The sequence below is a fragment of the Aquisalimonas lutea genome, assembly GCF_030409225.1.
Classification (GTDB): Bacteria; Pseudomonadota; Gammaproteobacteria; order Nitrococcales; family Aquisalimonadaceae; genus Aquisalimonas; species Aquisalimonas lutea.
Genome location: NZ_JAUFPK010000004.1, coordinates 563,051 through 618,876, shown reverse-complemented (window position 1 = coordinate 618,876; position 55,826 = coordinate 563,051). Strand labels below are relative to the sequence as shown.

General features: G+C 69.1%; 51 protein-coding genes and 2 tRNA genes (1 of these 53 cut by a window edge). 24 read left to right on the top strand and 29 right to left on the bottom strand.

From position 1 onward, the window contains the following. The 7 genes from QWY84_RS13975 to QWY84_RS13945 all read right to left on the bottom strand — a co-directional run. A protein-coding gene (locus tag QWY84_RS13975; RefSeq protein WP_290203348.1) for an AMP-dependent synthetase/ligase crosses the window boundary here: on the bottom strand, window positions 1-765 show its start. Its footprint begins 1,203 nt before the window's first position; 765 of the gene's 1,968 nt are visible here — the first part of the coding sequence; it begins with the start codon at window positions 763-765; its stop codon lies off the left edge, out of view. After that, a complete protein-coding gene (locus QWY84_RS13970) occupies window positions 755-1,558 on the bottom strand; it encodes an ABC transporter ATP-binding protein (RefSeq protein ID WP_290203346.1) in 804 nt (267 codons plus the stop codon). The genes QWY84_RS13975 and QWY84_RS13970 overlap by 11 nt, the downstream gene beginning before the upstream one ends. A 187-nt stretch (window positions 1,559-1,745) precedes the next feature. Next, entirely contained in the window at window positions 1,746-2,648 is a 903-nt protein-coding gene (locus QWY84_RS13965) for a DMT family transporter (RefSeq protein ID WP_290203344.1), read from the bottom strand. An 89-nt stretch (window positions 2,649-2,737) separates the two neighbouring features. Beyond that, entirely contained in the window at window positions 2,738-3,724 is a 987-nt protein-coding gene (locus QWY84_RS13960; RefSeq protein WP_290203343.1) for a metallophosphoesterase family protein, read from the bottom strand. Continuing rightward, window positions 3,721-5,124, bottom strand: a complete 1,404-nt coding sequence (locus QWY84_RS13955; protein WP_290203341.1) for an SLC5/6 family protein — start codon at window positions 5,122-5,124, stop codon at window positions 3,721-3,723. Before QWY84_RS13955 ends, QWY84_RS13960 begins: the two co-directional genes overlap by 4 nt. A gap of 155 nt (window positions 5,125-5,279) precedes the next feature. Next, entirely contained in the window at window positions 5,280-6,842 is a 1,563-nt protein-coding gene (locus tag QWY84_RS13950; RefSeq protein WP_290203340.1) for a class I adenylate-forming enzyme family protein, read from the bottom strand. A 75-nt stretch (window positions 6,843-6,917) separates the two neighbouring features. Next, entirely contained in the window at window positions 6,918-8,156 is a 1,239-nt protein-coding gene (locus QWY84_RS13945; RefSeq protein WP_290203339.1) for a GGDEF domain-containing protein, read from the bottom strand. Window positions 8,157-8,279: 123 nt separating this feature from the next. Between QWY84_RS13945 and QWY84_RS13940 the strand changes: the two genes are divergently transcribed. After that, window positions 8,280-8,834, top strand: a complete 555-nt coding sequence (locus tag QWY84_RS13940) for a histidine phosphatase family protein (protein WP_290203338.1) — start codon at window positions 8,280-8,282, stop codon at window positions 8,832-8,834. Window positions 8,835-8,842: 8 nt separating this feature from the next. Here the strand turns inward: QWY84_RS13940 and QWY84_RS13935 are convergent, their stop codons facing one another. Further along, window positions 8,843-10,045 (bottom strand): ABC transporter substrate-binding protein, encoded by a 1,203-nt coding sequence (locus tag QWY84_RS13935; protein ID WP_290203337.1) that lies wholly within the window; start codon window positions 10,043-10,045, stop codon window positions 8,843-8,845. A 104-nt stretch (window positions 10,046-10,149) separates the two neighbouring features. Beyond that, on the bottom strand, window positions 10,150-11,604 hold the full coding sequence (locus QWY84_RS13930; RefSeq protein ID WP_290203336.1) for an HDOD domain-containing protein: 1,455 nt from the start codon (window positions 11,602-11,604) through the stop codon (window positions 10,150-10,152). A gap of 241 nt (window positions 11,605-11,845) precedes the next feature. Here QWY84_RS13930 and motA point away from each other — a divergent pair, with 241 nt between their 5' ends. The 5 genes from motA (at window position 11,846) to QWY84_RS13905 (ending at window position 16,467) form a co-directional block, all read left to right on the top strand. Next, window positions 11,846-12,697: a flagellar motor stator protein MotA gene (gene motA, locus QWY84_RS13925; protein WP_290203334.1), complete on the top strand. Its 852-nt coding sequence runs from the start codon at window positions 11,846-11,848 to the stop codon at window positions 12,695-12,697. 21 nt (window positions 12,698-12,718) lie between these two features. Next, window positions 12,719-13,597: a flagellar motor protein MotB gene (motB, locus tag QWY84_RS13920; protein ID WP_290203333.1), complete on the top strand. Its 879-nt coding sequence runs from the start codon at window positions 12,719-12,721 to the stop codon at window positions 13,595-13,597. A 71-nt stretch (window positions 13,598-13,668) separates the two neighbouring features. Next, entirely contained in the window at window positions 13,669-14,511 is an 843-nt protein-coding gene (locus QWY84_RS13915) for a 6-carboxytetrahydropterin synthase (protein ID WP_290203331.1), read from the top strand. A gap of 72 nt (window positions 14,512-14,583) precedes the next feature. Beyond that, on the top strand, window positions 14,584-15,972 hold the full coding sequence (gene hemN, locus QWY84_RS13910; protein ID WP_290203330.1) for an oxygen-independent coproporphyrinogen III oxidase: 1,389 nt from the start codon (window positions 14,584-14,586) through the stop codon (window positions 15,970-15,972). 114 nt (window positions 15,973-16,086) lie between these two features. Next, window positions 16,087-16,467, top strand: a complete 381-nt coding sequence (locus tag QWY84_RS13905; RefSeq protein ID WP_290203328.1) for a YbaN family protein — start codon at window positions 16,087-16,089, stop codon at window positions 16,465-16,467. A 33-nt stretch (window positions 16,468-16,500) separates the two neighbouring features. Here QWY84_RS13905 and QWY84_RS13900 read toward each other — a convergent pair whose 3' ends face one another. From QWY84_RS13900 to QWY84_RS13890, 3 genes are all read right to left on the bottom strand, one after another. Then, the gene (locus QWY84_RS13900) at window positions 16,501-17,550 is read right to left on the bottom strand and encodes a BtrH N-terminal domain-containing protein (RefSeq protein WP_290203327.1); all 1,050 of its coding nucleotides are present in this window, start codon (window positions 17,548-17,550) and stop codon (window positions 16,501-16,503) included. Between the two features lie 77 nt (window positions 17,551-17,627). Continuing rightward, window positions 17,628-18,296 carry a TIGR04282 family arsenosugar biosynthesis glycosyltransferase gene (locus QWY84_RS13895; RefSeq protein ID WP_290203325.1) on the bottom strand — a complete coding sequence of 223 codons (669 nt, stop codon included), beginning with the start codon at window positions 18,294-18,296 and terminating at the stop codon, window positions 17,628-17,630. After that, window positions 18,296-18,982, bottom strand: a complete 687-nt coding sequence (locus tag QWY84_RS13890; RefSeq protein WP_290203324.1) for a TIGR04283 family arsenosugar biosynthesis glycosyltransferase — start codon at window positions 18,980-18,982, stop codon at window positions 18,296-18,298. Before QWY84_RS13890 ends, QWY84_RS13895 begins: the two co-directional genes overlap by 1 nt. A gap of 112 nt (window positions 18,983-19,094) precedes the next feature. On the opposite strand from QWY84_RS13890, the gene QWY84_RS13885 reads away from it, so the two are divergent. Continuing rightward, window positions 19,095-19,170 (top strand) — tRNA-Ala (locus tag QWY84_RS13885). Window positions 19,171-19,267: 97 nt separating this feature from the next. Here the strand turns inward: QWY84_RS13885 and QWY84_RS13880 are convergent. After that, window positions 19,268-20,149 carry an AsmA family protein gene (locus QWY84_RS13880; RefSeq protein WP_290203323.1) on the bottom strand — a complete coding sequence of 294 codons (882 nt, stop codon included), beginning with the start codon at window positions 20,147-20,149 and terminating at the stop codon, window positions 19,268-19,270. A 90-nt stretch (window positions 20,150-20,239) separates the two neighbouring features. On the opposite strand from QWY84_RS13880, the gene QWY84_RS13875 reads away from it, so the two are divergent. Then, window positions 20,240-20,316, top strand: a tRNA-Arg gene (locus QWY84_RS13875). A 237-nt stretch (window positions 20,317-20,553) separates the two neighbouring features. On the opposite strand, the gene QWY84_RS13870 is transcribed toward QWY84_RS13875, so the two are convergent. From QWY84_RS13870 to QWY84_RS13825, 10 genes are all read right to left on the bottom strand, one after another. Continuing rightward, window positions 20,554-20,913 carry a hypothetical protein gene (locus QWY84_RS13870; protein WP_290203322.1) on the bottom strand — a complete coding sequence of 120 codons (360 nt, stop codon included), beginning with the start codon at window positions 20,911-20,913 and terminating at the stop codon, window positions 20,554-20,556. Window positions 20,914-21,027: 114 nt separating this feature from the next. Then, the gene (locus QWY84_RS13865) at window positions 21,028-21,369 is read right to left on the bottom strand and encodes a cupin domain-containing protein (protein WP_290203321.1); all 342 of its coding nucleotides are present in this window, start codon (window positions 21,367-21,369) and stop codon (window positions 21,028-21,030) included. A 52-nt stretch (window positions 21,370-21,421) separates the two neighbouring features. Continuing rightward, complete coding sequence (locus tag QWY84_RS13860; protein ID WP_290203320.1) at window positions 21,422-23,065, bottom strand: methyl-accepting chemotaxis protein; 1,644 nt, start codon at window positions 23,063-23,065, stop codon at window positions 21,422-21,424. A 178-nt stretch (window positions 23,066-23,243) separates the two neighbouring features. Beyond that, window positions 23,244-23,582: a heme-degrading protein HmuQ gene (gene hmuQ, locus QWY84_RS13855; RefSeq protein ID WP_290203319.1), complete on the bottom strand. Its 339-nt coding sequence runs from the start codon at window positions 23,580-23,582 to the stop codon at window positions 23,244-23,246. Further along, a complete protein-coding gene (locus tag QWY84_RS13850; RefSeq protein WP_290203408.1) occupies window positions 23,567-24,424 on the bottom strand; it encodes a heme ABC transporter ATP-binding protein in 858 nt (285 codons plus the stop codon). The genes hmuQ and QWY84_RS13850 overlap by 16 nt, the downstream gene beginning before the upstream one ends. Continuing rightward, window positions 24,424-25,515 carry a FecCD family ABC transporter permease gene (locus tag QWY84_RS13845; protein ID WP_290203318.1) on the bottom strand — a complete coding sequence of 364 codons (1,092 nt, stop codon included), beginning with the start codon at window positions 25,513-25,515 and terminating at the stop codon, window positions 24,424-24,426. Before QWY84_RS13845 ends, QWY84_RS13850 begins: the two co-directional genes overlap by 1 nt. Next, window positions 25,512-26,414 (bottom strand): heme/hemin ABC transporter substrate-binding protein, encoded by a 903-nt coding sequence (locus QWY84_RS13840; RefSeq protein ID WP_290203317.1) that lies wholly within the window; start codon window positions 26,412-26,414, stop codon window positions 25,512-25,514. Before QWY84_RS13840 ends, QWY84_RS13845 begins: the two co-directional genes overlap by 4 nt. Next, on the bottom strand, window positions 26,408-28,534 hold the full coding sequence (locus QWY84_RS13835; RefSeq protein ID WP_290203316.1) for a TonB-dependent receptor domain-containing protein: 2,127 nt from the start codon (window positions 28,532-28,534) through the stop codon (window positions 26,408-26,410). The genes QWY84_RS13840 and QWY84_RS13835 overlap by 7 nt, the downstream gene beginning before the upstream one ends. A gap of 112 nt (window positions 28,535-28,646) precedes the next feature. Further along, complete coding sequence (gene hemP / locus QWY84_RS13830) at window positions 28,647-28,847, bottom strand: hemin uptake protein HemP (RefSeq protein ID WP_290203315.1); 201 nt, start codon at window positions 28,845-28,847, stop codon at window positions 28,647-28,649. Window positions 28,848-29,041: 194 nt separating this feature from the next. Further along, window positions 29,042-29,779, bottom strand: coding sequence for a glutamine amidotransferase (locus QWY84_RS13825; protein WP_290203314.1), 738 nt, complete (start codon window positions 29,777-29,779; stop codon window positions 29,042-29,044). 210 nt (window positions 29,780-29,989) lie between these two features. Here QWY84_RS13825 and QWY84_RS13820 point away from each other — a divergent pair, with 210 nt between their 5' ends. Next, window positions 29,990-30,409, top strand: coding sequence for a VOC family protein (locus QWY84_RS13820; RefSeq protein ID WP_290203313.1), 420 nt, complete (start codon window positions 29,990-29,992; stop codon window positions 30,407-30,409). Window positions 30,410-30,517: 108 nt separating this feature from the next. Next, window positions 30,518-31,798 carry a glucose-1-phosphate adenylyltransferase gene (gene glgC / locus QWY84_RS13815; RefSeq protein WP_290203311.1) on the top strand — a complete coding sequence of 427 codons (1,281 nt, stop codon included), beginning with the start codon at window positions 30,518-30,520 and terminating at the stop codon, window positions 31,796-31,798. Between the two features lie 29 nt (window positions 31,799-31,827). On the opposite strand, the gene QWY84_RS13810 is transcribed toward glgC, so the two are convergent. Then, entirely contained in the window at window positions 31,828-33,900 is a 2,073-nt protein-coding gene (locus QWY84_RS13810) for a TonB-dependent receptor family protein (protein ID WP_290203310.1), read from the bottom strand. Between the two features lie 110 nt (window positions 33,901-34,010). On the opposite strand from QWY84_RS13810, the gene QWY84_RS13805 reads away from it, so the two are divergent. Continuing rightward, window positions 34,011-34,778, top strand: coding sequence for an ADP-ribosylglycohydrolase family protein (locus tag QWY84_RS13805; RefSeq protein WP_290203308.1), 768 nt, complete (start codon window positions 34,011-34,013; stop codon window positions 34,776-34,778). Here the strand turns inward: QWY84_RS13805 and QWY84_RS13800 are convergent. Continuing rightward, complete coding sequence (locus QWY84_RS13800; RefSeq protein ID WP_290203307.1) at window positions 34,765-37,413, bottom strand: diguanylate cyclase domain-containing protein; 2,649 nt, start codon at window positions 37,411-37,413, stop codon at window positions 34,765-34,767. The genes QWY84_RS13805 and QWY84_RS13800 overlap by 14 nt on opposite strands. Before the next feature lie 103 nt (window positions 37,414-37,516). Here QWY84_RS13800 and QWY84_RS13795 point away from each other — a divergent pair, with 103 nt between their 5' ends. The 4 genes from QWY84_RS13795 to QWY84_RS13780 all read left to right on the top strand — a co-directional run bounded on the left by QWY84_RS13795 (window position 37,517) and on the right by QWY84_RS13780 (window position 39,765). After that, complete coding sequence (locus QWY84_RS13795; protein WP_290203306.1) at window positions 37,517-37,954, top strand: NfeD family protein; 438 nt, start codon at window positions 37,517-37,519, stop codon at window positions 37,952-37,954. 94 nt (window positions 37,955-38,048) lie between these two features. Beyond that, window positions 38,049-38,408 carry a DsrE family protein gene (locus tag QWY84_RS13790; protein WP_290203304.1) on the top strand — a complete coding sequence of 120 codons (360 nt, stop codon included), beginning with the start codon at window positions 38,049-38,051 and terminating at the stop codon, window positions 38,406-38,408. Window positions 38,409-38,476: 68 nt separating this feature from the next. Then, a complete protein-coding gene (locus tag QWY84_RS13785) occupies window positions 38,477-39,028 on the top strand; it encodes a hypoxanthine-guanine phosphoribosyltransferase (protein WP_290203303.1) in 552 nt (183 codons plus the stop codon). Then, entirely contained in the window at window positions 39,028-39,765 is a 738-nt protein-coding gene (locus QWY84_RS13780; RefSeq protein ID WP_290203301.1) for an S-methyl-5'-thioinosine phosphorylase, read from the top strand. The genes QWY84_RS13785 and QWY84_RS13780 overlap by 1 nt, the downstream gene beginning before the upstream one ends. 188 nt (window positions 39,766-39,953) lie before the next feature. Here the strand turns inward: QWY84_RS13780 and QWY84_RS13775 are convergent, their stop codons facing one another. Next, window positions 39,954-41,846: an ATP-binding cassette domain-containing protein gene (locus QWY84_RS13775; protein ID WP_290203300.1), complete on the bottom strand. Its 1,893-nt coding sequence runs from the start codon at window positions 41,844-41,846 to the stop codon at window positions 39,954-39,956. A 110-nt stretch (window positions 41,847-41,956) separates the two neighbouring features. Here QWY84_RS13775 and QWY84_RS13770 point away from each other — a divergent pair, with 110 nt between their 5' ends. Then, window positions 41,957-43,198: a cyclic di-GMP phosphodiesterase gene (locus tag QWY84_RS13770; RefSeq protein ID WP_290203298.1), complete on the top strand. Its 1,242-nt coding sequence runs from the start codon at window positions 41,957-41,959 to the stop codon at window positions 43,196-43,198. Here the strand turns inward: QWY84_RS13770 and QWY84_RS13765 are convergent. Both QWY84_RS13765 and QWY84_RS13760 read right to left on the bottom strand, forming a co-directional pair. After that, the gene (locus QWY84_RS13765) at window positions 43,192-43,422 is read right to left on the bottom strand and encodes a SlyX family protein (RefSeq protein ID WP_290203297.1); all 231 of its coding nucleotides are present in this window, start codon (window positions 43,420-43,422) and stop codon (window positions 43,192-43,194) included. The genes QWY84_RS13770 and QWY84_RS13765 overlap by 7 nt on opposite strands. Further along, on the bottom strand, window positions 43,419-45,320 hold the full coding sequence (locus tag QWY84_RS13760) for an ATP-binding cassette domain-containing protein (protein WP_290203296.1): 1,902 nt from the start codon (window positions 45,318-45,320) through the stop codon (window positions 43,419-43,421). The genes QWY84_RS13765 and QWY84_RS13760 overlap by 4 nt, the downstream gene beginning before the upstream one ends. A 158-nt stretch (window positions 45,321-45,478) precedes the next feature. Between QWY84_RS13760 and QWY84_RS13755 the strand changes: the two genes are divergently transcribed. Beyond that, window positions 45,479-47,509 carry an oxidoreductase gene (locus tag QWY84_RS13755; RefSeq protein WP_290203295.1) on the top strand — a complete coding sequence of 677 codons (2,031 nt, stop codon included), beginning with the start codon at window positions 45,479-45,481 and terminating at the stop codon, window positions 47,507-47,509. Between the two features lie 13 nt (window positions 47,510-47,522). Here QWY84_RS13755 and QWY84_RS13750 read toward each other — a convergent pair whose 3' ends face one another. Continuing rightward, a complete protein-coding gene (locus QWY84_RS13750; protein WP_290203294.1) occupies window positions 47,523-48,179 on the bottom strand; it encodes a hypothetical protein in 657 nt (218 codons plus the stop codon). A gap of 151 nt (window positions 48,180-48,330) precedes the next feature. On the opposite strand from QWY84_RS13750, the gene recQ reads away from it, so the two are divergent. The 7 genes from recQ to QWY84_RS13715 form a co-directional block, all read left to right on the top strand. After that, complete coding sequence (gene recQ, locus QWY84_RS13745) at window positions 48,331-50,139, top strand: DNA helicase RecQ (RefSeq protein WP_290203407.1); 1,809 nt, start codon at window positions 48,331-48,333, stop codon at window positions 50,137-50,139. Window positions 50,140-50,379: 240 nt separating this feature from the next. Next, window positions 50,380-51,360: a tetratricopeptide repeat protein gene (locus QWY84_RS13740; RefSeq protein ID WP_290203293.1), complete on the top strand. Its 981-nt coding sequence runs from the start codon at window positions 50,380-50,382 to the stop codon at window positions 51,358-51,360. A 28-nt stretch (window positions 51,361-51,388) separates the two neighbouring features. Further along, complete coding sequence (locus tag QWY84_RS13735; protein WP_290203291.1) at window positions 51,389-52,033, top strand: hypothetical protein; 645 nt, start codon at window positions 51,389-51,391, stop codon at window positions 52,031-52,033. A gap of 64 nt (window positions 52,034-52,097) precedes the next feature. Further along, complete coding sequence (locus QWY84_RS13730; RefSeq protein WP_290203290.1) at window positions 52,098-52,943, top strand: tetratricopeptide repeat protein; 846 nt, start codon at window positions 52,098-52,100, stop codon at window positions 52,941-52,943. Window positions 52,944-53,024: 81 nt separating this feature from the next. Further along, the gene (locus QWY84_RS13725) at window positions 53,025-53,912 is read left to right on the top strand and encodes a tetratricopeptide repeat protein (protein WP_290203289.1); all 888 of its coding nucleotides are present in this window, start codon (window positions 53,025-53,027) and stop codon (window positions 53,910-53,912) included. A gap of 120 nt (window positions 53,913-54,032) precedes the next feature. Further along, complete coding sequence (locus QWY84_RS13720; protein ID WP_290203288.1) at window positions 54,033-54,884, top strand: tetratricopeptide repeat protein; 852 nt, start codon at window positions 54,033-54,035, stop codon at window positions 54,882-54,884. A gap of 170 nt (window positions 54,885-55,054) precedes the next feature. Beyond that, a partial coding sequence (locus tag QWY84_RS13715) for a tetratricopeptide repeat protein (protein WP_290203286.1) occupies window positions 55,055-55,826 on the top strand: 772 nt, incomplete at its 3' end.

The following is a 55,826-nucleotide window of genomic DNA, read 5'->3' as shown; positions in this document are numbered from 1 at the left end:
GTCGCCCACCCAGGCCATGGGCAGGTAGGCCATATGCACTTCGCCGGTGTGGAAGTAGCCCGCGGCCGCCGCGTTGCGCACGCCGGCGAGGACGTGGCCGTGCTTGAGGGGAATACCCTTGGGTGCACCGGTGGTGCCCGAGGAGTGCAGGAGCACGGCGACGTCGTGCACCGAGGCCCGCTGCAGGAGATCCCGGCGCAGCCCGGGGGTCGCCTCCAGGCGCTCGCCGCCGCGCTCGCGGATCTCGCGGAACGAGCGCACGCCGGACGGCTCCTTGCCGGCCAGGCCGCGCGGGTCGTCGTAGATGATCCACTCCAGCTCCGGGTAGGTCTCGCGGATCTGCAGCAGCTTGTCCACCTGCTCCTGGTCCTCGGCCAGGGCGAAGCGGATGCCTTCCCGCCGCATCTGGTCGCCCACCTCATCGGGGGTCGTGTCCGGGTAGGCCGGCGACGGCACCGCTCGCAGCGCCACCGCCCCGACCATGCCGAAATACAGCGTGGGCCGGTTGTCGCCGATGACCAGGATGTTGTCCTCCGGGCCGGCGCCCAGCTCCTCCAGGCCGGCCGCGAAGGCCAGGATGGTGTCGAGGTAGTCCTGCCAGGTGTATTCCTGCCAGATCCCCTGGTCCCGCTCCCGCATGGCGACACGGTCGGGATAGTCCCGCGCGTTCGTCGCCAGGAGGCTGATCAGGTGGTCATCCCGCTGCCAGTGCGGATGCAGGGCCTCCGGCGTGTCCTGTGCGGTGGTTGACTGTTCAGGCTGCATCGTTGCTCTTCCCGATATACGCGGCGACCACGGCTGGGTCCTTGATGGCCTCGCGAGCCGTGCCCTCGGCGATCTTCTCGCCGTTGTTGAGAACGGCCACCCGGTCGCAGATGGCGGTGACCACGTCCATGTGGTGCTCGATGAGCAGGATGGTGAGGTTCAGTGCCTCCTGGGCGTCCAGGATGAACCGCACCATGTACTCCTTCTCTTCCTGGTTCATGCCGGCCATGGGCTCGTCGAGGATGAGGAAGCGCGGCTCCGCGGCCAGCGCCCGGGCCAGCTCGACGCGCTTCTGCATGCCCAGGGGCAGCACGTCCACGGACTCGTCGCGTACGCTCTCGAGCTGGAGCAGGTCGATGATCTCTTCCACTTGGGTGCGGTGCCGGACCTCCTCCTTCTGCGCCCACCACCAGTAGAACAGCGAGGCCAGGGCGCTGGGGCGCATGAACGTGTGCCGGCCGAGGAGGATGTTGTCCAGCACGCTCATGCCCTTGAACAGGGCGACATTCTGGAAGGTCCGCGCGATGCCGTTGGCGGCCACCTGGTAGGGGCGCAGATGATTGATGGTGCGGTTCTCGAATACGATCCGGCCTTCCTGCGGCGGATAGAACCCGGTAACGGCGTTGACCAGCGTGGTCTTGCCCGAGCCGTTGGGGCCCACCAGCCCGTAGATCTCGCCCTGGCGGATGCTCACGTCCACCGACTTGAGCGCTTCCAGCCCTCCGAAACGGCGCGTGACCTGCTCGCAGGCGAGGGTGGTGGCCGCAGCCGTGCTCTGCTCCGTTGCGTCCACGGGGTTGGTCCTCTGCGTTCTGTGTTATTGATCGAGCCGCTGTCGCCGCGGCCTCTCCTCCGTTCGGGGCCCTGGGAGGGCCCGGGCAGGTTTACGCTCACGTAAATCTGCATGCTCGAAACATAGATGCCGTTTACGTAAGCGTCAACCATCCGTTGTCGTGCGGTGCGTCACGGACGGGCCCGACTCAGGAGCGGCTCGCCAGGGCGACGCCCACCACTGCGACGCCGATGCCGGCCAGTGCCATGAGCCCGAGGCGCTCGCCGAACAGGATCCACGCTTCCACTGCCGTCACCGGCGGCACCAGGTAGAACAGGCTGGCCACCCGTGACGCCTCGCCCCGGCGGATCAGCGCCATGAGCAGGAGAATGGCGGCCACGGACAGGCCGAAGATGAGCCATGCCAGGGTGAGGATGAAGGGAACCGTCCACTCGATGACCCGGGTCTCGAACAGCAGTGACGCCAGCCCGAGGACCAGGGTCGCCCCGACGAACTGGATGAATGTCCCGGTGGTCAGCGGCATGCCGGTGCAGAACCGCTTCTGGTAGAGCGTGCCCAGGGACAGCCCGAGCAGGGCCGTCACGGCGGCGCCCAGTGCCGGCAGGCCGAAGCCGGTGAACACCCGGGCCGGGTCCTGCAGATCCAGCTGCTCGCCCAGGACCAGGGTGATCCCGGCCAGGCCGAGGACGATGCCGAGCCACTGGTTGCGCGTGATGACCTCGCCCAGCCACGAACGGGCGATACCGGCAGTGACCAGCGGCTGGAGCCCGACGATCAGCGCCGTCACGCCGGCGGGCATGCCCATGCCGATGGCCGAGAAGACGCCGCCCAGGTAGGCGCCGTGCACCAGAATGCCGGCGAAGCCGATGTGCAGCCACAGCGCCAGCCCCTGCGGCCAGCGCTCGCGCATGGCCCGGATGATGGCGTACAGCACCGCCAGCGTGAGCAGGAACCGTACGCTCAGGAAGGTGAACGGTTCCGCGTACGGCAGGCCGAAACGGGCGCCGATGAACCCCGTGCTCCACAGCAGCACGAACAGCACCGGCATCGCCTGTATCCACAGCTCCCGGGTCGAAGCGGACGTCACCACGCGCAATTCCTCTGTCGGCTAGTGTCCTGTAACCCAGGTTCGTTGGATAACGAAGTTGGGTTACAGGACACCATGAGCCCGCGAGTGTATCAGCGGCGGGGCTCGCCGGCCTCGTCCCGGGCAGGACCGAGACGCCGGGCATCGTCCAGGTGGTAGGCCGGTCCCGCGTCCAGCCGCGCCCCGTACGACAGCTCCGCCGCGGAGCCTGCGGGCCAGACCTCCCGGAACCAGGAGCGCCAGTTCGGAGGTACGCATTCGATGGCGACGGCCTGGCAGTACGCCTCGCCCACACGGGTGCCGTAGAGGGCGCCCGCGGGCGCCGGTCGACGGCTGATGCGGGTGAGCACTCCACGGATGTCGTCGCGGAAATTGGGCATGCCCGTGGCGCCGTTGTTGACGACCAGGCGTGGAGCGCCGTCCACGTGGAAGGTCTGTGCATAGGGCAGGCAGGTGTGCGTGCAGGCGAAGACATCCACGCCGGCTTCCCGGAACCACGCTTGCATTTGCGCCGGGGTGTGACCGGGCGGAGGCATGTTCTCCGCCGCCAGGCCCCAGCCGGCCAGGGACTCGGGGTCGCCGTGGATGACGGCGATGCGCGTGCCCGTGACCGCCGCGGTCAGCTGCCGCGGCAGCCGGCCGAGCCCGTCGACGATGTCCGGGTGCTCGCGGCCGGTCGCCTGCAGCCGCTCCATGATGGCGTTGGAGCGGGCCACGGTGGCGCCGTCGACCCATTCCGGATAGGCGCAGCCGCAACCGGTGCCGGTGCCGGGGTCGGCGAGCTCGGCCTCGACATTCCCCTGCAGCGCAGTGTGGCGCAGCACCTCGGTGTTGATGGCGCGGAACGAGGCGCTGTCGGCGTTGAACCAGTTGAAGTCGCCGTTGAAGACCAGCCGCGGCGCGGGCAGGCCCGCGGCCACCTCCCCGGCGGCAAGGGCCTGCACCGCGGCGAGAGCGGCCGTGTTGCCGTACAGGCCGCCGATAACGTAGAGCGTATCGGCGACCACGTCCGCCGGCCGGTTCAACGCTGCCGGTGAGGTCCGGTAGTCCAGGGGGCAGATGCGGCCGGGGCCCGTCATGACGGCGCTCCCCCGTCGCCGGTTGTGGCCGCGCCGCGTGAGCCGAGCGCGAACAGCGCGAACCCGCCGGCGAGGATGGCGACGGTCACCAGCAGGAGCTTGCTGTAGCTGTGCTCCAGCCCGCTGGCGGCGCCGATCCACCCGATGTGCCCGGAATCCTCCAGGAAGTAGATGACGGCGCCGGCGACCGCCAGGACGAATGTGGCAGCAAGGCTCCAGGTGGCGACCGGGCGGCCCCCGAGGATACTGAAGACGATGACGGGGGCCAGGAACAGCGAGGCGGTACCGCTGACCGCGACGGCCGCGAACAGGTCGTCCGTGCCGGCGAATACCAGGGCGAGCCCGCCCAGGCCGGTGACCAGCATCGCGATTCTCCCGCTGCGCGCGGTGCGCTCGCCGAGCCCCATGTCGACGACGGCGAGCTTGGCCGAGCTGGAATACACGGAATCCATGGTCGAGGCCGCTGACACCACCAGGGTGATGGCCAGCAGCAGCGTCGCGGGTGCCCCCAGGAGGCGCTCGATGGCGGGCAGAAAGGCCCCGGTTTCCGGGGCGGCGTAGCCGGCGAAAACGCCCAGAAGGCCGAACGCGAAGATGCACAGCGATGCCAGCCAGAAGGCGTGGAGAAAGCTGCGCCGGGTCGTGATGCGGTCGGCGATGAAGCCGCGGTCGATCATGACCGGGTCATGCAGCGGATAGCTGAGGACCTGCAGCAGGGCCACGACCAGGAGGATCCAGCCCGGATCGTTGAGCACGGGGCTGGATGTCGCGATGGCGGCGACCTCGAACTGCGGATGGACAACCGCGAGCACCAGCAGGGCGCCGAGGGCGGCCGCCAGCAGGCCCAGCTGCAGGGTGTCCGTCCGCAGGGAGGCCCGCAGGCCGCCGGACGCCGAATACAGCAGCGTGGCCAGGGCGACGGCGACAATCGCCGCCGTCCCGGCGCTCGCCCCCGTGCCGGCGAAGACGATACCGACCACCAGGAGGTTCGCGAAGACTTCGCTGAGCAGGCGGAGCCCGATGAGGAGGTTGTAGCACCATGTCCCCGTCCGGCCGAAGTGCTGCCGGAGAAACGCCTGGACGCTGTCGACGCCGTGGTGATAACGCAGCCGGTCGACCACCATCCAGCCGGTGAGGAACGAGCCGTAGTACGCCGTGTACGCGAGCACGCCGGCGATGCCGTAGAAGTAGCCCAGGATGCCCGCGTTCAGCAGGGATCGGGCAAAGATCCAGGTGGTGACCTGCGACAGGGTGAGGGTCAGCACGCCCGGTGCGATCCCGGTGTCGGACCAGCCGCGGAAGAAGCCGTCCGCCGTGCGGACCCGGGGGGAGAGGGCGAAGCTGGCCGCGGCCAGGGCGACGAGAACAGCGATCAGTAGTGGTAGGTTCAGGTTGGTCACGTCATTTCCTTGTGGTGCGCGAGCCTGTGCCAGAACCGAACTCTAGGGGCGGCTCGCGGAACGCGGCCATACGTGTTTCTACGAAATGGGGGCGACAACCCGCGTCCCCGCGCGCCGGGGCGGAGGTCGTAGTTTACGGCGGTCGCGGGAAGCGTTCAGGGCGTGCCGGATGGTGTATACGCCTCGCGGAGATCACGCTTGAGCACCTTGCCGATGGCCGAGCGCGGCAGCTCGTCGTGGAAGCGGACATCCGCCAGCCGCTGGGTCTTGCCCAGCTGCTCGTTGGTCCATGTCCGCAGCGCTTCCGCATCGATGTCCGCGCCCGGCACGGGCACCACGAAGGCGACCGGCGTCTCGCCCCAGCGCGTCGAGGGGACGCCGACCACGGAGCAGTCGCTGACGGCGTCGTGCTCGCGCAGCACTGCCTCGATGTCCGCCGGGTAGATGTTGAACCCGCCGGAGATGATCATGTCCTTCTTGCGGTCGATGATCACGAGAAAGCCGTCGTCATCGAAGCGACCGATATCCCCGGTGCGGATGAACCGCCGCCCGTCCGGCGCGTACCACTCCGTCTCGGCGGTCTTGTCCGGCTGGTTGTGGTAGCCCAGCATCATCCCCGCGGAATGGCCCACCACTTCGCCGGCTTCGCCGGGGCCGACCTCGTTGCCGTCGTCGTCGATGAGCCGGATGTCGTGGCCTTCCGCCGGCCGGCCCACCGTGTGCAGCTTGTCCGGGTGGCGATGGGCCAGCAGGCTGCAGACGCCGCCGCCCTCGGTCATGCCGTAGTTGTCGATCAGGCGGCCGGGCCAGCGGCGCAGGACCTCCGCCTTGAGCTCGGCCCGGAACGGAGCGCTCGTGCACAGCTTGCACTGGAACGACGACAGGTCGTATTGGTCGAACGCCGGGTCGTCCATGAGCCGCTGGTACTGCACGGGCACGAGAATGGTATGGGTGGCCCGGTGATGGGCGGCGAGCTCCAGGTAGCGCCGGGTATCGAATTTCGCCATCAGCACCAGGGTCCCGCCCAGGGCGATGGTCTGGAAGAACGTGACCAGGGTCGTGTTCGAGTACAGCGGCGTGGCCACAAGGGCGACGCTGTCCGGCCCGATGCCGTACTCCTCGGACAGCCCGCGCCGGACGTGCCCCCAGCGCAGGCGATGGGGCTGGACGATGCCCTTGGGCGTGCCCGTGGTCCCGGAGGAGTAGATGATGTTGAACGGCCCGTCCGGGTCGATGGTGACCGGCTCGGGGCGGGTGCCCGCCGGCGTGAGCCAGTCCGCCAGGGGAAGGCCGGCGTCACTGCCGTCCAGGGTAACCAGGTGCGCGGGCAGGCGTTCCGAGACCGGCGCCAGCGCCGCGGCATTGTCGGCGTCCACGAACAGGTGCCGTGCGCCGGCATCGGTCATCATGTCCGCGAGGCTCGCCGGCGTAGCGGACGGGGCCAGGGGCGCCGGGACGACGCCCGCCCGCAGCGCGCCCAGGAAGACCGCGGCATAGGCGGTGGAGGTCGCGGCGCAGATGCTGATGACATCTCCGGGTGCCAGGCCGTCGCGCTGCAGCGCCGCCGCGACCCGGTCCATGGCGTGATCCAGCTCGCCGTAGGTCACCACGGTGTCGTCCTGGCACAACGCGGTCGCCTCCGGGCGCTCGCCGCCGTGAATGCGGATGAGCTCGGGGACGCTCATGAAGGGTTGCTGGGCGAGGGTGGCTGCGTCCACGGCGGTTCTCCAGGTCAGGTCTCGGGATACAGGACGGTAGACAAGCTTTCCCTGTCTGTCCAATCCGCGCAAAGCCTAACGCGAGGAAGCTTCGGGTTGCGTCGTTTCCGGGTAGGGATCGACGGTGACCACGCGGTTGCGGCCGCTTGCCTTGCCTCGGTAGAGCGCTGCGTCCGCCCGTTCGATCAGGTCCCGTATGCCTGTGTCATCGGGGCGCAGCTCCGTTACGCCGATCGTGACCGTGATGTGGACATCGGGCAACTCGGGGATGGGAATGTAGCTTTCGGTGTCGGCGCGCAGCCGTTCCATGACCCCGATGGCCTCTGCCAGTCCGGTATCCGGCAGGATGATGATGAACTCCTCGCCGCCGAGGCGTCCGGCGATGTCCAGGCCCCGCAGCAGGATCGTCCATTCCTGGGCAAGGTTCTGTAGCATCTGGTCGCCGACGGTGTGTCCGTAGGTGTCATTGACCGCCTTGAAGTGATCCAGGTCGACCACCGCCAGGGAGAGCGGGGTGTCCTGGCGCCGGGCTCGCGCAAGCTCCCGGTCGAAGAGCTCTTCGTAGCCGCGGCGGTTGCTCAGGCCGGTGAGCGGGTCCGTGCTGGCCCGGTGCTCCAGTTGCTTTTCCAGTGCCTGGCGGCGGGCAATCTCCTGGCGAAGGGTGGCGTTCGTGTGTTCCGCCTCGGTTATGAGCGCAAACTGGGTGCGGCGCAGGGCCTGGAGGCGGTAGGCGATGACAAAGCCGGTCACCGCGGGCAGCAGAAGAATAATGCACAGGGCGACGAGCTGGGCCGCGCCTGCCGGCGCCACGGCGGCGACACTGATCAGTGTGCCGACGATGGTATAGCCGGTTACGAGAGTGCTCCACGACAGCAGGTTCGGCACCAGTAGGTAGATGCCGACAATGACGATCAGCGTTGTACCGACGCTGTAGGCTGTGGCCTCGGGGCGGAGGAAGTAGATCAGGAAAAAGCCCGTCATGCCCACGATCTCCAGTACGGAGATCGCGGCAAAGTTGTGTGTCAGAGTCGGGCGCAGGATTGTTGCCACGGCATAACCGCCAACCAGCGCTGCCGTTCCCACGCGCATGGCGAGGAGGCCGTAGAAGGCGGCAGAGCTGCCCAGAGTAATGTAGTCGGGAACGGCGAATACCAGCAGCAGTCCGGCCCAGACAGCCAGCGCCACGCACAGGTGGCGTCGCGTCGCCGGGGCGACCTGAACCTGGAATGCCCGCTCGGAGTCCGCATCGACGAATGTCGCGAATAGCGGATGAATGCGGTACCGATTGGACGAGGCTCGTGGGGCGTTGGTCATGGCGGCTTCCGGCGGCCGGGTCGTCGAACGGGGCGCGTGCGGTGGCCAGCATCAGCTGACAGGGCCCGTGCAGAGTCGTACGCTATTTCGTCCGCAGCGGGTGTGACGAGGTCCCCGGTTTCGATGGCGCGAATCTATCTGGTACGGCATGGACGGGCCGCCGCGGCCTGGAACGAGGCACCGGATCCGCCGCTGGATGCCGCGGGGCGTGCCCAGGCGGCGGCGATGGCGGCGCACATCGATGAGCGCCTCGGCCGGCCGGCGGCGCTATGGACCAGCCCGTTGCTGCGGGCGCGGGAGACAGCGGCTCCCCTGGCCGAGCGCTGGGGCGTACCCGTGCAGACCGTGCCCGAGGTCGCCGAGCTGCCGTCCCCGGGGCTCGCCCTGGACGAGCGGGGGGCCTGGCTGCGGGAGCTCTTCGCGGGCCGCTGGAGCGATACCCCCGCGTTCGTGCAGGACTGGCGGCGATGTGCGGTGGACGCACTCGCGTGCTGCCGTGAAGATACCGTGGTGGTCACCCACGCCGTGCTGGTCAACGCGGTGGTCGCCGCCGTGACCGGCGATGAGCGAGTCCTGGTCTTCCGGCCGGACTATTGCTCGGTGACGGTGCTCGCGCGGCGGGCCGGCCGCATGGTCCTGCAGGAGCAGGGGGCGGAAGCGGCGACCCGCGTTCTCTGAGCAGGACACTAGCGGTCCAGGTAACCGCAGGGATTGTCCTCCAGGGGCCGGAAGCTCTCCTCCGGCGAGATCGTCCCCAGGATCTCGTAGTAGTCCCCGGGGGCGCTGGAGTCCTGCGGCGCCTTCACCCGCGCCAGGTGCATGTCGATCATCAGGCGCCCGTCGGCGCGGATCCGGGCGCCGTCACCGTAGACGTCATCCACGGGCATGGACCGCATCTGCTCCATGACGGCCTCGGCCTCGTCGGTTCCCGCCGCCTCGATGGCTTCCAGATAATGCGTGACGGCGGAGTACACGGCGGCGCTGAACTGGCTGCCGAAAAAGCCGGAGCGCTCGCGGAAGCGCTCCGCCCAGGCGCGTGTTTCGTCGTTCAGGTTCCAGTACCAGCCGGTTGTCAGGCGCAGGCCGCCGGCGACGTAGAGGCCCAGCTCCTGGGGCAGGACTTCCGTGGTCATGAGCCCGGCGAGGATCTGGTCCTGGTCGGGGATGCCCAGCTCGTAGGCGGTACGGATGGCGCGGGCGGTATCCTCGCCGGCGTTGGCCAGCGCGATCACGTCCGCCCCCGAGGCGGCCGCCTCCAGCAGGACGCCGCTGAAATCCTCCGCCTGGAACGGGTGCCGGGCCGAGCCGAGGACGGTTCCTCCCCGGCTTTCGATGACTGCGGTGGAGTCCGCCTGGAGGCTCTCCCCGAAGGCGTAATCCGCGGTGACGAAATACCAGGTGTCGTGGCCTTCCTCGAGCAGGGCCGCGGTGGTGCCGGCGGACAGGCCGTAGGTATCGAACATCCAGTGCACGCCCAGGGGCGAGCAGTGCTCGCCGGTGAGACGGGAGCTCACGGAGCCGGTATGCAGGGCGATGATGCCGTTCTCCCGGGCGTAGTGCTGCATGGGCACGGCGGTGTTGGTTCCGACCATGTCCAGGAACACGTCCACGTTGTGCTCTTCGTGGAGCTCGCGGGCATGCGCCATGGCGCGTTCCGCGTCCAGCTGGTGGTCGCGGACATGCAGGACGATCTCGTTGCCCCGGACCGTCTCGCCGAAATCGCGGATGGCCATGTCCGCGGCGATCTCCGCGCCTTCGCCGACTTCGCGGTAGGCGCCGCTCATGTCGGACACGAGGCCGATGCGCACCTCGCCGTCCGAGACCTGGGCGTGGGCGGGCAGGACGGTGACGAGACCGAGTCCGAGGACGGCAGCGGTAAGATATTTCATGTCTCTCCTCCCTGATCGACGTTGTTGTTGTGCATGCAGGAGGAGTATTGCACGAAAACCGTCTCCAACGGGAGACAGTCCTGTTGATTGTCCCGGCTGCCGTGTCAGAGTGCTGCCCAGGCCTGCTCCAGCACGCCGGCCGCCTCGTCGAAGCCGCGCCGCGCCCGGGCATCCAGCCGGCACTCGGGGGCGTGGCGGTCCGCGAACAGCAGGGCGAGGGCGTCGTGCCGGCCGTGGACCGTGCGCACGAGATACTCCTGGGCGTCGAACAGCGGGCCGCCGGCCTCCCGCAGGTGCTGGCGCACCGGGTCCGGCTCGCCGGCCTGCAGGAGCCGCGCCGGCGAGCCGGGTGGCAGCACCGATCGCAGCCAGGGGGCATCCACCCGCAGACGCGTGGTCAGCAGGGACGGGTCGGTATCGGCTCCCAGTGCCAGGTAGGGCGCGAGCATATCACCGTCCTGGTTCATCAGCAGGATGACGGTCCGGTCCATGCCCAGACCGTGGTGAAGTGCCCGCGCGGCCAGGGTGAGAACCGGGGCGCTGGCGTCCAGGCGGTCGTGCCGCAGCTCCAGCTCGCGGCGGATGCGCTCCAGCTCGTGCTGCTGGAGCTCGTCCATCAGTCGCCGGAATACCGGCAACCGGGGCGCGAGACAGGCGCCCCGGGGAACGGCGGGAGCGACCGGCGGCGCCTCGGAGCGCCCCAGCGGGAACCACGAAGGCGGCGGATCCAGGGCGTACTCCGCGAGAACGCGCTCGGCGATCGCCGGTATCGTCTCCGCCGCGGTTTCCGTGTCGCTTCCGAGATAGTTCGCCAGTGCCTGGATCAGGCCCTTCATGCGGGGCGTGAACCAGCCCCCACGGCCGATGCAGCGTAGTTCCATGGCGAGCCGGATGCCGAGCGTCCGCCGCGAGGCGAGATTCTCGGGCAGCAGGTACTCCAGCGCCAGCGTGGGGAGGTGCCAGGCCGCATTGAGGGCTGTCGCGAGTTCATCGGTAAAGAAGCCGGCAACGATGTACTCCGCCTCCGCGGCCGGAAGTCCCGTGCGTTCCGCGAGCTCGTCCACGGACTGCATCAGCTCCTGGCCCTGCGGGCTGGCCCGAAGCGCCAGGGACGCCGAGTGGCGCGCCATGGCGGCGGCACTGATCTCCGCCGGCAGGACATCCTTGCGCAGCTCGGCCCAGTGCGCGGCCTGGCGGGCGACAAAGCAGGCGCTCGCCAGGGTCTGCAGGTAGGGGCCCTGCGCCGCCGGCGCCAGGTGCTCGTCCACCGTCGGGTAGTCCAGCCCGAGCTCCAGGGTGCGTGCCATCCCGAGCATGAGGAGCGCCTGGTCCGCCGTGGTGATCCGGGCCTCCAGGTGGCGGTGATGGTGGCTGTTCGCCGCCCGCATGACGTTCAGCGCCAGCGCCGGGTCGCGTTCCAGGAAGGGGTGCAGGTCACGCACGCCGAGGTCGTCGCCGTCCGGGCCGGCCAGCCGCTCCAGGGCGACCGCCGAGGAGTGGAGGATCGGCAGGTGCGACGGTGCGAGGTGATCCAGCCAGTCTTCCAGCCGTTGTGCCATGGAGATCCCCTGTGCGGTCCATTCGCCTTCTTTTCCGGAATTGTGAACCACGTACGCCCTTGAGTTTGCGAACTGGTTGGCCGTTACGCGCTCGCACCGGCGCTAGCATGGGCCCCGAACAGAAATTCAAGGGTTGAGTTTCGGCCGCAGCGGCCGATCACCTCCCCTGACATCGGGAACGCTGCCGGTGCGCACGTCGGCCCACGTGCACACCGGCACGCCAGACGCGCGGGAGCGGAGCATGCTGATCATTTTGGGTGCGGTCATCGTCGTGTTCTCCGTGCTGACGGGCTACACGCTGCACGGCGGGCATCTGGCGATCCTCTGGCAGCCATACGAGATCATCATCATCGGCGGCGCCGCCTTCGGCGGCTTCCTGATCTCGAATCCGGGCAAGGTGATCAAGCAGGTAGGCAAGACCGTTCCGAGCCTGTTCAAGGGCACCGTCTACAGCAAGGCCATCTATATGGAATTGCTGGCGATGCTCTACGAGCTCTTCTACAAGGCCCAGCGCGAGGGTCTGCTGGCCATTGAGTCCGACGTGGACGACCCCGACAACAGCGAGCTGTTCCAGAAGTACCCCAAGGTCATGGCGCAGCACGAGGCCATGACCTTTCTCACCGACTACCTGCGGCTGATGGTCGGCGGCAGCATGAACCCCCACGAGCTGGAGAACCTCATGGACCTGGAGCTGGAGACCCTGCACCAGGAGGAGGAGATGCCGGCGACGGCGCTGAACAATGTCGCCGATGCCATGCCGGGGTTCGGCATCATCGCGGCCCTGCTCGGCATCACGGTGGCCATGGGCGTGATCGACGGTCCCGTGGCGCACATCGGCGAGCTGGTGGCCGCCGCCCTCGTGGGGACATTCCTCGGCATTCTCGCCGGGTATGCGTTCATCGGGCCCATGGCCACGGCCATGGAGCATCGCGCCCGCGAGCGCGCCAAGTTCCTGGAGATCATCAAGGTCACCATCATGGCCATTCTCAACGGCTACAAGCCCGTGCTGGCGGTGGAGTTCGGCCGCAAGGTCATGTACGAGAACGAGCGCCCGAGCTTCCAGGAGCTCGAGGACCACGTGAAGGGCAAATGACCCCGGGGTTGGAGCGCCGCCATGGATGACAAGACCCAGCCGATTGTCATCAAGCGCGTCAAGAAGGTGGCGGGCGGTCACCACGGCGGCTCGTGGAAGGTAGCCTTTGCCGACTTCATGACCGCGCTGTTCGCCATGTTCCTGATCCTGTGGATCGTTACGGCCATGGACGAGGAGCAGCGCGCCGGCGTCGCCGGGTACTTCCGGGATCCCACCAACTTCAGCCAGGAGGACAACACGCCCGGCAACAACATCATCGACCTGGAAGGCGGCAGCCAGACGCCGCTGGACATGGGGGACTCCCCGGCCGAGCCCACCGAAGAGCAGATCATGGAGGAGGCGGAACGGCGGCAGCGGGCGCGGATGGAATCCCTGCAGCAGGACCTGGAGGAGGCCATCGAGCGCAGCCAGGCGCTGGAGCCGTTCAAGGACCAGCTGCTGCTGGATATCACGCCGGAAGGCCTGCGCATCCAGCTGGTGGACCGGCGCAACCGGCCCATGTTCGATCTGGGCAGCGATGATCTGCGCAACTACGCGGAGTCCATCCTCATGGAGCTGGCGGACGTCATCAACGAGGTGCCGAACAAGATCAGCATTACCGGTCATACGGACTCCGTCGCCTTCACCGACCCGGAGACCTACGACAACTGGGAGCTCTCGGCGGATCGCGCCAACAGCGCCCGCCGCGCTCTCATGCGCGGGGGCATCAATGTCGACCGGATCGCCCAGGTAACGGGGCTCGCGGATACCGTCCTGTTCGACAAGGACAACCCGCAGAATCCGATCAACCGCCGCATCAGCATCGTGGTGCTGAACCCCGACGCGGAGGCGGCCATCGCCGAGCGCCAGGACGCCCGGCAGTTCACGCCCGCCGGGGATGGGGCCGACAACGGCGATTGAGCCGGGCACGGCGACAGCAACCCGGTCACTGCGGTAGACTCCGGGCCCGGCATACGGCGTTGGGCGCAACCATGGCCTGTCTTTTTCTCGAGCAGCTGACGGTAATCGACTCCTCCCGCCTGGATCCCGTCCACGGCCTGGTCGGGGAGAGCTGGATCGTGGACGTGGAGCTCACCGGCAGCCTGGACGAGCAGGGCATGGTGTTCGACTTCGGCGACGTCAAGCGCCGTCTCAAGGACGCCGTCGATGCCAGCGTGGACCATCGCCTGCTGGTGCCGGCGGCGACCACGGAGGTGCAGGAGGAGGACGGCCGGGTGAGCGTACGCTTCGCCAGCGAAGGCGGGGAGATCCGCATGAGCGGGCCTGCCCATACCGTCGTGGCCGTGCCGGGGGAGCGGGTGGATACCGGTGCCGTCCGCGAGCTGCTGCACAGCCAGTTGCGGCCGCTGCTGCCGGACAATGTCACCGACCTGGGGCTGCGGCTGCATCGCGAGTCCATCGACGGCGCGTGGTACGCCTACAGCCACGGGCTGCGCACCCATGACGGGGCGTGCCAGCGTATCGCCCACGGCCACCGGTCCCGGATCGAAGTCTATCGTAACGGCCACCGGGCGCCCGACTGGGAAGGATACTGGGCGCAACGGTGGCGCAATGTCTACCTGGGCAGCCGCGCCGACCTGCAGCAAACGCACCAGCGCGGCGGCGTCACCTATTACCGCTTCGGCTACACCGCGCGGGAGGGGGTGTTCACCCTGGAGCTGCCGGCGGCCTCCTGTGAGCTCCTGGACGCCGAGAGCACCGTGGAGCAGATCGCCGCGCACCTGGTGACTGCCATGAAGCGCCAGGAGCCGGATGCCCGCTTCAGTGTCAGGGCCTTCGAGGGCGTCGGCAAAGGGGCCCGTGCCGCCGCTTGACCTGGGTCAACGCCCGTCCTGGCGGTTGCGCTACCGTGGACGCGTTCAGGCAAGGGATCCGGACAGGCAGCCATGGTCAACGCCCGCTTCGATCGGCCGCTGTACGAGAAGTACGACGTGCCCGGGCCGCGGTACACGTCGTATCCCCCCGCGCCCCATTTCCATGCCGGCTTCGATGCGGCCGCCTACGCGGCGGTGGCGCGGGAGAGCAACGGCGACCCGGTGCCGCGGCCCCTGTCGCTGTACGTGCACATTCCCTTCTGCCACAGCCTCTGCTACTACTGCGCCTGCAACAAGATCATCACGCGGCACCCCGAGAAGGCCGAGATCTACCTGCACTACCTGGAGCGGGAGCTGGCCCTGCAGGCGGCGCTGTTCGACGGCGACCGGTCCCTGCGGCAGCTGCATCTTGGAGGCGGCACGCCCACCTTCCTCGATGACCGCCAGCTCTGGCGGCTGATGCAGTCCATCGCCCGGTATCTCACCCCGGCTTCGCCGGCGGAGCGGGAGTTCTCCATCGAGATCGATCCGCGGGCCGTCGGCCCGAATACGCTGCCGCTGCTCGGCGAGCTCGGCTTCAATCGCATGAGTGTCGGCGTGCAGGATTTCGACACCCGGGTGCAGCAGGCCGTGAACCGGGTGCAGCCGGCGGAATGGGTCCACCGGGCGGTCGAGCAGGGCCGGGCGGCAGGCATGGCCTCGGTGAGCCTGGACCTCATCTACGGCCTGCCGCACCAGTCCCGCGAGACCTTTGACGCCACCCTCGACCAGGTGCTGGGGATCCGCCCGGAGCGGCTGTCGGTGTACAACTACGCCCATCTGCCGGAGCGGGTGAAGGCGCAGCGCATGATCGACACCGCCGCGCTGCCGTCGCCGGAGGAAAAGCTCGCCATGATCGAGCACACGGTGAACCGGCTCACCGGCGCCGGCTACGTGGCCGTCGGGCTGGACCATTTCGCGCTCCCGGACAGCGATCTGGCGCAGGCCATGGAGCAGGGAACCCTGCAGCGCAATTTCCAGGGCTACTCCACCCACGCGGAATGCGACCTGCTGGCCGTGGGCATGAGCGGCATCGGCATGATCGGGCCCCACTACAGCCAGAACAGCAGCGACCTGCGCGGCTACTACGCCGCTCTGGACGCCGGACGGTTGCCCGTGGTGCGTGGGTGCACCCTGGACTTCGACGACCGGGTGCGCCGCGGCGTGATCGAGCGCATCATGTGCCGGCCCCGGGTGGCGTTCCGCGAAATCGAGCGGCGCTACGGCGTGTGCTTCCGGGACTACTTCGAGGCCGAGCTCGAGGCCCTGGTGCCCCTGCAGGAGGACGGGCTGTTGCGGATCGAGGCGGACGGGATCGTGATCCGGCCTGAGGGGCGGCTGCTGCTGCGCAATATCGCCATGGTCTTCGATCGCTACCTGCACGAGCAGGCCCGGGAGGTGCGTTACTCGCGCACCGTATAGAGTCCTGTAATTCGGTGAACCCGGGTTGCCGGACACGGGCGCGCCGGCGCCCGGGCTCGGCCTCTATGGCGGGACGTCCACCCCGGGTACCATTGGAAAACTGAGCGGTTCGCAATGGAGGTCCGGGTGCTCGGACGCTGGCTGTGGCGGTTGATCGGCCTCGCTGCTGTCGGGATCGGGGCCCTGGGCACCGTGGTCCCGCTGCTGCCGACCACGCCGTTCCTGCTGCTGGCGGCATGGGCCTTCGCACGCGGCTCCGAACGGTGGCGGCAGTGGCTGCTGAATCATCCGCGCTTCGGGCCGGCGATTCGTTCCTGGCAGGCCGAGCGCGCCATTCCCCGAAAGGCCAAGTGGATCGGGATCGCCTCGCTCATCGGCACCATGCTGATCGCGCTGTGGATGGATCTTCCCCCCGCGGCGCTGACCCTGCAGGCGATCGCGCTGATCGCCGTGTCCATCTTCCTGCTGTCGCGCCCGGACGGCAACAGCGGCTGACCATCGCTGCGCGCGAGCCGGGTGCCCGCGGTTTCAGGGGGCGAGCACCTGCTCCAGGGCGGCAAGCGCGTGCTCCTCGGCACCCGGCAGGGCCCCGGCCGCGCGCCGCACGGCATCGAAGTCGGGGGATTCGCCGGCCGCGCTCGCCGCCAGCCGGCTCCAGGCGTCGGCGCACTCGCCGTAGGCCCGCGCCGCCTCGACGAACCCAGGGGCACCGGTCTTTTGCGCCACCTCTTCGCAGAATCCCGACTGAAGCCGGCGGAAGAGACCCCCGCCGGTTCCCGCCTTCTCCACGAACACGGGAAGGGCGCGGATCGCCTCCGCCCGGGTGTCGGCGTCGAGGTGCTCCGGCCAGCGTGCAAGATCGTCCGCGAAGGCGCGCACGCCGTCCAGGCCGCCGGCGCTGACCGCGCCCGCCGGAAGGACGTCCGGATCGAACAGGGGCCCCGTGCCCTCGCGCATCTGTCGTACGACCTGGGCTGCCGCGTCGCGGGCAGCCGGCAGGAGGTCCGGAAGCCGGTGGGGAAAGGTCATGGGGAACGTGGCGTGGCGGTTCGGGTCGGGAAAGCCCCGGGAATGGCGTGCGCGGGCCAGGGCGTCCAGGGGCACTTCCTGGACGGGCTCGCGGTCGTTGTCCACCAGCCAGGCAACCCCCCGCTCGCGATCGTAGCCCACGGCGACGATCGAGTGACGGGTGTTGGACAGGCGCACCCGCAGGTAGGGGAGCTCGGCGATGTCCGTGTGGATCAGCACGGGTCGGCCGGCATCCAGGGAGTCGGCCAGCCACTGCCAGCCCTCGGCGGGATCGTCGGTGCGCCGCGCCTCCACCCGGATGCCGAGGCGCCGGCACAGGTCCAGCTCCATGTCCGCATTGCGGCCGACGAAATAGATGGGCGGCTGCAGGCCGGGGCTGCGGATGTACTGGAAGGACAGGCCCCCGCTGAGCCCGAACACCAGCGCTTCGCCCGGCGGCCCGTCGAAGCCCAGCCCGGCCCAGTCCAGCAGGTCGCGCATGGCGCCGGAGCCGCAGTGGCCCGCGGTACGGTGCGGGTAGGCGGCGATCTGTGGGGTGCTGATGTTCATGCTCGCTGTTCCCCTCCGTCGGCAATGGGTTACGCATAGCGGCTGCCGGGCCGCAGCCGGCCGCCCCGGTGCGCCGGTCAGAGCCGGAACGATACCTGGCCCCGGGCGGGATACGCGAGTGCTTGGCTCCGTCGGCGAAAGGCCTTCAGGTCCGCGGGGCGATCGACGTCCGCGGCGGGCTCGAGCTCCGTCCAGCGCAGTCCCAGGCGCCGCGCCCGCTGGCGTGTCGCCTGCATCACCCGGCTCGTTCCCCAGGGGACGTTGCGGAACAGGCCCCACGCCGGTCGGCGCATGCCCACGAGGAGATAGCCGCCATCGTCGGCCGGACAGAACACGGCATCCTGGCCCGCCGCCAGGTGCGCGAAGGCGCAGCGCAGGTGCGCGGGCGTAAGGCCGGCGCAGTCCGCCCCGACAATCAGCGCGTACGGCGCCTCCCGCAGGGTTCTAGAGAGGGCGCCGTGCATGCGCTGGCCGAGATCACCCGGCGGCTGGACGCGCAGCGTCGCCGCCCCCTCGCGTGCCTGGGCCCACAGCCACGGATGGTCACGCCCGGGGCTGCACCACAGCTCCAGGGGCGCGGCGCCGCTGGCGCGCGCGGTGGCGAAAGTACAGCGGAACAGCGCCCGGTACACGCAGCAGGCGCCGTACGCGCCCAGGGCCGGGCGCAGGCGCGACTTGACCCGCCCGGGTACCGGGGCCTTGGCGAAGAGGAGGATCCGGCCCGCCGGGTAGAGGGGCTTCGCCATCAGGGCCGTGCCCCGTAATACCGGCGGTGGAGGTCGGCGGGATCGGCTCCCAGGAAGAACGCCAGGCGCAGCTGCCACATCAGCCACACCGTCCGCCAGACGCCGTTGTCCAGCCAGCGCCGGGCGGAGGCGTGGAGCCGCTGGCGCAGACAGATCGGCGGCGTCCGGTCGCGCAGCGCCCGGGACAGGGCAATGTCCTCCATGAGGGGGAGCTCGGTGAAGCCGCCCACGCTGTCGAACAGGCGACGGGCGACGAAGATGCCCTGGTCGCCGGTGGCGATCCCCGTCCACCGGGATCGCAGGTTCATGGCCGTCTCGATGATCCGGAATGCCGGCCCCGGGGCATCCAGGCACACGTCTAACCGTCCCCAGGCACGGCGGCCGCCGCGACAGGCATCGACCACGGCCGCAACAGCGGCCGCCGAGGCGCGCGTGTCGGCGTGGAGGAACCACAGCACGTCCCCGCTTGCGGCCCGGGCGCCGGTGTTCATCTGCAGCGCGCGGCCCCGGCGGCCTTCCAGTACGCGATCGGCAAGGGGCGCGGCCAGCGAAGGCGTGCCATCCGTGCTGCCGCCGTCGACCACGATCACCTCGTGCCCCTGTTCCCGGGCCGGTTGCAGCGGCTCCAGGCAGGAGGCGATGGAAGCCGCCTCGTTGACTGCGGGAACGACGATACTGATGCGCATGGGGCAATGGTAAGGAATGGCGCGCGGCGGAGGAAGCCGTAGAATTACGCAGGAAGGCGGCAGACGGACTTGGCCACGCTACGGGCGGATGGTATAGTACGCGCCTCTGAAAGGGGCTGTAGCTCAGTTGGGAGAGCGCGACATTCGCATTGTCGAGGTCAGGGGTTCGATTCCCCTCAGCTCCACCAGATTTTCTTTCTTTTCGGTGTGTTGAAAGACACTATTCAGAAACAGGATCAACGGCCCGCTCCTCCCTTGGAGCGGGCCGTTCTGTTTTTCGGGTGATCAGAACAGCTCCTCGAGCTCCTGTTCCGCGTCCTCCAGCGCCCCTTCCAGCTCATCTCCGGCGCCCTCCAGCGCGTCCCGGACGGCCTCGACACCTTCACCGCCGATTCCGGAGACCTCGACCGTGGTGTCACCGACCCTGTTGAACGTGAGATCGCGTGACGGGGCGAGGCCTGAGAGGAATGCCCCGATTCCCGCCGGCAGCGCCTCGCCGCCGTGTTCGGCGACGGCCGTGAGAACGGCCTGCAGGATCACCCCGGACAGCTCGGCGGCGAGGTCCTCGCCGGCAGTATCGGAGCGGATATTCTCCAGGCGGACGGAATCCATGGTCATGTCGACCGTTGCCGGTTCGCCGGCGACGGAGACCTGCAGGGTAACGGTCACGTCCGTAAGGCGGAGGGCGTCGATGGCGATGGTTCGCCCACTGCCGGCGGAAGTCGCTTCGCCGCTGTCCGTGCCCCGGCTGCCGCCGTCCTGATCGGCACCGCGTGACGCGCGGATATGCTCGAGCACCGCATCGAGATTGCTGTCGCCGTTGCGGTGCTCCAGGTGGAGCTTCAGCCCGTCCAGGCGCACATGACGGACGCGGAACGTGTCGTCCATGAACGAGCCCGGCACCACGGCAACGGATCCGGCCCCGAGGTCGAGGAGGTTGGGTGTGTCGAACCCGGCCGGATTGCTGACCACCAGGTGGTCGAGGTCGAGCTGCGACTGGAGTAGTGACACGGATGCGCCGTCCAGCGCCACGGGGACGCCGGTCGCTTGGCTGCCGCCGCGTTCCACCGCGTACTCGGTGAGCACGTTCAGCAGCAGGAACGCGGTGGCTGCCAGGGCGGCGATCAGGACCAGCACGGCGATGACAAGGCGGGACCAGCTGCGCATGGGATCACTCGTCGCAAGCGGGATTCGGCGACGGCAACGGTAACACGCCGGTTCAGCCACGCGCCCAGCTTCGCTATACTGCGCCGCACCGCCCCGGTAGCTCAGTAGGATAGAGCAACCGCCTCCTAAGCGGTAGGTCGCAGGTTCGAATCCTGCCCGGGGCACCAATTCCCGAAGTCTGCACCGTAACCTGTTGAGCCGGGGCGGGTTGCGGCGTGTTCATTCGAACCTGCGACCTGTTGACGAATCCGCAGGTTCGACCGGCCGCCGCCAGGCGGCCCGTGCCGCGGAGCGAAGCGACGCGGACCCGCAAGGGCAAGGCACCGGAAGCGCCGCAACAATCCTGCCCGGGGCGCCATTGGTTGAGTGCTTACTTCGGAGCCGTCGCCGGTGTCTGGCGCGGGTCAGGCGGCGTGCGTGATGTCCGCGCAGGTCTCCCGGGCGAACTTTTCGAGGCTCTCGGAGAAGACCTTGTTCAGGTGCGCGAGTGCCTGCTGGTCCTTCTGGACCTGTCCGGCGAAATCCTCGGCGATGCCGCGGAAGTGCTCCACCGTGGTCTCGAGGTCGGTGGGTGTCCTGGCCGCCAGGGCCGCTCGATGCGCCTTGCCCGCCAGGTCGACGTAGGTACTGATGGAGCTGATGTGCCACTGGACGGCGGCTTCAGCGTAGCTGCCCCCGAGGGCTGCGAACGAGCGCGCCGGGGTTGCGAACAGCCGATCGAGCTCGGTGAAAGGCGCCTGCGGGTGCGAGGGGAGGTCGGCCATGGTTCAGGCTCCTGCCGGGGTGGATGTACCGCAAAGATAGCAAGCTGGATGTTGCATTGCAACATTCACGCGGCAACAGCGCGACCCGGTCCGCAACAGGGAGTCTCCCGGGGTCTACGGCGAGGTGTCGGCAGCGGCAAAGACCGCCAGCCAGACGGCGGGCGGAACCTCGCTGGTCCAGGTGACGCGGTGGCGGCGACGGGCGGGAATCCACAGCCACTGGCCCGGCGTGAGGGCGTGCTCGCCGGCTTCACCCTGGAAGGCCACCGCGGCCGCGCCGGAGACCAGCAGGACGAATTCGTCCTGCTGCTGGTCGTACCATTGCCCGGCCGGTGTCGCCTGGCCGTTGGAGACGATCCGCTCGACGCGCACGGATGCCGTGCTCGCGAGCGTATCGATCACCTCCTCCGGCGCGCCGACAGGGATTGCATCGAAGAGATTGCCCTCACCATCCATTGCCCGATCTCCGGTCCGGGCCGATTGCCGATCAATGCGGCGCTGCGGGCGCTTACGCCCGCAGCCGGTTGACGGCCTCGCGCAGTCGCTCGGCCATGGCGTTGAGCTCGTCGGCGCCGGAGCGGGCCTGGCCCATGGCTTCGCTGCTGCGCGTGGCGGCATCGCGGATGCCGCTGACCCGGCGATTGATCTCGTCGGCGGTGGCCGATTGCTCCTCGGCGGCACTGGCGATCTGGGTGTTCATGCCGCTGATGCCGTCCACGGCCTCGGCGATGGTGCCCAGTGCCGTCTCCGTCTCGCTGGAGCGTTCCACCGTCTTGCGGGCGCTCTCGGTGCGCGCCTCGATGGACTCCGCCGCCTGGCGCGAGCCGCTCTGCAGCCGCTCCAGAATCTCGCGGATCTCCTGGGTGGACTGCTGGGTGCGCTGGGCGAGCGTGCGCACCTCGTCGGCGACCACGGAGAAGCCGCGACCGTGCTCGCCGGCGCGGGCGGCCTCGATGGCGGCGTTGAGCGCCAGCAGGTTGGTCTGCTCGGCGACGCCGTTGATCACCTGCAGCACCGTCTCGACGTTATTGGACTCGCTGGCGAGCTGGTTGACCGCCTCGCGGGTGTCCTCGAGCTCGGCGGCGAGGGCGTTGATCGCCTCGCGGGTGTGGGTCACCGTCTCGGAGCCGGACTGCGTCTGCGACTGCGCCTGGCCGGCGGCCTCGGCCGCGGAGCTGGCGTTGCGCGCGACCTCCTGGACCGTGGCGGCCATCTCGTTCATGGAGCTGGCCAGCTCGTCGGTATCCTCCTGCTGCTGGCGGGCGTCGCTGTCGGCGCTGCCGGTGAGCTCGCGCAGCTGCTCGGCGGAGCGTATCAGCGTGTCGCTGCTCTCGCGCACGTTCTGCACGACACCCTGAAGGATGCCGAAGAGGCGGTTGAAGGTGCGCGACAGGTCCGTCAGCTCGTCCTTGCCCGCCTCGTCGAGCCGGGCGCCCAGGTCCACCGGCTCCTCGGTGGCCCGCTCGATATTGCTGATGGTGCGCCGCAGCGGCCCGGTGATGCTCGCGATCACCGCCCAGCCGACGCCGAGCATGATGACGAGCCCCAGGCCGTTGGTGACGAACGCTCCCATGAGCTCGCCGTTGACCGCCGCGTTGACGTCCTCCATGTAGACGCCGCTGGCAATGATATAGCCCCAGGGCTCGAACAGTACCGCCCGGGAAATCTTCTCCTGCGGCTCCTCGCCGCCCGGCCGGGGCCACAGATAGCTCGTCTGGTGGGTGCCGTCCTCGGAATTGCGAACGCCGCGGGTGATCTCCTGGAAGAACCGCTTGCCGCTCTCGTCCTCCAGGTCCGCGAGATTGTTGCCTTCCAGCTGCGGGCTGATGGGATGCATGACCATGACGTTGTCGGTGTTGTGCACCCACAGGTACTCCTCGCCGAAGTAGCGCATCTTGCGGAGTACGGCGAGGGCCTGCTCCTGGGCCGTATCCTCGTCGATGGCGCCCTCCTGGGCGAGGCTGCGGAAATGCTCCATGACCGTCACGGCGCTGTCGAGCACCGCCGAGGCCTGGTTGAGCCGCTCCTGCTGGAGCGAGGCGCGCGTGGAGCCCAGCGTCCAGGCGGCGTTGACGGTGAACACCACCGCGGCCAGCCCGAGAATGAGCCAGATGCGGTGGCTGACACGCAGTTGGCGCAGAAATCCTGTCATGGAACGTCCCTCGATCGGTTGGTGCGGGGCAGCAATTGTCCCTGGTATCGGCGGATCGATGGGGGACTTGAGTCACATTCCTGTAACGGATTCCGTCGCCGGCGCCCGTGTCCGTTTGTCGCGCTGCACGCGGACGGGGCACCGGCGCTAGAACGCAACGAACTTGGCTTGCGGGACGCTAGACGGGCTTGGTTCGGGCCGATTCCCGTCCCATGCGCTGGACCGCGTCGAACCCCTCGAAGGAAGGACCCTCGAGATAGATGTGGCGGTTGGCGCCGGCGTTGCGGTGGGCGGCCCGGAATGCTTCGGAGTGGGTCCACGCCTCGAATGCCTCCCTGGACGCCCAGACGGTGTGCGACGCGTACAGCGTGTAGTCGTCCGCGGCCGGACCGCGCAGCAGGTGGAACTCGATGAAGCCGGGTACCTGGTGGAGATGCGAATCGCGCTCGCGCCAAACGCGCTCGAATTCCTCCTCGAAGCCCGGCCGGACCTTGAAACGGTTCATGGCGATGAACATGGTGAACTCCTCTGGCTCTTGGCGCGGGAATCCGGGGTCATGGCAGAGGACCCGTGGTTCGGCACCATGAAGGGACGCCCGCTGGAGGGATTGCGATGGACCATTGCGCGCACGCCGAACGCTTCCCGGAGCAGCTCCTCGGTGACGACGGCCTCCGGCGGGCCCTCGGTGAGCACGGCGCCGCCGACGAGCACCACTATGCGGTCCGCGTAGCCGGCGGCGAGGTTCGGGTCGTGGAGCACGACGACAACGCCGTTGCCCCGGCGCGAGAAGCGCAGCCCCGTCTCGATGGCGTGCTGCTGGTGGGCGATGTCGAGGTTGTTGGTCGGCTCGTCCAGCAACAGGTAGCGCCCGCGCCCATCCGCCTGGTCGTCGCCGTCAGCGACCTGCGCAAGCACGCGGGCGAGGTGGACCCGCTGTCGCTCGCCCCCGGACAGTGTGGGATACAGCCGGTGCCGGAGATGGCCGATCCCGGTCTCGTCCATGGCCGCGGCAATGATCCGCGCGTCGGCGGAGCGGCTGCTGCGGCCGGCGTGGGGGCTGCGCCCGAGGGCGACGACATCCCGGACCGTCAGCGGGAAGCCGAGCTCGGGGGTTTGCGGCAGCACGGCGCGGTGGCGGGCCACCTCCTTGTCATCCAGCGCCGTGAGGGGCGTGCGATTGAGGGTGACCGAGCCGTAGTCCGGTCGTATGGCGCCCGAGAGGACGTGCAGCAGCGTGGATTTGCCTGCACCGTTGGGCCCGATCAGGGCCACCGTCTCGCCGGGCTCCACGCACACGCGGACCCCGGTCAGCAGCCGGCGGCCGGCGCGCCGTACGTGGATGTCCGCCGCCGCCAGCATCACCAGGTCCCTCCGTGCCGTCCGCGGACCAGCAGCCAGAGGAAGAACGGGCCGCCGATACAGCTGGTGACAATGCCGATGGGCAGCTCCGCCGGCAGGGCGGCGGTGCGGGCGACCAGGTCGGCGATCAGCAGAAGCGCCGAGCCGAGCAGGGCCGACAGGGGCATGACGAGCCCGTGGCGGGCACCCACCAGCAGCCGCACCAGGTGCGGCACCACCAGGCCGATGAAGCCGATGACTCCGGTCAGGGCCACGGCACCGCCCACGGCCAGGGCGCACAGGCCGACGATCCAGCGCTTGCAGCGTTCCACCGGGAAGCCCAGGTGCAGTGCTTCCGTCTCGCCGAGGAGCAAGGCGTCCAGGTGCCGGGCGAGAAGCGGCAGCGCCAGGGCCGGCGCCAGGATGATCGGCAGCGCCGGCAGCAGCCGGTCCCAGGTGACCCCGCCGAGGCTGCCCAGCATCCAGAAGTTGAGATCCCGCAGCTCCTGGTCGTTGCTGACAAACACCAGCAGCCCGATGCCTGCGCCGGCGATGGCGTTGACGGCGACGCCGGCCAGCAGAAGGGTGGCGACCTCCGTGCGCCCGTCGCGGCTGGCGATGCGGTAGACCACCAGCGTCACGACCAGGCCGCCGGTGAACGCCGCAACCGGGATCACCAGCCCGGGCGACAGGAACGGCACGGCGGCCATGATGGTGCCGCCGAAGACGATCGCCGTTGCGGCGGCGAGGGCGGCACCGGTGGAGACGCCGATCAGGCCCGGGTCCGCCAGGGGATTCCGGAACAGCCCCTGGAGCGCGGCACCGGCGACCGCCAGTGCGGCTCCCACCGCCATTCCCAGCAGGGCGCGCGGCAGGCGGATGGCCAGTATCACCGTCTCGCCGGGTGCCGGACCGGCACCACCCGAGTCCCCCGCGATGCCCGCGAGAATGGCGAGGACGTCGCCGGGCGCAAGGGGGACGGGCCCCCAGAGCAGGGCGCCGGCGAACGCGGCCAGCCAGAGCACGGCGAACACGGTCGCCACGGTGAGCAGGCCGGTGCCTCCCCGGGGGGAGCCGAGCGCTCGTCCCTGTGGTTCCGGGCTGACGGTCATCGGTCGCGGGTCTCCGCCGGCAGATCCGGATGAAGCGCCCGGGCCAGTTCCGCTGCCGCCTGCGGCGTGCGCGGCCCGAAACCGAGCATCAGCAGTCCGTCCATGGCGATGATCCGGCCCGACCGGGCAGCGGGGGTGTTGCCGAGGCCCGGGCGCTGGCGCAGCCCGTCGCTGCCGCCCAGGCTGTCCAGGGCGGCCTCGGTGAGCAGGATCCATTCCGGTGCGGCGGTGATGACCGCCTCCGCGGACAACGGGCGGAAGCCGCTGTAGGCCTGGACGGCGTTGCGCCCCCCGGCGAGACGCACGATGGCCTCGGCGGAGGTCTCCCGGCCGGCGGCCATGAGGTTGCCGGGGCCGGCGGCGATGAGCGTCAGCACCCGGGGGCGCGCTTCGGTTGCCTCGACACGCTCGCGTACGGCCGCGATCCGGTCGGCCACGCGTCGGCCGAGCCGGTGACCGCGCTCCGGCACGCCGAGCGCGTCGGCGACCGCGGTGATCTTGTCCACCACGCCGTCCGGGCTCGGCTCGCCGGGCACCCGGGTTACGGCGATGCCCGCCTCGCGCAGCTGCTCCAGCACCACCGGGGGGCCGGCGTCGGCGGCGGCAATGACGAGGTCCGGCGCCAGGGCGATGATCGGCTCGGCGGACAGCTGACGCATGTAGCCGACGTCCGGCAGCTCGTCCGCCGCGTCGGGATAGGTGCTCGTGCTGTCGACGGCCACCACGGTATCCAGCCGCCCGAGCGCGTGGATGATCTCGGTGACGGCCCCGCCGATGGCCACCACGCGCCCGGGGCCGTTCGCGGCGCGTTCGGCCGCCGCCGCAGACGGGGCCGCAGCGGCCAGCAGCGTGACGGCGAGGGCACATATGCAGGCGGCACAGGGAATACGGCTTACCATGACACGTTGTACCCCACGGATGCCTTGAGGTTGCGTCCCGGCTCGGCGGCGCCGGTGTAGGTGCGCGAATACGCCTCGTCGAAGACGTTGTCGACGCCCAGGCGCACGCTCAGCCCGCGCAGCGCCGGACCGCCCGGCTGCCACGTCAGGGACAGGTCCACCACGGTGTAGGCGTCGCGCTCCTCGGACGGGTCATTGACCTTGTCGAAGTCCGAAGCGCGCAGGATTCGCCCGCCGATGGTGGTATCCAGCGCGGGAAGCAGATAGCGGGCATCCAGGGTGAACTGCCTCGGCGTCAGCACGCCCAGCTTCTCGCCGGTGCGCGTGTTCTCGCCGTCGATGCGCGAGAATCCGAACGACGTGCGCAGGCGGCCGACGCGGTAGTGCGCCTCGACTTCCTGGCCGGAGAGCTCGGCGCTGGCGACATTCACGGAACGGGACGTGCCGTCGCAGTCGCCCGGGATGCCGGGGTTGCAGTCGGTGAACGGCGCGGGCTGGTCGACCCGGGTGTCGATGAAGTCCTCGCCGTCCACCTCGAAGTGGGTGAGCTTGACGTTCAGGGCGTCGCCGGACGCCAGCAGGTCGGAAACCTCGAATCCGCCGCCGAACTCCCAGGTCCGGGTCCGCTGGGGCTTGAGATCCGGGTTGGGCACGAAGCGGTTCGAGATGGTCCCGAACGGCGGGCCCAGGGGGATCTGGAAGTGGGTGCCGCTGGGGTAGATCTCGCCCACCGTGGGTGCCCGGAAGGCGTTGGCGCGGTTGACGAACAGCATGGTCGAGTGCGTCGGCTTCCAGGTGATCCCGAGACGCGGCGAGATCTCGTCGTCCTCGAGGTCGTCGGCGCCCTCGCTGGAGGCCTCGAAGCGGTCGAAGCGGACGCCGGGCACCAGCAGGAGCTCGCCCGGTACGCCGGCCGGCTGGTCCCAGCGGATCTCCGCCTGGGCGAAGGCGGCGTAGAAGTCGTACTCGGCGTCCGGCACCCCCGCCCGGTCGGCGCCGTCGGCCGCGCCGGTCTGCTTGTCCTGGTAGGCTTCCGCACCGTAGGTGAGGGTCACGCCCACGTCGCCGAGCGAACCGCGGGAGCGGTTGTCCAGCCGGACGCCGGTGGTGTCCACGTTGCGCTCCAGGAGCTCGCCGCGCGGGCCGAGCCCGCTGTCGTCGAGGCGCCGCTCGTCGACGCTGGTCTCGGTGCGGTAGACCAGTGCGTCCAGGTCGAGCAAAGGATTGGCGGGATCGCTGAAGCTGTAGCGCAGCCGCGCCGTATCGGAACGGATGTCCTTGTCCACCTGGTTGTCGCCGCCGAGCCCCTGGGGGTTGTTGGGCTCCCGGGCGTCGTTGTCGAAACGCTGGAAGGACGCCTCCAGCTCGCTGTGCTCGCCGGCCTGCCAGTTGCCCTTCAGCAGCCCGGAGACGATGTCGTCGTCGGTGTCGGTCAGCTCGTTGCCGTCGCCCAGCTCGATGGTGCCGGAGTTCCGCGTGGTGACGCTGGCGAGCACGCCGAGATCGTCGGCCGGGCGGCCGTAGGCGGTGAGCCCGGCATGGGTCTCGTCGTTGACGTCCTGGTAGCCGCCGTGGACGCGGACACCGGCGGAGTCGCCGGGCCCCAGCAGATCCCGGGCGCGCAGGGTGCGCAGCGCGATGACGCCCCCGGTCGCGCCGCTGCCGTACAGGGACGAGGCCGGGCCGCGCAGCACCTCGACCTCCCGTAGCAGGAGCGGGTCGAGGAAGAAGCGGCCGTCATGGCCGGAGAGGAAGTTCTGCCGCGCGCCGTCGATGGTGACCACGACGTCGGCGCCGGAGAATCCCCGGATGCTGGGGACCTCGCCCGTGCGCCGGGGGCCGCCCGTGAACTCGACGTTGGGCAGGCGGCCGAGCAGGTCGTCGGGCGTGGAAGGCTGGTGGTCGCGGATTTCCTCGGTGCCGATCACGCTGACCATGCCCGGGTAGTCGAATGCGCTGATGGGGTTCAGCGTCGCGGTAACGGACACCGGCGACAGGCGTACCTCGCCGCTGTCCGTTGCCTGTTGATCCGCGTCGGCGGCGCCGTGGGCCACGGGTGCCAGCGAAGTCAGCAGCACCAGGGCTCCGGTGGTGGTTCCACGGGGTTTCCAGCTCGGCATGGGTCCTGCTCCTGTTACCGGAGTGGGGTCCTGGCTGGCTTATCCGCGGCGGACGCGGGGCTGGCTGGCTCGGACGGATCGGTTGTCGGCGGTTGTCGGCGCGGCGGACGGGCTATTTCGTCAGGATCAGCTTCTCGGTCCGGGTTCGCCGCAGCCGGTAATTCTGCTGGTCGTGAACGATGATGACCTCCCGGGCGTCGCCGAACAGCTCGCGGGAGTCGATGCGGGGTGTGTCGCCATCGCCCGGGATTGTCTCGTCTTCGCGGACATCGCCCTTGTGGTCGTGGGGTTCGGCTTCTCGTTCGCTCTCCATTCCGATGACCCTCCCTTGATCGATCGACAGGGAGCGTACAACGGGATGCGTCATGTTGCAAATAAGAAGTATTCGCATCTTTGCTGAGCCGAAACCGGACGGATCCCGGTGACGCTCGGCGGGCGTTCCCGCTGCGTCGCCGACGGCCGGTGCGCAGGCGGGGATCGCTCCGTGCGGTCGACGCGCCCGGTCGCTTACGACACGGGGTCGGTGTCGGGGATGACCGTGCTCAACCACTCCGAGAAGCAGCGGCGGCCGCGCTCGGTGAGCGGTCCCGACCAGCGCGCCGTATCGGCGCGCAGCCGGGGTACGGTGACACCCGGGGTGGCCGCGATCTCGCCGGTGTGCCCGATGAACCATCGCTCCAGGGACGCGCCGGCGGCCTCGGCATGGAACTGCAGGGCAAGGGCGTTGCGCCCGTACCGGAACGCCTGGTTGGGGCAGACGTCGGTGGCGGCCAGGTGCTCGGCACCATCCGGCAGGTCGAACGTGTCGCCGTGCCAGTGGAGGACCGCGGTCTCGTCGCCATCGAGGTGCCGCAGGCAGCTGTCGCGGCCCGCCCCGGTCAGGCGAATACCGGCCCAGCCGATCTCCTTGCCGGCGGCCGGGTAGATCCGGGCGCCCAGGGCCCGGGCCATGAGCTGGGCGCCCAGGCAGAGGCCGAGGGTGGGGCGGTCCGCGGCCAGGCGGGCGGCGAGCACGCGGATCTCGTCGGTGAGAAACGGGTAGTCGGCATCGTCATCGGCCCCGATGGGACCGCCGAGGACGACCAGCAGATCCGGGGCGAGGGGGTCGACGGCGCCCAGGTCGTCCACGCCCGCGTCCAGGTATCGCACCCGGAAGCCGCGCTCGGCGAGCAGGGGCTCCAGCAGGCCGAGACCCTCGAAGGCGACGTGGCGGAACGCAACGCACGAGGGGCGTGTAGCAGTCATGGAAGACTCCCTGTCACAATTGCTGGGCAGAGTATCCCGGTAGATTAATACGTCCCGTGTGCTGCCGCGAGCCCCGCGCCGACGCCCACGGGGATCCGCAAGCCGCGAGCGTATGCTCCACCGGGGACGAGGGCCCGCGTCGGGCCGGCGGCAACGACGCGATCGGTCCTGCCGTGACCCCGGCGCCGGAAAACATAGCGGGAGGTTGTCATGCCTGCACTCAACGGCGTTGTCGAGACGGCGCTCTACGTTGACGACATGGACCGGGCGCGCGCCTTCTTCGAGGACGTGCTGGAGCTGGAGCCGTTCACCGCCGACCACCGCTTCACCGCCTACGACGCCGGGGGCGGCACGGTGCTGCTGCTGTTCCTCCGGGGCGAGACGCTGGAGACCGTGGTGCTGCCCAACGACATGGGCACCATTCCGCCCCACGACGGCCAGGGAAGACTGCACCTGGCCCTGGCGGTGCCCGCAGGCGAGCTGCACGACTGGGAGCAACGGCTGGATGCCCGCGGGGTGGCCGTCGAGGGCCGCACGCACTGGCCGCGCGGCGGTGAGAGCATCTATTTCCGCGATCCGGACGGCCACTTGCTCGAGCTGGCGACGCCCGGCGTCTGGCCGACGTACTAGCATGTCCCGCGGTCGCCGCAAGGGCCGCCGCCGTCGTTGTGGGGGTCCGCTTCAGCCAGTATCCTGAGCGCTTCTTGCGCCCAGTCACCGGGAACACACAGGACGCGGATGTTTCTCGAACGCAACCCCCGCTTCGTCAGCCGCCTGACCCGCGATACCCTGGCCATGATCCTGGCCGGCGGTCGCGGCGGCCGCCTGGCCAACCTCACGGACTGGCGCACCAAGCCGGCGGTGCCGTTCGGCGGCAAGTTCCGGCTCATCGACTTCCCGCTGTCCAACTGCATCAACTCGGGCATCCGGCGGATCCAGGTGCTCACGCAGTACAAGGCCCACTCCCTGATCCAGCATGTCCAGCGCGGCTGGGGTTTCCTGCGCGGCGAGTTCGGCGAGTTCGTCGAGCTCGTGCCCGCGCAGCAGCGCCTCGACCGCCCGCTGTGGTACGCGGGCACGGCGGATGCGGTGTACCAGAGCCTGGACATCGTCAAGGCTCACAACCCGGAGTACGTGCTCGTGCTCGCCGGCGACCACGTCTACAAGATGGACTACGGTCCCATGATCGCGCGCCACGTGGAGTCCGGCGCGGACATGACCGTGGGCTGCGTGGAGACGCCGGTGGACCGGGCGCGGGCGTTCGGCGTCATGAGCGTGGACGAGCACGGGCGGGTGCTGGCGTTCACCGAGAAGCCGGACCATCCCGAGCCCGTCCCCGGCGAGCCGGACACGGCGCTGGTGTCCATGGGCATCTACGTGTTCAACCGCGACTTCCTGGTGCGGGTGCTGCGGGAGGATGCCGAGAACGGCGCGTCGACACGGGACTTCGGCAAGGACGTCATCCCGGCGGCCATTCACCAGGCGCGGGTCGTGGCACACCCGTTCCGGGACCCGCAGACCGAGCGCCAGCCCTACTGGCGGGACGTCGGTACCGTGGATGCGTTCTACGAGGCCAACCAGGAGCTCATCGGCGCCGATCCCGAGCTCGACATCTACGACGAGAACTGGCCCATCTGGACCTACCAGGCGCAGCTGCCGCCGGCGAAGTTCATCACGTCGCACACCGGCGGCGAGGAGCTCCCCGGGATGGCGGTGGATGCCATGGTCTCCGGCGGCGACATCATCGACGGCTCCATCGTCCGGCGCTCGCTGCTGTTCTCCCAGGTGGTCGTCAATCCGGGCTCCGTGGTGGAGCAGTCCGTGGTCCTGCCCGCGGTCACCGTGGGGCGCAATTGCCGCATCCGCAACGCCGTCATCGACGAGGGCTGCCACATCCCCGACGGCACGGTCATCGGGCACCATCCGGAGCACGACCGCCGCTATTATCATGTCTCGCCCAACGGCATCGTCCTGGTCACCGCGGAGATGCTGGGCCAGGAAGTCCGCCACGTGCGCTAGCCAGCGCCAGGTTCCCGGCCGCTCGCTCCTCAGAAACGCGCCCGGATGCCCGCGAAGAAGTTGCGGCCCGGCGCCGGCTCGAAATAGTTGCCGTTGTTGTCGTTGATGCGGACGTTGCTGAAGTATGCCTCGTCGGTGACGTTGTTCACGGCCACGAACGTCTCCACCTCGGCATCGCCGGCGCGGCGTGTCGTGCCGACGCGGGCGTTGACCACGCCGTAGCCGGACACGGCTTCCTGGTTGGCGCTGTCGGCGTAGACGCGGCCCACCAGCAGGGCGTCGACAATGGCGTAGAGGCCTTCCGGGTCGCGCCAGGCGAGCTCGGCGAAGAGCTGGTGGTCCGGCAGCCCGGGCAGCCGGTTGCCGTCGAAGTCACGGCCGTCGTCCCGGAATTCCTGGAAGCGGAAGTGCGAGTAGGTGTACGCGCCGGTCACCGACAGCTCCGGGGTCAGGGAGTACTCGAGGCCGGCCTCGAGACCGTAGCGGCGCGTGCGTCCCGCGTTGCCGAACTCGTTGGCGTTGTCGCGGGCGCCGGTGACCACGATCTCGTCACGGGTGGTCACGCGGAACACGGCGACATCGTACTGCGCCCGCTCGCCGACAAACCCCTTCATGCCGAGCTCCGTGTTCAGCGCCCGCTGGGGTTCCAGCGTCGGGTCGAAGCCTTCCTGCGGATTGTTGGGATCGTAGAACTCCGTGAACGTGGGCGTCTCGTAGGATGTGGCGATGTTGCCGTACAGCCGGTGGTCGGGGGTGAGCTGGTAGCCCAGGCCGCTGATGACGCTGAGCTCGTCGTAGCTGCGGGTGCCCGACGCGGCTCCGCCGTGGGCCCGGTCCTCGATGCGGAAGCGCACGCGGTCGTAGCGGCCGCCCAGGGTGAGGTCCAGCCGCTGCGTGAGGGTGATATCCGTCTGGCCGAACACGCCCGTGGACGTGGCCGTCTCCATGGCGTCCTGGGTCTGCCCGGTGCGCTCGCCGGAAGGATTCACGGTGAACCGCTGGCGGTCGTCGCGCTGGCGGGCGGATTCGACCCCCATCGTATACTCCGCCGGCAGGCCGAGGACGCTGTAGGCGCCCGTGTAGTCCAGGGCGCCGCCGAAGTAGTCGCGCTGGTAGGCGATCCGGCTGGGCCCGGGGAAAGGCAGCTGCTGGCGGAAATCGCGGCGGGTATAGAAGGTGCGGGCGGTCAGCTCGCCGGGCAGCGAGGCGCCGTCACGGTAGATCAGTCCGATGCGCTGGTGCTCGACCTCCTGGCCGGCGTCGAGCTCCCTGGCGATGTCCCGTGCCTGGCGCCGGTCCTCGCGCACGGCCTGCCGGTCCAGGCCGGCCGGATCCTCGCCCACGGGCTGGTCCAGGGCCGTGACCACCGTGGTCAGGCTGCGGCCGTCGTCGAACGTGTAGCGGGCCTTGGCGTTGACCAGATGCTTCTCGGTCCGGCTCTGCTCGCGGAAGCCCTCGTAGTCCATGGTCCAGGCGCTGATATGGCCGTTCCACGGGCCGGACTGGCCGCCGCCGCGCACTCCGTAGCGCTCGAAATCGTAGCTGCCCACGGTGGCGCGCAGCTCGCCGTAGGGCCGGGGCGGCCCGTCCATGGTGTGCACGGCGACCACGCCGCCGGCGGCATTGCCGTACAGGGCGGACGACGGGCCGCGGATGACCTCCACACGCTCCGCGGACGCCAGGTCGATGCTGTCCACCTGCGACTGGCCGTCGGGCAGGGTCACCGGAATGCCGTCCACGAGGATGCGGATGCCGCGGATGCCGAACGGCGCCCGGGCGCCGAAGCCGCGGATGGACAGCCGCAGGTTCTGGGCGAAGTTGTAGCGGTTCTGGAAGAACGTGCCGGGCACGCGGTTCAGCGACTCGTCCAGCTGTAGCTGCTGCCGGCCCTGCTGGAGCTCCTCTTCGTCGACGACGTCCACCGCGGCCGGGGTGTCCTGGAGGTCGCGCGTGAGCCGCGGCGAGGTCACGGTCACCGGCTCCAGCCGCACGCTGTCATCGGCAGGCGCTACCGGCGGCAACAGCGCGGCGGCCGCCATGGTCGCGAAGGCACTGGCCGTGTGCGGACCCGTCGTCGTTCGTTTCCCCGAGCGGTTGCTCATGGCGGAGTCCTTTGTCTCACGGGCCTGGGGATTCAAGGCCGTCCCCCAGTGTGGCATCGTGTGTGCTCGCTCGCGTGGGCGTCGGCATGGAGCGGGAGCAGGAGGGCGTTATGCTGGGGGCCATCTGTGGTGACGTCATCGGCTCCGTCTACGAGCACTGGCCGGTCAAGCGCAAGGACTTCCCGCTGTTCCACCATGACTGCGCGTTCACCGACGACACGGTGCTCACGGTGGCCATCGCCGACGCCCTCCTGGAGGGCGAGTCCTACACGTCCGCGCTGCAGCGCTGGGCCCGGCGCTTCCCCACGCGGGGGTACGGCATCCGCTTCGCCCAGTGGTTCATGGCGGCGGACCCCCAGCCGTACGAAAGCTTCGGCAACGGCTCCGCCATGCGTGTCAGCCCGGTGGCCTGGTGGCACGACGACGAAGCCTCGGTGCTCGCCGAGGCGGAGCGCAGCGCGGCCTGCACCCACGACCATCCCGAAGGCATCCGCGGTGCGCGGGCCACGGCCCTGGCGGTCTACCTGGCGCGCCGGGGCGAGAGTCAGTCACGGATCCGGGAACGGGTCGCCGCGGTGTCGGGCTACGATCTGGCTACCCCGCTGGCGGCGATCCGGCCGGGTTACGGTTTCGACGTGACCTGCCAGGGGTCCGTGCCGCAGGCCATCCGCGCCTTCCTGGAGGCGGACGGCCCGGAGGACGCGATCCGCAATGCCGTCTCGCTGGGCGGGGATGCGGATACCCAGGCGGCCATCGCCGGCGCCATCGCCGAGGCCGCCTGGGGGCTGCCGGACGGCATGGAGCAGGCGGTGCTGAAGAGGCTGCCCGACGACATGAAGGCGGTGGTGGCGGAGTTCCGCCGCGTCACGAGCAGCTAGCGGCGAACAGCGGTCCCTGGAACTCGTGAACGCCGAGCTCCCGGGCGAGATCCCACTGCGCCCGGGTTTCCACGCCCTCGATGACCATGGTCATGCCGATGGCCTCCGCCATGCGGGTGAGCTGGGTGACCATGCCCCGGGCGCGTTCCTTCTCCAGGGGAGAGCCTTCCTCCAGGGTCGTCAGCCACAGGGGCGAGAGCTTGCCCGTGTGGGCGCCCAGCCCGACCAGGTCCAGGAAGGGCACCGACCGCTCGCCGATACTGGACACGGCCAGGCGAATTCCCGGGAAGCGGGTGACCAGGGTCTGTATGCTGGTCAGAAGCGCCTCGTCCTGGGAGGCCACGGCGCGGGTGATATCCGCCTCCAGCCGCTCCGGTGGCAGGCCGGTGCGCTCCAGGTACGCCGCCAGGCGGTCCGGGAACCCCCTGTCGTGGAGGGTGATCTCCGCCAGGCGCGCGGTGACGATCAGGCCCGGATGGTGCTGGCGCCACTCGGGCAGCACGCGCGTGATCTCCTCGGCCATGACCTTTTCCAGCATGCGCAGCCGCCCCGTCTCCTCGGCCAGCTGCCACAGCGTGTCCTGGCGGATGCGTCCCTCCTCGGGGTGATGCCACGTGGACAGGAACTCCAGCGCCACCAGCCGGCCCTGCGCATCCACGCGCGGCTGGGCTTCGGTGACGATCTGCGTCTCCACCGTTGCCTGATAGAGCTCCTGCTGCAGCCGAAAGCGCGTGGCAATGGGGCGGTCCAGGTCGTTGCCGTGGAAGCGGTAGCAGTTGCGCCCGGAGGCCTTGGCGGCGTACATGGCCGCATCGGCGGCGCTCAGCAGGGTGTCGGGGTTGCGGCCGTCGGCGCCGGCCAGGGCGATGCCGATGCTCGGGCGTGCCGCCACGGAACGGCTCGCCAGCGCAATCGGGTGCCGGAGGGCTTCCATCATCCCTTCCGCCAGGCGGGCGGCGTCTTCGCGACCGGTGCCGGGCGCCAGCACCACGAACTCGTCACCCCCCAGCCGCGCGACCGTGTCGTCGTCCCGGGCACTGCGCCGCAGGCGATTGGCGACCTCGGTGAGCAGCTCGTCGCCGGCATCGTGCCCCAGGCTGTCGTTGATCATCTTGAAGTTGTCCAGGTCCAGCATGAACACGGCCACGGGGTGCCCGGTGCGCTCGGCCTCTTGGACGGCCTGCGCCGTGCGCTCGCGCAGCAGCCGCCGGTTGGCCAGGCCGGTGAGGATGTCGTGGTGGGCCTGGTAATCCATGCGTTCCAGCAGCGTGCCCGTCTCCAGCAGCGTCGATACCAGGGCCACCAGGTCCGCCAGCAGCTCCGTCTCGGCGTCGGTGAAGGACCCCGCGGTATCCCGGACGATCCCCACTGCGCCGCGGTGCCTGCCGTCGGGATGCCGCAGCGGGTACCAGATCATGGCGTGCCAACCCGCCTCCCGGGCGATGTCCGCGCCGGTATACGTCCGGCTCGCCTGCAGGTCCGGCGTCGCAGCGAGCCAGTCCCGCCCGCGCATCGCCTCCGGCAGCGAGCCCGGGAGACGCAAGAGCTCTTCCATCAGCTCGCGCTGCCGGGCGGTCAGATGGGGAGCGGAGAGGATGCCGGCGGCATGGTCCTCCGGGGCGACCACGACGGCCCGGGCGTGGCTGACGTAGCGGGACAGGCCGCCGAGCAGGTCGTCCAGGACGTCGCTGGTGGACCGGTCGCGGGCGAGCTGCTCGAGCAGCCGTGAGCGCTCGTTACGCAGTCGCGTGCGCAGGTGGTCGTCGGTGACGTCGGTGATGCTGGAGAAGACCAGGGGGTCGCCGCCGGCGGTGAAGATCCGCTCGCCGCAGATGTGCATGTAGCGGAAGCCGCCTTCGCGGTGCGTCACCTTCCATACGCCGGACCGGGTCCGGCCGTCGTCGATCACGGCGGCGTGCTGGGCCCGGACCGTGGCCTTGAGCGAGTCCGGCACCATGGTGGTAAGGTCCGAGCCGACCAGATCCTCCGGTGCGTAGCCCATGATGTGGCTCGTGAATCCGCTGATGCGCAGGATGACGCCGTCGCGGTCGGCCAGGCTGTAGCCGCTGTGGCTGGTGCGCGCGAAGGCGTCCAGGATCTGCTCCTGCTCGGTCTGGATGCGGCGCAGCTCGTCCGCCTCGTGCAGCCTGAGGCAGGCGCGCAGGTGCTCGGAGACGGCCGCGGCGAGTTGCGTCAGCCCCTGCTCCCCGAGCGCTCCCAGATCGTCCCGCGGTTGCCGGTCGAACATGCACAGCGCGCCCAGCACGGTGCCGTCATCCGCCGCGATGGGGGCTCCCGCATAGGACCGGATGGCGGCGCCACCGGTGACCGGGCGTGTGTCCCTGAACTGCGGGTCCCTGCGTGCGTCGGGCACGTGGACGAACTCGCCGCGGGCGAGCACCCGCGAGCAGAAGGTCTCGGCACGGGGCAGCGTGCGGTCGGGGAAGCCGACGGACGCGTAATAGCGGGTATCGGGCTCGTCGGCCAGGGAGATGCTCGCCAGGGGGAAGGCGCCCAGGCGCGCCGCCAGGGCGGTGATGCTACGGAAGAGGCGCATGGTGCGCTCGTCCAGCGCACCCAGCTGGCGCATGAGCTGGATCCGGCGCGTTTCGGGCCGGTTTGTCGCGTATGTCACCGGGCCACCTCCGCAGGACTGATATAGTCGTCCCGGGTACCGCGCCCCGCCTGGGCCGCACGAGCATTGACCGAGTGTTTATCAAACCAGATCACGAGCCAGCATGACCGGACCTGAATCACGAATCCGCACATTCGCGGCGGCGCCGCTGGTGCGGTACGTGCTGCTCCAGGTCCCTGGTGCGCTGGTCCTGGTGTGCGTGCTCTACATCCTCGTGGATCACGGCTGGCTGGACACGACGGCCGGGCTGTGGGTGCTGGGCCTGTGGGTGGCCAAGGACGCGGCGCTGTACCCGCTGTACCGCCCGGCCCTGACGACGCTTCCCCAGCACTCCGGGGGCTCGGAGCTGCTGGGTGCGACGGGGCGCACGCGCACGGAGGTGGCGGCCTCGGGGCTGATCGTCGTCAACGGCGAGTTCTGGCGCGCCCGCTCGGCCGCCGCGCCCATACCGCCGCGCACCCCGGTGCGGGTCCGCGGCGCCGACGGCCGGGTCCTGGTCGTGGAGCCGGCGCCGCCGGGACGGACCCGTGGCGACGACTGAAGGGCCGGGCAGGCGGGCTCGCCGGGCATGGCCCGGCGGAGTTCGTTGATGTATCGTTGCGCCTTCCCGGAGACGGCTTCGACGAGCGGGCGCCATGGCACAGCGGGTCGTGATCGTGCTGCTGAACACGCCGGCGGACAACGCCGACGCGCCCCTGGCCCAGGCGGCGGTGGCGGCCGCCATGGGCATGGACACCGAGGTGCTGTTCACCGGGGCGGCGGGGCGGATCGCCGTGCGCGGTGTGGCGGCGGCGCAGACGGCCCGTGACGGCAGCATGCGCAGTCTCCACGACGTCATCCGCGACGGCGCTGAGGCGGGCGTGGTCTACCGGATCTGCTCGCCGGCCGTGGCCCGGTTCGGTGACGATCTCATCCCGGAGATCCGCGAGATCGTCGGCGCGGCGTGGCTGATGGGCCGGGTAACGGAGCACGACACCACCGTGCTGACCTACTGAATGCGCCTGCCGCCTGCCAGGCGGGCTACAGCGGTGCCGTCGGCAGGAGTGCAGGCTGGGAGAGTCCAATGGACAAGAACGACGTGCGGGCCACGCTGGACGGGGCGGAACGCCTTCACGACGGTGCGGCCGTGGACAAGGCGCTGGCCCGGATGGCCGCCGAGATCACCGTGGATGTCGCCGACGAGCTGCCGCTGATCCTGTGCGTCATGATCGGCGGGCTGGTTCCCACCGGGCGGCTGCTGCCGCTGATGAACTTCCCCCTGGAGGTCGACTACGTCCACGCTACCCGCTATCGCGGCGAGACCTCAGGCGGCGAGCTGGTCTGGCAGGCGCGCCCGCACACGCCCCTGGCCGGCCGCACCGTGGTGATCATCGACGACATCCTGGACGAGGGGCACACCCTGCGGGAGCTCCAGCAGTACTGCCGCGAGCAGGGCGCCGCCGCGATCCGCACGGCCGTGCTCGTGCGCAAGCGGCACGACCGCTGTGTCCCGGACGTCGCCATCGACTATGTCGGCCTGGAGGTGGACGATCGCTACGTCTTCGGTGCGGGCATGGACTACCACGGCGTGCTGCGCAACGTCGACGGGATCTACGCAATGAAGGAGGAGCACTGATGGGGGTCGCGATCATCGGAGGCACCGGCCTGACCACGCTGGAGAACCTGGAGATCACCCATCGCGAAGTGGTGCACACGCCGTACGGCGAGCCGTCCGGGCCGATCACCCACGGCATCCTGCACGGCCACGAGGTCCTGTTCCTGGCGCGCCACGGCTACGGGCACACCATCCCGCCGCACCGGGTCAACTACCGCGCGAACCTGTGGGCCCTGCAGCACCTGGGCGTCGATCGCCTGTTCGCGGTGGCCGCCGTGGGCGGCATCCACGAGCGCATGGCGCCCGCGCGCATCGCGTTCCCGGACCAGATCATCGACTACACCTGGGGTCGCAGCCACACCTTCTTCGAGGACGATCTCGCGGAGGTGACCCACATCGATTTCACCTATCCCTACGACGACGGCATGCGGCAGCTGCTCATCGACGCCGCCCGCGAGGCGGGCATCGATGCCGAGGAGACGTGCACCTACGGCGCCACCCAGGGCCCACGCCTGGAGACGGCCGCGGAGATCCGGCGCATGCGCAACGACGGTTGCGACCTGGTGGGCATGACCGGCATGCCCGAGGCGGCGCTGGCCCGGGAGCTGGGCATGGGCTATGCGACCAGCGCGGTGGTGGCGAACTGGGCCGCGGGCCTGCAGCCGGCGCCCATCTCCATGGCCGACATCGAGCGCTACCTCCAGGACGGCATGACCGGCGTGCGGCAGCTCCTGGGGGCGCTGATCCCGCGGCTGTAGCCGGCCCGGCCGTCGGCTTTTCCCGGGCCGGACCCGCACCCCGGCAACCACCGCCCCGTAGGAGCGACGTAAGTCGCGACCTCCCAGAGAACCCGATGCTCTGGAAAGTCGCGGCTGAAGCCGCTCCTACAGGGCTTCGGTAAGGCCTGATGGCGGCTTCTGTGGGAGGGGCTTCAGCCCCGACGCTGTCACTCCCCCTCCAGCTCCGCCCACCGCTGGTAGGCCTGCTCCAGCTCCTGTTCCACCTCCTGCAGCCGCTGCGTGGCCCGTGCCACGGCGTCGGCCTCCTGGCGGTGGAACGCCGGATCGGCCATGCGCTCGGACAGCTCCGCCTGCTCCGCTTCCAGCGCCTCGATGCGCCCGGGGAGCTGCTCCAGCTCGCGCTTTTCCTTGTAGCTGAGCTTGCGGGCGGGGGCCGTCTCCGCGGCGGGTTCCCGGGAAGGCGCCGGCGACGCGGCGGGTTTCGCCGGCGCGGAGCCCGGCTGCGGCGGGGCGGGCCGCTGGCGCAGCCAGTCGTTGTAGCCGCCCACGTAGTCACGCAGCTCGCCGTCCGGGTCGAAGGCGATGGTGCCGGTGACCGTGTTGTCCAGGAACTCCCGGTCGTGGCTGACCAGCAGCAGGGTGCCGTCGAAGTTCACCAGCTGCTGCTCCAGCAGGTCCAGGGTCTCCAGGTCCAGGTCGTTGGTGGGCTCGTCGAGCACGAGCACGTTGGCCGGGCGCGTGAACAGGCGGGCCAGCATCAGCCGGCTGCGCTCGCCGCCGGACAGCGACGACACCGGCGACCGCGTCCGCGACGGCTCGAACAGGAAATCCTGGAGATAGCCCACCACGTGGCGCTCCTCGCCGTTGATGTTCACGGTCTCGCGGCCGCCGCCGACGGTGTCGCGGACGGTGGCGTTGGGGTCCAGGGTCTCCCGCAGCTGGTCGAACCAGGCGACCTGCAGGTTGGTGCCGTGGCGGATGCGCCCGGCGCTCGGCTCCAGGTGCCCGAGGAGGATGCGCAGCAGCGTGGTCTTGCCGCAGCCGTTGGGGCCGATGAAGCCCACCTTGTCGCCGCGCTGGATGGTTGTGGAGAAGTCCCGGAACAGCGTCTCGCCGGGGTAGCCGCCGCTGATACGGTCGGCCTCGATGACCAGCTTGCCCGAGCGTTCCGCGGCCTGGGCCTCCAGGCGCGGGTTGCCGGCGCGTTCCCGGCGCTCCCGCCGCTCCTCGCGCATGGCCTTGAGAGCGCGTACGCGGCCCTGGTTGCGCTTGCGCCGGGCCTTGATGCCCTGGCGGATCCACGCCTCCTCTTTGGCCAGCTTGCGGTCGAAGCGCTCCTGCTGCTGCTGTTCCGCTTCCAGCGCGGCTTCGCGGCGGCCGAGGTAGGTGTCGTAGTCGCCGGGCCAGCTGGTCAGCTGCCCGCGGTCGAGCTCCAGGATGCGCGTCGCCAGCCGCCGGAGAAAGGCGCGGTCGTGGGTGATGAACAGGACGGTGCCGCGGAAGCCCAGGAGCATCCGCTCGAGCCGGTCCACGGAGTCGATGTCCAGGTGGTTGGTGGGCTCGTCCAGCAGCAGCAGGTCCGGCTCGTTCACCAGCGCCCGGGCCAGCAGGACCCGCCGCCGGCGCCCGCCGGAGAGCTGGTCGAAGGGCAGGTCGCCGGACAGCTCCAGGCGGCTGAGCACGGCGTCGATGCGCGCGGCGAGCTGCCAGCCGCCGGCGGTCTCGATGCGCTGCTGCACGGCCTGGAGCTCGTCGCCGGCGTCGTCGTCGCCGGCAGCCATGCGCGCGCTGAGCTCCTCCCAGCGCTGCAGGTCCGCGCCCGGCTGCCCCAGGCCCTCGGCGACCACGTCGCGGACCGAGCGATCCCCGAGACCCGGCACGTCCTGCTCCATGCGCGCGACATGGACGCCGTCCGGGCGGATGACCCGGCCGCTGTCCGGCTCCTGGCTGCCCTCGATGACCTTCATGAGGGTGGACTTGCCCGTGCCGTTGCGGCCCAGCAGGCAGATGCGCTCCCCGGGCTGGACCTCCAGGTAGACGTGGTCGAGCACGGGCGGACCGCTGAATGCGAGCGTGATATCCTGCAGTTGCAGTAGCACTGTTCCTCCGTGGGAGCGGGGCGAGGCCCGCAAGAGCAGGCCCGAGAGCGTGAGGCGAGACAGTAACAGAATGGATCGGGGAGCGGGACCTCCCTGCAGCGGACGCGAGTATGAGCGAGCAACGAATCCCGGCGGACAAGCTGCGAATCGGGATGTACGTATCCGCGCTGGATCGCCCGTGGGTGGAGACCCCGTTCCTGTTCCAGGGCTTCACCGTGGAGAACGAGGCCGACCTGGCGCAGCTGCGCTCGCTGTGCATGGAAGTCGTGGTGGATGCCGAACGCTCCCGGGTGAAGATTCCGCCGCCGCGAGCCGTGGCCCCGGTGGTTCGCGAGCGCCGCGAGAACCGGGCGGAGTTCCGCGAGGCGGTTCACACGGCCTCGCGCAGCCGTGAGCGTGCCCGGCGCTTCGTCAAGGGGCTGTTCAGCGACATCCGCCTGGGGCGGAGCGTCGACACCGACGAGGCCCAGGCCGTTGTCAGCGACATGCTGGGCAACATCGCCCGGGACGCCAGCGCCAGCCTCTGGATCACCAACCTCAAGAACCGGGACGAGTACACCTCGCTCCACTGCCTCAACGTCTGCGTGCTGACCCTGGCCTTCTGCCAGCACCTCGGCTATTCCCGCGACGAGCTGGAGCAGATCGGCCTCGGTGCGCTGCTGCACGACGTCGGCAAGACCTTCACCCCGAAGGAGATCCTCAACAAGCCCGGGCCGCTCACCGACGAGGAGTTCGCGGTGATGCAGCGCCATCCCGTGGATGGCTACGACGTGCTGCGCTCGGCGGGGAACATCCCGGAAATGGCCCTCAAGATCGTGCGTTCCCACCACGAGCGCATCAACGGCAAGGGCTACCCCGACGGGCTCGCGGGCCCCTCCATCCCGGAACCCGTGCTGGCGGTGGGCATCGCCGACTCCTACGACGCCATGACCAGCGACCGCGTCTACCGCGACGGCATGGCCGCGGAGAAGGCCCTGGGGATTCTCCACGACGAGTCGCCGGAGCTGTTCGGGCAGACGTTCATGGAGGCCTTCATCCGCTGCGTCGGCATCTATCCGGTGGGCAGCGTCGTCGAGCTCGACAGCGGCGCCCTGGGGCTGGTGATCTCCGTGGAGCCGGAGCACCGCCTGGCGCCGCGGGTCCTGCTGCTGCGCACGGCGGAGGGGGAGACGCTGCAGGAGCGCCGCATCCTGGACCTGGTCTCGCGCGCCGATCACATGCGCGTGCGGCGCGTGGTCAGCCCGGCCGAGACGGGAGTGGACGTGCAGGCCGTGATGCTCATGGAGTCGGGCATGGTGCCGCCGGGCCACCTGCCGGTGGACGTCGCCCGTAAGGGCCGGCCCTTTCAGTAATGCGGCGGGGGCGGCTCCGGGTCGTCGCTGTCGCCTTCTTCCCCGGAGCTGTTGTTCTCCTCGACGCTCTCCAGCCGCCGGCGCAGCGATTCCATCTGCTCGTGCATCCGGTCCAGGATGCGCTGCTGCCGGACCAGGCTGTCGGTGAGGGAATCGATGGTGTCTTCCTGGTGCGTGATGCGGATCTCCAGGTCCGCAATGCACGCATCGTGATCGTCGCTCATGCCGAGTCCTCCGCCCCCTCGAGGCGTTCCTGGGCCGCCATCCAGTCCGATTCGGCCTGCTCCATGGCGGCCTGCAGCCGCGCCTGCTCCGCGAGCAGGGCCTGCAGGTCGTCGCTGCGCTCGGGCTCGTACAGGGCCGGTTCCGCCAGCTGGTCCTCCATGGCGCGCAGGCGTGCGGACAGGTCGTCGACGCTTTTCTCCAGGCGCTCGACCTCCCGCCGCAGCGGCTGGAGTTCGCGCCGCGCCCTGGCCTTCTGCTGGCGCTCCTGGCGGCGCTTGCCGGAACCGGTCGCCGCGCCCGTGGAGGCGCCGGTATCGCTGCCCGCGGAGCGCCGCTGGGCCAGCCAGCGGGCGTAGTCGTCCAGGTCGCCGTCGAAGACGTCGGCCCGGCCGTCGGCGACCAGCAGCAGCCGGTCGGTGGTGCTGCGCAGCAGGTGCCGGTCGTGGGCGATCACCACCAGGGCGCCCTGGTACTCCTGCAGGGCCATGGTCAGGGCATGGCGCATGTCCAGGTCCAGGTGGTTGGTGGGCTCGTCCAGCAGCAGCAGGTTGGGGCGCTGGTAGACCAGCATGGCCAGGACCAGGCGGGCCTTCTCGCCGCCGGAGAACGGCGCCACCGGCTGCAGCGCCATGTCCCCCTGGATGCCGAAGCCGCCCAGGAACTTGCGCAGGTCCAGCTCGCGCGCCTTGGGGTCCAGCCGCTGCAGGTGCAGCACCGGCGAGGCCTCGGCATCCAGCTGCTCCAGCTGGTGCTGCGCGAAGTAGCCAATGCGCAGCTGGTGCGCGCCCTGGCGCTCACCGGCAAGCAGCGGCTGCTCACCGGCCAGCAGGCGCACCAGGGTGGACTTGCCGGCGCCGTTGGGCCCGAGGATGCCCATGCGGTCGCCGGGCGCCAGGGACAGCTCGATGTTCTCGACCACCGGTGTGCCCTGGTAGCCCGCGGCCGCCTTGTCCATGACCAGCAGGGGCCGGGGTAGATGCTCCGGGGCCCGGAAGCTGAACTGGAACGGCGAGTCGATGTGCGCCGGGCCGACCACCTCCATGCGCTCCAGCGCCTTGACCCGGCTCTGGGCCTGGCGCGCCTTGTTGGCCTGGGCGCGGAAGCGGTCGATGAAGCGCTGGATGCGGGCGATCTCCGCCTGCTGCTTCTCGAAGGCGGCCTGCTGCTGGGCGAGCCGCTCGGCGCGCTGGCGCTCGAAATCGGAGTAGTTGCCGGTGTAGCTGTGTAGGCCGCGGTGCTCCAGGTGCAGGATGCGGCCGGTGACGGCGTCCAGGAAATCCCGGTCGTGGGCGATGAGCAGCAGCGTGCCCGGGTAGCCGCGCAGCCAGTCCTGGAGCCAGAGCACTGCGTCCAGGTCCAGGTGGTTGGTGGGCTCGTCCAGCAGCAGCACGTCCGAGCGGCACATCAGCGCCCGGGCGAGGTTGAGGCGCATGCGCCAGCCGCCGGAGAACGACGATACCGGCGTGTCTTCCTGCTCCGGCGAGAAGCCCAGGCCGTGCATCAATGCCCCGGCCCGGGCCCGGGCGCTGTAGCCCTCGATGGCGTCGATGCGCCCGTGCAGGGCGGCCATGCGCTCGCCGTCGCCGGCGGCCTCCGCATGCTCCAGCTCGGCCTCGATCTGGCGCAGCTCGGCGTCGCCGTCCATGACGAACTCCACCGCCGGCCGCGAGGTGGCCGCCATTTCCTGGGCCACGTGGGCCATGATCAGCCCCGGGGGCATGGAGCATTCGCCGGCGTCCGGCTGGAGCTCGCCGCGGATCAGCGCGAACAGGCTCGACTTGCCGGTGCCGTTGGCGCCCACCACGCCCACGCGCTCGCCCGGGCGGATGACGGCGTTGGCATTCTCGATCAGGGCCTCGCGGCCGCGGCGCAGGGTAAGATTGACCAGGTTCAGCATGGCGCGGAGTGTACCAGTCCGGCCGTGGTGCGGGCACTGGATCGTGCTACGTCCTGAGAGGTTTGCAGGACGTGCAGGAACGCAGCCGTTGCGGTAGTGTCGGGCTCCGACCGGATCACCCGCCACTGCTGTGCCCCGGCGGGCCAGGGATCGACCGCATGAGCCAACAGTACCCGCACCTGACGCAACCCCTGGATCTGGGATACACCCGGTTGCCCAACCGGGTGCTCATGGGGGCCATGTACACCGGCCTGGAGGAGCGTCGCCGGGACTACGAGAGCCTCGCCGTATACCTCGCCGAGCGCGCCCGCGGTGGCGTCGGGCTCATGGTCACCGGGGGCATCGCGCCCAACCGGGCCGGCTGGCTCGCCCCGTTCTCGGCGCGCCTGGCCAGCGGCTTCCAGGTGGGCCGCCATCGACTGGTGACCCGGGCGGTGCACGACGAGGGCGGCCGCATCTGTATGCAGATCCTGCATGCCGGGCGCTACGGCGACCATCCCCTGGCCGTCGCGCCTTCCGCCGGGCGTGCCCCCGGCAACCGGTTCCGGCCGCGGCGCCTGGGCGGCACGGGCGTCCAGCGCCAGATCGAGGCCTTCGCCCGCTGCGCGTCGCTGGCCCGGGAGGCGGGCTACGACGGCGTCGAGATCATGGGCGCCGAGGGCTATCTCATCAACCAGTTCCTGGCGCCGCGGACGAACCACCGCCGCGACCGATGGGGCGGGCCCCTCGGCAACCGCATGCGCTTTCCGCTGGAGATCCTCCGCCGGGTGCGCGCCGCCGTGGGGCACGACTTCATCGTCATCTTCCGCCTGTCCATGCTGGACCTGGTCGCCGGCGGCGGCACCGCCGAGGAGGTGGTCACGCTGGCCCGGGCGGTGGACGAGGCCGGCGCCACGCTCATCAGCACCGGCATCGGCTGGCACGAGGCCCGCGTGCCCACGGTTCAGACCGGCGTGCCCCGGGCCGCGTTTACCGGGATCACCGCCCGGGTGCGCGCGGCCGTGCGCACGCCGGTGGTCGCCGCCAACCGCATCAACATGCCCGCGGAGGCCGAGGCGGTGCTGGAGCGCGGCGACGCCGACCTGGTCTCCCTGGCGCGCCCGCTGCTGGCCGATCCGGACTGGGTGACGAAGACGGCCCACGGTCGCACTAACGAGATCAATACCTGCATCGCCTGCAACCAGGACTGCCTGGACCGGGTGTTCCGGCGCGGCTATGCCACCTGCCTGGTGAACCCGCGCGCCTGCCGGGAAACCGAGCTCAACCTGGTGCCGACCCGGTTTCCGCGCCGCGTGGCGGTGGTGGGCGCCGGCCCGGCGGGGCTCGCCTGCGCCACCGGCCTGGCCGAGCGAGGCCACGAGGTGAGCCTGTTCGATGCCGCCGAGGCCATCGGGGGGCAGTTCAACATGGCCCGGCGGATCCCCGGCAAGGAGGAGTTCGCGGAGACCCTGCGGTACTTCCGCACGCGCATCGGGTCCATCGGGGTGGATCTGCGCCTGGGGCGCCACGTCGGCCCGGACGACCTGCTCGGCGAGGATTTCGAGGAGATTGTCGTGGCCACCGGTGTGACCCCCCGCGTGCCGGCGATACCGGGGCTGGATCACCCGCGCGTGCACTCGTATGCGGAGGCGCTGCTGGGCGGCCGCGAGCTCGGCGAACGGGTCGCCATCATCGGCGCCGGGCGCGTGGGCTTCGATGTCGCCGAATTCCTGACCGCCGCAGGCTCGGCAGCGGCCACGGATCCGGACGCCTTCTTCCGCGAGTGGGGCGTGGACCCGGCCGCCGGAGTGCCCGGCGGGGTGGAGGGCGTGGCATCGGCACCGCCGAGCCCGGCCCGTGAGGTATATCTGCTCCAGCGCAGCCCCGGCAAGCCCGGCGCAAGTCTGGGCACGACCACGGGCTGGGTGCAGCGGGCCCGCCTGCGCGAACGGGGCGTGCACATGCTTGCCGGGGTGAGCTACGAGCGCATGGACGACGACGGCCTGCATGTCCAGGTGGAGGATCAGCCGCGCACCCTCGCCGTGGACGATGTGGTCGTCTGCGCGGGACAGGAACCCGTACAGGAGCTGGTGTCTGCGCTGGCCGGCTGCGGACGGCCGGTGCACGTCATCGGCGGCAGCCGCACCGTCGAGGGCCTGGACGCCGGCCGGGCGTTCGAGGAGGGGACGCGCCTGGCCGCTACGCTGTGACAGGCATGCGTGCCTACTCCCAGCCCTCGACGACGGCCGCGGTATCCTCGTCCAGCGACCGGGCCAGCAGGCCCGACTGCGTGACCCGGACGCGGTAGCGGGCGCCGTCGCGCATGGGCAGGTAGGTGGCGCTGCCGTAGACGGCATCCACCCAGGGCACGTACTCGCTGTTGTTGCGCACCAGCGACCACAGGTCCAGGCCCTCGTCGGCGCCCAGCTCATGGACGCTGCGGCGGTCGTTGCGCTCCTGCTCCACGTCCGCGTAGCGGCCGCTGAGGCGCTCCAGGCGATAGCGGCTGTCCAGCCCCGCGAGCATGCCCGGCCCGCGCCATTTCAGCATGCGGGCGTCCACCTGCCACTGGTCGCCGTGGACGCGGAAGCGCTCCACCACCGGCGTGTCCGGGTACTCGATGATGGCCGTGTACAGCTGCTCGTCCTCCTGGATGAAGCGGATGTCCAGGACATCCCGTTCCCGTGTGAGGCGATCGTAGGTGTGCAGGTGGGCGCCGACGCTGCCCGCGGTGATGCCGGCGGCGATCAGAACGACGCCGAAAATGCAGTGGCCGCAGCCGTTGCCGAAGCGCAGCCGGCACAGGCGCACGACGCCCAGGATCAGCAGGAGTACGCCGAGTCCTGCGGCCACGAGCGCCCCGGTACTCATCCACGTCATGATGCTCTCCGTTTCCCTGTGCCGTATCATGCCCGGGCCAGGCCGACGATGCCATTGTCCGGGTTCCCGGACCTTGGCACGTTCTATCGTACAGCGGCCGGGCCGTACAGGGGAGCGCATCATTCATACCGTGGACCGGGCAACAGGCAGCATGGAACGGGACCCGGAGACCCTTCTCCACAGCGTCTTCGGCTTCGAGCAGTTCCGCCCCCTGCAGAAGCAGGTGGTGGACCATGTCATGGACGGCGGCGATGCCCTGGTGCTCATGCCTACCGGCGGCGGCAAGTCGCTGTGCTACCAGATTCCGGCCATGGCGCGCGGCGGGACGGGCATCGTCGTCTCGCCGCTGATCGCGCTCATGGACGACCAGGTCGCCGCCCTGGTGCAAAGCGGCGTGCGCGCGGCGTGCCTGCACTCGGGGCTGGCCGCCGGCGAGGCCCGGGCCATCGAGCAGGAGCTGCTCACCGGCGAGCTGGACCTGCTCTACGTCGCCCCGGAACGGCTGCTCACGCCGCGCATGCAGGAGCTGTTGCAGCGCGCCGAGCCGGCGCTGTTCGCCATCGACGAGGCCCACTGCGTCTCCCAATGGGGCCACGACTTCCGCCCGGAGTACCTGCAGCTCGCCGTGCTGGGGCGCCAGTGGCCGCACGTGCCGCGCCTGGCGCTGACCGCGACGGCGGACCCGCGCACCCGGGAGGAGATCCTGGAGCGCCTGGAGATGCCCGCCGCCGAGCGCTTCATCTCCAGCTTCGATCGACCCAACATCCGCTACCGGGTCACCGAGAAGAAGAACGCCCGCCAGCAGCTCAAGGCCTTCCTGGAGAACGAGCAGCGGGGCAACGCCGGCATCGTCTACTGCCTGTCGCGCAAGAAGGTGGACGACACGGCGGAGTGGCTGCAGGGGCAGGGCTGGGAGGCGCTGCCCTACCACGCCGGGCTGTCCGCCGAGCAGCGCCGCCGCCACCAGGACCGCTTCCTCAGCGGCGATGCCGTGATCATGGTGGCCACCATCGCCTTCGGCATGGGCATCGACAAGCCCGACGTGCGCTTCGTCGCCCACCTGGACCTGCCGCGCAGCCTGGAGGCGTACTACCAGGAGACCGGCCGCGCCGGCCGCGACGGCCTGCCGGCCGACGCCTGGCTGGTCTATGGCCTCCAGGACGTGATCCTGCTGCGGCAGATGATCGAGTCCTCCGGGGCCGACGCCGAGCGTCGCCGGGTGGAGCGCCAGAAGCTCGAGGACATGCTGGGCTTCTGCGAGCTCGCCAACTGCCGCCGGCAGGCGCTGCTGGCCCATTTCGGCGAGACCGACCATCCGCCGTGCGGCAACTGCGACACCTGCCAGGAGCCGCCGGAGACCTGGGACGCCACCGACGCCGCCCGCAAGGCGCTGTCCTGCGTCTGGCGCACCGGCCAGCGCTTCGGCGTCACTCACCTGGTCAACGTGCTCCAGGGCGCGGACCAGGAGCGCATCCGCCAGCTCGGCCACGACCGCCTGAGCACCTGGGGCATCGGCGAGGACATGGACACCGCCCAGTGGCGCGGCGTGTTCCGGCAGCTGGTGGCCCACGGCCTGCTCACCGTGGACCCCGACGGCTACGGCGCCCTGCGGCTCACCGAGCAGTGCCGTCCCGTGCTCCGCGGCGAGACCCGGCTGACCCTGCGCCTGGACCGCAAGCCGCGCAAGGCCGGCCGGCGCCAGCGCCAGCCCGGCGAGGGGCTGCAGGACGCCGCCAGCCACGAGCTCTTCGAGGCCCTGCGCGCCTGCCGGCGGCGCCTGGCGGAGGAGCAGGGCATTCCCCCCTACATGGTCTTCCATGACAGCACGCTCATGGAAATGGTCGCCGCCCGCCCCGAGACCCGCGAGGCGCTGGCCGCCGTCAACGGCGTCGGCGAGCACAAGCTGGAGCGCTACGGCGACGAATTCCTGGAGGCGATCCGGGAAGTGATCACCTCGTGACCGGGCGCGTGTAGGACGATTCCTACAGAATCGATCGACGTCTTCCGATTGCACGGCTCGGTGGGCACCGGCAGATTACGACCGAGACAACCCTGGAGCCACTTGCCACGGATCGGCCGGCCCCGTCCCGCCCTCGTCTCCGAGGCCGCCCGCTTCCTGGCTCATGGTCCATTGCCGCCATCGTGGTGACAGCTTCGGTACGGATACCGCAAGGAAATGCGAAGGAGTCGCCTTGTGTATATGAGTTCAGCACCCCTTTCCCGCAACACCCCGGGATCCGGCGCCGTATGCGCCGGGGTCCTCGCCGGCTTTCTTTTTCTGTTGATCGCAGGCTGTGCCAGTAACGACGCGGCCGAAGAGAGCGAACGAGCTAGCGCGGACGTCGGTCACGGCGCCCCGGCGGAGCTGGTGCGAGCCGCGGAAGACGACGAAGCCCGGGCCCAGTACCGTCTCGGCATGATGTATCTTTCGGGCGAGGGCGCGGAACGCGACAGCGATGCAGCCGAGCACTGGTTGCGTCGCGCTGCTCGGCAGGGCCACCTGGAGGCGCAAATGGAGCTGGCCCGCCTCTACTACAACGGCCAGCACGTGGCGCGGAATCCGCGTGCGGCGGCCTACTGGTTCCGCCAGGCGGCGGAGCAGGGTGAGGGTGAGGCGCAGTATGCGCTCTACAACATGCTGTTCCAGGGAGTCGGTGGAGATATTCACGTGCGGCCGGCGATGGGCTGGGCCTACCGTGCGGCCAGGGCGGGCCACGAAGGCGGAAGGCAGGCGTGGCGCAATCGCAACATGATCCTCCCGCCCTCGGTGAACAATGAGATCCAGCGAATAACCGAGCAAGGCGAGTGGCCGCCGTTTCCGAAATTCTCCAAAGATGAGGCGGAGCGTCTGAGAGAGGGGGTTACTGGGCACGAGGCCGGTACGGACGACAGCCGTGGGCAAGGGGTACGAGTGCGAATCCGGTTTCCGGACGGCACGGAAGTGCGCATCCGGGGCGTCGAGGAGATGCGTAGCGCGCTTCCTGTGGACGGAACCACGCTCCCCTGGATTTCCTATGAGGTGGTGGAGATCACCAGGGTTATCAGGCAAGCGCGCAAGCACCTCCGGGGTGACGCGGACGTGGTGGAGACGAGCGTCATGACGGAATTGCCGCTGGATGGCGACCGGCGACTGCGCTCGGTGCTGCGGTCGTATGTCTCGGAGGGTGCCCGGGATACGTAACGCCCGACGCAGGTCATGCCGCGCCCGCATGGCGGCGCAGCGAGATCGGCAGCGTGTGGATTGTGCGGAAGCGGAAGGGGAAGGCGAGGCAATCATGGATGACAGGAGATTCCGGAATCCGCGGGATCTGGAAGCGCGTACCTGGGGATTCCCGAAGCGGGTGAGAAATCTCCCGCGCCCGGGCACAGCGAAATGGGGCGCCGCATTGGCAGGGGCTGCGCTCGGCATTGACCTTGTCGCCGTTGCTGGCGGCTTTGCTGCCGCCAACCTGCTCCTGGCAGGCAGGCTGATTCCGTCCTTACCCCTGCTGGTCGTGCTTTTTCTCTATGCGTGGGTCGTCCTCGCGGCGATGGACGGGCGGAGATGGGCCAGCCGGCTGTTCACGTTCCTCGTGGGACTCAGCGTTCTGGCCTTCGTGGCCGATTACTCGGCCATTATGTCGGGTGAGACGCTGACGATGCTCCTTCTGTTCGTAACCACCGAGTTTGGGAGCATCTATATGGAGCCCCGGTGGGTTTATCCAGCCGTCAACGTCATGGTCCTGGGGTTACAGGTCGGAGCCGTGATCCTGTTCTTCACGACCAGCGCGAGGCGGTGGTTCAGGAAAAACAGCTATCACCTTCGCACGAAGGCAAAGTCGGGCTGGACAGGATACGGAGCCGAGATCGACTGACTGGCAAGCAATTCCCATGGGCGGAGGACGCTGTGTCGATTCTCAATGGAAGGGATTGAAGGCCATGCGGACGGATCCGATGCCCTACCTTCGAAGCATTTCTGATTTTCTGACTGGGCGCAGTACCGTTTTGTTTGTCGGTCTCTTGCTATGCGTAGCCACGGAAATGGCCGTTGCTGATACGGCGGCGGGCGTGGAGGCGTTCGAAGCCGGAAACTACGAAACCGCCTACGAAGAACTCAACCCAGAAGCAGAGGCCGGAGACCCGGTAGCGCAATACTACCTTGGTGGAATGTACCTACAAGGCAGTTATGTAGAGAAAGATCTTGAGCGGGCGAGGCATTGGCTCCGGTCGGCCTCGGAGCAATCGCACGCGCCGGCAAAGCTGGAGCTTGGGTATATGTATTCCAATGGAATTGGTGTTGCGACCGACAATGAAAAGGCCGTCTTTCTGTATCGAGAGGCTGCGGAGGCTGGGGATGCTATCGCGCAGCGCAATCTAGGCCTGATGTATGAAGAAGGTGAGGGCGTCGAGCGCGATGCGGAGTTGGCTGCCAGATGGTTTCGCCGGGCTGCGGAGCAGGGGGATGCCGTAGCACAGAGGCTGCTGGGGACGGCGTATATGTGGGGCAGTGGCGTCGAGCAGGATTACGGCCAGGGTGTGCAGTGGTTTCTCGAAGCCGCCCGACAGGGGGATAGCCAGGCCCAGTACATGCTTTACAACGCCCACATCCAGGGGCTCGGTGTGCCGCAGGATCCGGTTGAGGCGTTCAAATGGGCGAAGATCGCGGCGGACAACGGCCACGACTGGGCGACAGCCGAGTGGTCGGAGACATGGCAGTGGTTCCTGGATGAGGAGGGCCGCCGGGAGGCGGCCCGGCGAGCCGAACAGTGGCAGCGCACGCACTAAGTGCGCGGCACAGATTTGCCATTAGTGGGTTTGCGGTGCGCGGAGCACGTGGTGTAATTTTTCCATACAAGGACGAAGGCCATGCGGACGGATCCGATGCCCTACCTTCGAATCATCTCTGATCCTCTGGCCGGGCGCGGTAGTGCGCTGGTTATCAGTTTATTGCTTTGCATAGCCATCGACGTGGCCGTCGCCGATACGGCGGCGGGTGTGGAGGCGTTCGAGTCCGGAAACTACGAAAAGGCCTACGAAGAACTCATGCCGGAGGCCGAGGCGGGGGATGCCGAGGCGCAGTTCTACGTCGCAAAGCTCTATGGCAGCGGTTACGGAGTTTCTGAGAATTTGGATGTAGCGAACCAGTGGCTGCAGCGTTCGGCCCAACAGGGCTATACAGATGCACTGGTAGGACTTGGTTATGTTTATTCAAACGGTCTCGGGGTTGATGTCGACAAGGAACGCGCCGTCGAGTTGTATCGGGAAGCGGCACAAAAAGGCGAGTCAGCAGCTCAATCCAATCTCGGCCTGATGTACAAGGAAGGCGAAGGCGTGGAGCGGGATTACCAGTTGGCTGGGCAGTGGTTTCGTCGGGCTGCGGAGCAAGGGGATGTGGTGGCCCAGACGGAGCTTGCGGGGTTGTACTACGACGGGTTTCGGTTTGAGCAGAATCTGCGCAAGGCCGCGTACTGGTTTCGTCAGGCCGCGGAGGCGGGCAATGCCGAGGCCCAGTATGCGCTGTACAACATGCTGCTCCAGGGGCTAGGTGGGCAGTCGGATGTGGTTGCTGCGTACACATGGGCACGGTATGCCGCGGAGCAGGGTTACCCGGGCGGAGAACAGGCCTGGGAGCATCGCGAGTACTTCTTGGGCGACGAGCGAGAGCGGCAGGTCGTGAGGCAAGTGGAGGCGGAGCAGTGGCCGGAGCTGCCGTCGTTCTCGGCGCGGGAGGCTGCGGAACTAAAGGAGGAGTGAGGCGAGCTGAGCAGTGGCCGGCAGGGGGCGTACTAATTGCGCGGGACTGCCCGTTGCCGGGCGGGTTTGCGTGTCGCGAAGATCGTGGTGTAGTTTTCTATAAAGACAGGGACGAAGGCCATGCGGACGGATCCGATGCCCTACCTTCGAAGCATTTCTGAATATCTGACCGGGCGCGCTAGTGCGCTGGGTATCAGTTTATCCCTTTGCATAGCCATGGATGTGGCCGTTGCCGATACGGCGGCGGGTGTGGAAGCGTTCGAATCCGGAAATTTCGATAAGGCCTACGAGGAGCTTAGACCGGAGGCCGAAGCGGGCGACCCCGAGGCGCAGTACTATCTCGGTGGTATGTACTTACAGGGGAGTCATGTAGAACAGGATCTGGAGCGCGCGAGGCATTGGCTTCGCTCGGCCTCCGAGCAATCCCACGCAGCCGCCAAGTTGGAACTTGGATACCTGTATTCCAACGGAATCGGCGTCGCTACCGACAATGAGAAGGCCGCGTCCCTATACCGGGCGGCCGCGGAGGCGGGCAATTCCATGGCTCAGCGCAATCTCGGTTTGATGTACGAGGAAGGTGAGGGAGTGGAGCGGGACTACGAGCTGGCGGTGACCTGGTTTCACCGAGCGGCGGTTCAGGATGACGATGTGGCTGCTTACAAACTTGGGGAACTGTTCTACTACGGCCGTGGATCATTGGAGCTTGATTACCGCATGGCCCATCGCTGGTTCGGGCGGGCTGCGCTGGCGGGCAATGCCGATGCGCAGTACGCCATTGGTGGATTGTATCTCCAAGGACTGGGTGTGCCGAACAACAATGTTGTCGCCTATACATGGAGGTTGTTTGCGGCGAGGCAGGGTCATCGTGTGGCGCAGCGCTCGTGGGAGAATGCGCACTGGTTCATTAATGAACGGGAGAAGGAACTCATCCGGGCACGGGTGGAACGCGGGGAGATGCCTGCTGTGCGATGATTTCACCATGAATGGCGAAGTCGTATAGGGCGGCCAGGGATGGATCGACATATAGATGCCAAAGATGCCTATTCCGTGAGCGTTCATGACCCTCGGCGTTCGCCCGTCTTGGGGGTGGTTTGCGGTGCGCGGAGCACGTGGTGTAATTTTTCCATACAAGGACGAAGGCCATGCGGACGGATCCGATGCCCTACCTTAGAAGCATTTCTGATCTTCTGACCGGACGCGGTAGTGCGCTGGTTATCAGCTTATCCCTTTGCATAGCCATGGATGTGGCTTTTGCCGATACGGCGGCGGGTTTGGAGGCGTTTGACGCGGGTGAGTATCGCGAAGCTTTTGAGGAATTGAAGCCGGCTGCAGAGGAAGGTGATCCGGTTGCGCAGCTTCGCTTGGCGGAACTCTACCTTAAGGGGCTTGGCGTGGAAGAAAGTGTTGCGAAAGCGACGCAATGGCTCCAGAGCAGTAGCGCGGCGGGAAATGCCCTGGCTCAGTTAAGTCTCGGGTACAGCTATGCACACGGTATCGGCGTAGAACAGGATCTGAGCAAGGCAGCCAGTCTATACCGTAAATCTGCGCAACAAGGGAATGCCCAAGCGCAGCGCAATCTTGGCCTGATGTACAGAGAAGGCGAGGGTGTCGAGCGGGATACGGAGCTAGCTGTCAGGTGGTTTCGTCGGGCTGCCGAGCAAGGGGACGCCGTAGGGCAAAGGTTATTGGGGACGGAGTACATGTGGGGTAGCGGCGTCAAACAGGACTACGGCCAGGGTGTGCAGTGGTTTCTCGAAGCCGCCCGACAGGGGGATAGCCAGGCCCAGTACATGCTCTATAGCGCCCACATCCAGGGGCTCGGTGTGCCGCAGGATCCGGTTGAGGCGTTCAAATGGGCGAAGATCGCGGCGGACAACGGCCACGACTGGGCGACAGCCGAGTGGTCGGAGACAT

What these genes read in the sequence shown, in the direction of transcription:
- QWY84_RS13960 (WP_290203343.1), bottom strand. Translation starts at nt 3,724, where the DNA reads ATGACGGGCCCCGGCCGCATCTGCCCCCTGGACTACCGGACCTCACCG.
- QWY84_RS13945 (WP_290203339.1), bottom strand. Translation starts at nt 8,156, where the DNA reads ATGACCAACGCCCCACGAGCCTCGTCCAATCGGTACCGCATTCATCCG.
- QWY84_RS13940 (WP_290203338.1), top strand. Translation starts at nt 8,280, where the DNA reads ATGGCGCGAATCTATCTGGTACGGCATGGACGGGCCGCCGCGGCCTGG.
- QWY84_RS13935 (WP_290203337.1), bottom strand. Translation starts at nt 10,045, where the DNA reads ATGAAATATCTTACCGCTGCCGTCCTCGGACTCGGTCTCGTCACCGTC.
- QWY84_RS13930 (WP_290203336.1), bottom strand. Translation starts at nt 11,604, where the DNA reads ATGGCACAACGGCTGGAAGACTGGCTGGATCACCTCGCACCGTCGCAC.
- motA (WP_290203334.1), top strand. Translation starts at nt 11,846, where the DNA reads ATGCTGATCATTTTGGGTGCGGTCATCGTCGTGTTCTCCGTGCTGACG.
- motB (WP_290203333.1), top strand. Translation starts at nt 12,719, where the DNA reads ATGGATGACAAGACCCAGCCGATTGTCATCAAGCGCGTCAAGAAGGTG.
- QWY84_RS13915 (WP_290203331.1), top strand. Translation starts at nt 13,669, where the DNA reads ATGGCCTGTCTTTTTCTCGAGCAGCTGACGGTAATCGACTCCTCCCGC.
- hemN (WP_290203330.1), top strand. Translation starts at nt 14,584, where the DNA reads ATGGTCAACGCCCGCTTCGATCGGCCGCTGTACGAGAAGTACGACGTG.
- QWY84_RS13905 (WP_290203328.1), top strand. Translation starts at nt 16,087, where the DNA reads ATGGAGGTCCGGGTGCTCGGACGCTGGCTGTGGCGGTTGATCGGCCTC.
- QWY84_RS13900 (WP_290203327.1), bottom strand. Translation starts at nt 17,550, where the DNA reads ATGAACATCAGCACCCCACAGATCGCCGCCTACCCGCACCGTACCGCG.
- QWY84_RS13895 (WP_290203325.1), bottom strand. Translation starts at nt 18,296, where the DNA reads ATGGCGAAGCCCCTCTACCCGGCGGGCCGGATCCTCCTCTTCGCCAAG.
- QWY84_RS13890 (WP_290203324.1), bottom strand. Translation starts at nt 18,982, where the DNA reads ATGCGCATCAGTATCGTCGTTCCCGCAGTCAACGAGGCGGCTTCCATC.
- QWY84_RS13880 (WP_290203323.1), bottom strand. Translation starts at nt 20,149, where the DNA reads ATGCGCAGCTGGTCCCGCCTTGTCATCGCCGTGCTGGTCCTGATCGCC.
- QWY84_RS13870 (WP_290203322.1), bottom strand. Translation starts at nt 20,913, where the DNA reads ATGGCCGACCTCCCCTCGCACCCGCAGGCGCCTTTCACCGAGCTCGAT.
- QWY84_RS13865 (WP_290203321.1), bottom strand. Translation starts at nt 21,369, where the DNA reads ATGGATGGTGAGGGCAATCTCTTCGATGCAATCCCTGTCGGCGCGCCG.
- QWY84_RS13860 (WP_290203320.1), bottom strand. Translation starts at nt 23,065, where the DNA reads ATGACAGGATTTCTGCGCCAACTGCGTGTCAGCCACCGCATCTGGCTC.
- hmuQ (WP_290203319.1), bottom strand. Translation starts at nt 23,582, where the DNA reads ATGTTCATCGCCATGAACCGTTTCAAGGTCCGGCCGGGCTTCGAGGAG.
- QWY84_RS13850 (WP_290203408.1), bottom strand. Translation starts at nt 24,424, where the DNA reads ATGCTGGCGGCGGCGGACATCCACGTACGGCGCGCCGGCCGCCGGCTG.
- QWY84_RS13845 (WP_290203318.1), bottom strand. Translation starts at nt 25,515, where the DNA reads ATGACCGTCAGCCCGGAACCACAGGGACGAGCGCTCGGCTCCCCCCGG.
- QWY84_RS13840 (WP_290203317.1), bottom strand. Translation starts at nt 26,414, where the DNA reads ATGGTAAGCCGTATTCCCTGTGCCGCCTGCATATGTGCCCTCGCCGTC.
- QWY84_RS13835 (WP_290203316.1), bottom strand. Translation starts at nt 28,534, where the DNA reads ATGCCGAGCTGGAAACCCCGTGGAACCACCACCGGAGCCCTGGTGCTG.
- hemP (WP_290203315.1), bottom strand. Translation starts at nt 28,847, where the DNA reads ATGGAGAGCGAACGAGAAGCCGAACCCCACGACCACAAGGGCGATGTC.
- QWY84_RS13825 (WP_290203314.1), bottom strand. Translation starts at nt 29,779, where the DNA reads ATGACTGCTACACGCCCCTCGTGCGTTGCGTTCCGCCACGTCGCCTTC.
- QWY84_RS13820 (WP_290203313.1), top strand. Translation starts at nt 29,990, where the DNA reads ATGCCTGCACTCAACGGCGTTGTCGAGACGGCGCTCTACGTTGACGAC.
- glgC (WP_290203311.1), top strand. Translation starts at nt 30,518, where the DNA reads ATGTTTCTCGAACGCAACCCCCGCTTCGTCAGCCGCCTGACCCGCGAT.
- QWY84_RS13810 (WP_290203310.1), bottom strand. Translation starts at nt 33,900, where the DNA reads ATGAGCAACCGCTCGGGGAAACGAACGACGACGGGTCCGCACACGGCC.
- QWY84_RS13805 (WP_290203308.1), top strand. Translation starts at nt 34,011, where the DNA reads ATGCTGGGGGCCATCTGTGGTGACGTCATCGGCTCCGTCTACGAGCAC.
- QWY84_RS13795 (WP_290203306.1), top strand. Translation starts at nt 37,517, where the DNA reads ATGACCGGACCTGAATCACGAATCCGCACATTCGCGGCGGCGCCGCTG.
- QWY84_RS13790 (WP_290203304.1), top strand. Translation starts at nt 38,049, where the DNA reads ATGGCACAGCGGGTCGTGATCGTGCTGCTGAACACGCCGGCGGACAAC.
- QWY84_RS13785 (WP_290203303.1), top strand. Translation starts at nt 38,477, where the DNA reads ATGGACAAGAACGACGTGCGGGCCACGCTGGACGGGGCGGAACGCCTT.
- QWY84_RS13780 (WP_290203301.1), top strand. Translation starts at nt 39,028, where the DNA reads ATGGGGGTCGCGATCATCGGAGGCACCGGCCTGACCACGCTGGAGAAC.
- QWY84_RS13770 (WP_290203298.1), top strand. Translation starts at nt 41,957, where the DNA reads ATGAGCGAGCAACGAATCCCGGCGGACAAGCTGCGAATCGGGATGTAC.
- QWY84_RS13765 (WP_290203297.1), bottom strand. Translation starts at nt 43,422, where the DNA reads ATGAGCGACGATCACGATGCGTGCATTGCGGACCTGGAGATCCGCATC.
- QWY84_RS13760 (WP_290203296.1), bottom strand. Translation starts at nt 45,320, where the DNA reads ATGCTGAACCTGGTCAATCTTACCCTGCGCCGCGGCCGCGAGGCCCTG.
- QWY84_RS13755 (WP_290203295.1), top strand. Translation starts at nt 45,479, where the DNA reads ATGAGCCAACAGTACCCGCACCTGACGCAACCCCTGGATCTGGGATAC.
- QWY84_RS13750 (WP_290203294.1), bottom strand. Translation starts at nt 48,179, where the DNA reads ATGACGTGGATGAGTACCGGGGCGCTCGTGGCCGCAGGACTCGGCGTA.
- recQ (WP_290203407.1), top strand. Translation starts at nt 48,331, where the DNA reads ATGGAACGGGACCCGGAGACCCTTCTCCACAGCGTCTTCGGCTTCGAG.
- QWY84_RS13740 (WP_290203293.1), top strand. Translation starts at nt 50,380, where the DNA reads ATGAGTTCAGCACCCCTTTCCCGCAACACCCCGGGATCCGGCGCCGTA.
- QWY84_RS13735 (WP_290203291.1), top strand. Translation starts at nt 51,389, where the DNA reads ATGGCGGCGCAGCGAGATCGGCAGCGTGTGGATTGTGCGGAAGCGGAA.
- QWY84_RS13730 (WP_290203290.1), top strand. Translation starts at nt 52,098, where the DNA reads ATGCGGACGGATCCGATGCCCTACCTTCGAAGCATTTCTGATTTTCTG.
- QWY84_RS13725 (WP_290203289.1), top strand. Translation starts at nt 53,025, where the DNA reads ATGCGGACGGATCCGATGCCCTACCTTCGAATCATCTCTGATCCTCTG.
- QWY84_RS13720 (WP_290203288.1), top strand. Translation starts at nt 54,033, where the DNA reads ATGCGGACGGATCCGATGCCCTACCTTCGAAGCATTTCTGAATATCTG.